We start from the raw sequence: 56,260 nt of genomic DNA on the forward strand, positions 1-56,260 counted from the left end.
CGGGCCCGAAGGGGCCACCCTGGGAGCCGCCGGTCAGACGCCCGGCGGCTCCTGCGGTCCCCGGCCCGCCGGGCCGCGCCCGGACAGCACCTCGCCGTACGCCTGCATCAGGTCCGGCAGCCGCAGCGTGGCCAGGTCCTCGCGGCTCGGCACCGTGCCGTAGCCGGACAGCCGCAGGTCCCGGTAGGCGCAGGACTTCTCGTACAGGGTGCGCAGGAAACGCCCGTTGCCCAGCTCGTCGATCCAGCCCTGCTCCACCACGTGCCCGCTGATCGAGCGCAGCTCCTCCAGGGCCTCCTCGTCCCAGCCGTCGCCGTTCGCGGCGGCCAGCACCTTGCCGATCTCGGTCAGCTCAAGGGGGCGGTACGAGGGGAAGTCGACCCGGGTGGTGAAGCGCGAGGAAAGGCCGGGGTTGGCGGCGAGCAGCCGGTCCATGCCCTCCGGATAGCCGGCCAGGATCACCACCAGGTGGTCCCGGTTGTCCTCGGCCCGCTTGAGGAGCACCTGCAGGGCCTCGTCGCCGTAGGCGTCGCCCTTGCTGTAACCGGTGTTGGAGAGCGAGTAGGCCTCGTCGACGAACAGCACCCCGCCGACCGCCGAGTCGATCAGCTCGTTGGCCTTGACCGCGGTCTGGCCCAGGTACTCGCCGACCAGATCGGCCCGCTGGGCCTCCACCAGATGGTCGCCGCCGAGCAGGCCCAGCGCGTAGAACACCCGGCCCAGGATCCGGGCCACGGTGGTCTTCCCGGTGCCCGAGGGACCGGAGAAGACAAAGTGACGTTTCGGCGGCTGGACCGGCAGGCCCTGCCCGGCGCGCAGCCGCGCCATCTCCAGCTGCGCCGACAGCGCCTTCACCTGCCGCTTGACCGGCTCCATCCCGACCATCCGCTCCAGCTCGGCCAGCGCCTCCGCGAGCAGCTCCGGGTCGGTGGTGCCGGCCGGGAAGCGGGGCGGGGCCGGCTGCGCCGGGACGGCCGCCTTCTGCCGTACGACATCGGGCGGCTCCGGCGGCGCGGGCGGCGGACCGGTCTCCGGCCGGAGCAGCAACCCGTCGCCGCCGGCGCCCTCCGGCCCGTCCCGCTCGCCGTCCACCGTGTCCTGGCCGAGCCCGCCGTACATCGCCGGGGCATAGCCCACCGGGTCGTCGGGGCCCTCGAAGCCGTCGTACTCGGCGATGGCCGCGAGCCGGGCCGCGGTGTCCATGAAGGCCGGGTCGATCCGGTGCACCGCCCGGTAGAGCGGCAGCGCGGCGGCGGACCGGCCGGTGCCCTCGTGCGCCCGGGCCAGCCAGTAGCGCAGCTCCTTGCGCTGCGGCTGCTCGCTGCGGCAGCGCATCAGCGCCGCCGAGAGCAGCGGCTCGGCCTGCCCGTACATCTCCAGGCGCACCCGGGCCATGCCGCCGAACAGGCCCGCCTCGATGCCGAGCAGCGGGTCGTCGACCAGGGCCTCGGTGTGCCGGACCAACTGCTCCCAGTCCTTGACCAGATAGGCGCGACAGGCGTGCAGGAAGCGCACCTGCGGGTCGGCGTCGACCGGCGGGAGCCCGGCGAGCGCCCGGTCCAGCTCCGGCACGTGCCGCCCGTCGAGCCAGTGCGAGGCGTGGGCGAGCAGCAAGTCGCGCGGGGTCTCAAGGACCGGCTGCACCCACCAGCCCAGCCAGTACCAGGAGTTGAGGGTGCGGCGGTGCCGGGCCCGCTGCTCGCCGAAGCGCTCGCGGTGCCGGTACATGCGCAGCAGCGCGGTCGTGGTGTCCACCCGGAGCGCGTGCAGCCCGAGCCAGCCGTCGGCCATGCCGGGGTCGATGCGCACCGCCGTCCGGAACTCCTCCTCGGCCTGCGGATAGGCGCCCATCGTGTAGGCGTCGACTCCGCGCAGCCAGGCGAGCTCGGCGGGGGCATGCGTGCCCTGTGTGCCGAAGTCCATCGGGTCCCCCACAACCGTCTGCACGTGGACGGGAATTGACCGCACCGAGGGGCATCGTACCTGCGCAGGGGGTGCGTGATGAGGGGGAAGAGGGCGATCGGTCGTGATCGACACGATCCGCGACCCGTCCACCGGCCGTGACCCTCGGTGATGACGGGGGCGGAACGAAGCCCCCGATCACGGGGGAACAACCGGGGGCTTCGCGTCCGCGGCGGCTTCGCAGAGCCGCACATTCAGAACGTAAGACCTGTACGCCCCTTGGGTCAAGCCGAGTTGAGGCACTTGCGGAAGCGGAGTTCCGTCCACTCAGTTTGCGGCCGGGGACTCGTCACGGTGGGTGATGATCTGGTTCGGGCCCGCTGTCACAGAGGGCCCTGGCAGCCACGCGTAACCCTCGCCGCGCTCCCGTACCAGGATGTCGGCGAAGGGCCGCGAGGGGTCCTCGGCGAAATGGCGAGTCTCCGCCACGGTCCAGCCGTCCCAGAACGCGGCCTGCGCCGGCCCGTCCCGGCGCCGCCCGCGTTCCCAGGACTCCTCGGGGCCGCGCTCCATCCACAGCAGTCGCGCCAGGAACGGCCGCAGCACCCGCCGCCCGGCCCCCACGCCCTCCACGAGCACCACGGGCGCCGGCTCCAGCGTCCGCGCCGGGCCGAAGGCGCGCAGATTCCAGTCGTACGGGTGATAGCGCGCCGTCCGGCCCTCGGACAGCGGCACCACGACCTGCTCCAGGAGCCGGCCGGTCCACTCGAAGAGCTCCGCGTGGCTCGCCAGGTCGTCCAGGTGCAGCACCGGCGCGCCGTCGAGGGCCTCGGACAGCCGTCCGGCCAGCGTGGACTTGCCGGACCCGGCGTGCCCGTCGACCGCCACGAGCCGCACCGGGCCGCAGGAGGGCGGCAGCCGGCGCAGTGCGGCGGCGGCGCGGTCCAGGTCCTCGGTCATGCGTTCAGGGTAGGGGAGCGGCCGGCGCGGAACCGACGCAGGTCAGCGAGCCGGGCAGTGCCACTGGTGGAGACCAATATTGCTCGCGCGGCGCGTGCCGAATCGCTGGCCGAAGCCGTCCGCGAGCCGGGATAGTGGGGCCCGCAGCCCGTCCGTTCGCCACCACCGACTGGAGGGTCACCGCCCATGCCCCCTGCCACCCCGCGCAGAACCGTCCTCGTCGCGGCCCTCGCCGCGGCGGCCGGAACGGCGGCCTCGGCCGCCGCCGTCACCCCGGCCGCCGCCACGCCCGCCGACGCGGAGGCCCACGCCGACGCGGAGGCCCGCGAGGGCGAGGCGCCCGCCCCGCGCCTCGTCGACAACCGCTTCTGGTCGAGCTACACCGACTGGCGCTGCGGCACCGCCGCCGGCACCCGGGCCGTCGCCGGTCACCGCCCCGGCCTGGTGCTCGCCGAACCGGCCGGCCGCACCGACTACACCGACCCGCACACCGGCCGGACCGGCACCTGGGAGTACGCGACCTGGACCTCGCCCGTCCACACCTCGACGGTCCCCGCGACCGAGGTCATCGCCTCCTGGAACGCCCACACCCCGCCCGGCACCTGGATCCAGGTCGACCTGCGCGGGACCTACGGCGACGGCACCGACACCCCCTGGTTCGTGATGGGCCGCTGGGCCTCCGGCGACACCGACATCCGCCGCACCTCGGTCGACGACCAGAGCGACGGCAGGTCCTCGATCTGGACCGACACCTTCGCGGTCGACGACCCGGCGAGCGGCCTCCGGCTGGTTTCCTACCGCCTCCGCCTCACCCTCCACCGCACGCCCGGCACCGACCTGACCCCGGTGGTGTGGCGGCTCGGGGCGATGGCCTCCGACGTCCCGGACCGCTTCGAGGTGCCCGCCTCTGCGCCGGGCCTCGACCACGAGCTGACCGTCCCGCGCTACTCCCAGAACACCCACGTCGGCCAGTACCCCGAGTACGACAACGGCGGCGAGGCCTGGTGCAGCCCGACCTCCTCGCAGATGATCGTCGAGTACTGGGGCCGCCACCCGTCCCCCGAGGACCTCTCCTGGGTGAACCCCGCCTACGCCGACCCCCAGGTCTGCCACGCGGCCCGCTTCACCTACGACCACCAGTACGAGGGCTGCGGCAACTGGCCCTTCAACGCCGCCTACGCGGCCACCTACCCCGACATGAACGCGGTGGTGACCCGCCTCTCCTCCCTCACGGACCTGGAGACCCTGATCCGCGCCGGCATCCCGGCCATCACCTCCCAGTCCTTCCGCAAGGACGAACTCACCGGCGCCGGCTACGGCACCGCGGGCCACCTGATGACCGTCATCGGCTTCACCGCCACCGGCGACGTCATCGCCAACGACCCGGCCTCCCCGAACAACGAGGCGGTCCGCAGGGTCTACCGCCGGCGCGAGTGGGAGAACATCTGGCTCCGCACGAAGCGCTACAACGCCACCGGCAAGGTCGTCTCCGGCACGGGGGGCGTCTGCTACCTCTACTTCCCCGACCGTCCGACCCCCGCCCAGCGCAAGGCGCTCCAGGCGGTCGGCGTGCTCTGAGCGGGAGGCGGACGGGGCCCGGCAGGTGGCCGGTCAGCGGTGCGGGACGTCCCGGACGAAGACCAGGGCGTCCGCGGCCGGCAGGTGCGCCGGGTCCAGAGGGGCGTAGCCGAACCAGGGGGAGACGCGGGGTTCCGGGAGGGCGGGGCCCAGGGCCGCAGTGAGGCGGCGGGGGTCGAGGAGGGCGGCGGGCTCCGGGAGGCGCGCGTGGAGGCGGCCCTCCAGGGTGTCCGGCGGCGGGGCGTCCACGCCCTGGTGGCGGAGGGTGCCGAGGGCGGTGGGGAGGAAGGCGTACTCCGCGCCGAGGTGCCCGCTCACCAGGGCGCCGGCGCTCCACCAGACCAGCGGCTCGCCGCCCATGCGCATGCTGCTCCGCTCCCGCTGGAGATGGGAGTTGTGGGCGTACGCGAAGACCGGGCCGCGCTCGGCGAGGGCGAGCAGGTTCTCGGCCATCATCCGGTCCCGGATCCCGAGCAGCCGGGGGAGCCGCGCGGGGGTGGGGTCCGCCATCCCGTGGTGGTACCGGAGCAGGCCGAGCGCCGTGCGCGCGTGGAGGCGGGCGAGCTCCACCTCCTCCCGGGAGGTCTCCGCGAGCAGCAGCGGCGCTTGCTCCTCCAGCAGCGCCGCCAGGTCGTCGGCGATCAGTCGCAGCTCCGCGGCCTCGGGCGAGCGGCCCACCGAGCGGGCCGGTTCGTACATCACGGCCGGGTCGGTCCACCGCTCGTCGGCGCCCAGGAGCCGGTCGAGGGTGTCCGCCCCGCAGGGCAGCAGGCCGGGGTCGACGTGGGCCGCGAGCCGGGCGTGGAGGGTGGTGAGGGCGGCGCGCGGGCTCGCGGCGGCGCTGATCTCCAGCGGGCCGTCGAAGCCGGCGAAGCGGACGCGGTCGCCCGCGGGCCGCCCCTCGTTGAACGCGCGCATCCACCGCACCAGGGCGCGGTTCGCGGCGGAGCCGCCCCAGCCGTGGCTGATCCCGCGCGCCACCACCTCGTCGAGCAAGCCCTCGCCCCCGTTCACGTACGCGTCCACGCGCAGTCCCGCGAGGCAGTCGCTCTCCAGCGCGATCGTCCGGTAGCCGGCCTCCTCGACGAGCTGCCGGAAGAGGGCGTTGCGCAGGTCGAGGAGCGCGTCCTCGCCGTGGGTGGGCTCGCCGAGCGCGAGCAGCCGGGGGCGGGCCCCGAGCAGTTCCAGGACGGAGGCAGCGGAGAGGGAACGGGCACAGTCCTTGGTGTCAGTCGCCATGCCTTCCACGCTATCGTTGAAGATTCGGTGGAGACTTTTGCCGGAGCAGCCCCCGCTATTGTGGAATTCATGGCGACAAAGCTTCAAAGTGAGCCGCACGGGGGTGCCGGCGCGGGGCGGCGGCTGCGGCCGGTCGACCTGGCGCGCCCGCACGGTCTGTCCACCCAGGCCGTCCGCAACTACGAGGAGGCCGGCATCCTCCCGCCGGCCGACCGCACCCCTTCCGGCTACCGCGCCTACACCCCCCGGCACGCCGACGCCCTCCGCGCCTTCCTCGCCCTGCTGCCCGGCCACGGCCACCCGACGGCCGCCGCGATCATGCGGGCCGTCCACGAGGGCGACCCCGACGAGGCCTTCCGCCTCGTGGACGAGAGCCACGCCCTGCTGCTGGAGGACCGCCGCACCCTGCGCGAGGTGGAGAACGCCCTGCGCGACCTGGGGCCCCGGCCGCTGTCCGGCCCGGGCCCGGCCGGGGAGGGGGACACCTCCATCGGCCCGCTCGCCCGCCGGCTCGGCATCCGGCCGGCGACCCTGCGCGCCTGGGAGCGCGCCGGAGTGGTGCGGCCGCGCCGGGACCCCCGTACCGGATACCGGGTGTACGCGGCGGCCGACGTACGCGACGCCCGCATGGCCCACCAGCTGCGCCGCGGCGGACACCCGCTGGAGCGGATCGCCCCGCTGCTCGACCGGGTCCGGGCCGCCGGCGGCCTCGAACCCCTGGAGGGCGCCCTCGCCGAGTGGCGCGCCCGCCTCGCCGCCCGCGCCCGCGCGCTGCTCGCCGGGGCGGCGGCACTCGACGCCTATCTGCGCGCACACGGCTGAGCCGGCCCGGCCCGAAAGAAGCGGCCCCGCCCCGGAGCCGTGACACCCGACCGCCCAGCGGGCATAACCCTCCCGACCGGCCCCGAGCCCGGAGCCCCCACGTCAGGAGCGTGCCGCCATGGTCGAACGACGGCTGCCCAGCGACGAGGCCCGCGAACTGCTCGCCCTCGTACGGGAGATCGCCGTGCGCGAGATCGCGCCGGGCGCCGCCGAGGAGGAGGCGGCCGGGCACTTCCCGCGCGAGCTGTTCCGGCTGCTCTCCGCGTCCGGGCTGCTCGGGCTGCCGTACGACGCCGCCCACGGCGGCGGCGACCAGCCCTACACCGTGTACCTCCAGGTCCTGGAGGAGCTGGCCGCGGCCCGGCTGACCGTGGGCCTCGGGGTGAGCGTGCACAGCCTGTCCTGCCATGCCCTGGCCGCCTTCGGCAGCGCCGAACAGCGGGCCGCGCACCTGCCCGCCATGCTCGGCGGCGGCCTGCTCGGCGCGTACTGCCTGTCCGAGCCCTCCTCCGGCTCCGACGCGGCCGCGCTGCGCACCCGGGCCGTCCGCGATGGCGACGACTGGGTGCTCGACGGCACCAAGGCGTGGATCACCCACGGCGGGATCGCCGACTTCTACACCGTCATGGCCCGCACCGGCGGCGAGGGCCCCAGGGGGATCACCGCCTTCCTGGTCCCCGGGGACGCGCCCGGTCTGAGCGCCGCCGCGCCCGAGCGGAAGATGGGCCTGAAGGGCTCGCCCACCGCCCAGGTGCACCTCGACGGGGTGCGGGTGCCCGACGCCCGCCGGATCGGGGCGGAGGGGCAGGGCTTCGCCATCGCCCTCGCGGCCCTCGACTCGGGGCGCCTCGGCATCGCCGCCTGCGCGGTGGGCGTGGCGCAGGCCGCCCTCGACACGGCGGTCTCGTACGCCCGGGAGCGCCGGCAGTTCGGACGGCCGATCGCCGACTTCCAGGGACTGCGCTTCCTGCTCGCCGACATGGCCACCCAGGTCGAGGCCGGCCGGGCGCTGTACCTGGAGGCGGCCCGGCTGCGCGACGAGGGCCGTCCCTTCGGCAAGCAGGCGGCCATGGCGAAGCTGTTCTGCTCGGACGCGGCGATGCGGGTGACCACGGACGCGGTGCAGGTGCTCGGCGGGTACGGCTACACGGCGGACTTCCCCGTCGAGCGGCTGCTGCGGGAGGCGAAGGTGCTCCAGATCGTGGAGGGCACCAATCAGATCCAGCGCGTGGTCATCGCCCGTCACCTGGCCGGACCAGAGTCCCGTTGACCCGTACCGTGCGGTCGGCCCAGACGGGGCCCGCGGCGAGCCGGCTCCACTCCTGGTCGCGGTGGCCCGGCAGGGTCCGGCCGCGGCTGGCCCACAGTTCGATCAGCGCCTTGTAGATGGGCGGGTCGGCCGGGTGGGAGGGGTGCGGCGGGGCGGCGGCCTGCGCCGGGGCCGGTACGGGGACCGGCATCGGCATCGGTCCCGGAGCCGGCGCGGGGGCCGGCGCGGGCACGGGCACGGGCGCGGGGGTGGTGCCGGACGCGGCGGCCGGCGGCTCGAAGGCCTGCGCCGGGGCGGGAACCGGCGCCGGAACCGCCTGCTGAACCGATTCTTCAGAGCGCGGCTCGGACTGTCGATGCCGGCCGTATCCGCTGGGTGTCGTATACAGCGTGGTCATGCCCGGACCAACGCTCCGGCGCCGCCCCCGGTCACCGCCGGACGCCGTCGAGCGGAAGTTCGAGGCGTCCCCGCCCCCGGCCCCGGACCGTCCCCCCCAGCCCCGGACCGCCCACGACTCCGGGCTGTCCCCGGCCGTCCGCCGCCGCTTCGCGGTGCACGCCTCTGGTCGGCGGCCGAGCTCCTGACGTACCGTCAGATCCCTGTCGCCGCCGAGGAGGTCACACGTGTCAGACGACCGGCCCGTCCCGCTCGACGAATACCCCGTGCACCAGGCACCGCTCTCCATGAAGCACCACGTCAGCGGCGACCGGAACGCCTACGACCGGTGCATCTTCCACGTCTTCGACCACCGGGGCCGCGCCCTGCTCGTCACCGGGCTCGGCGTCTACCCCAACACCGGCGTCATCGACGCCTACGCGACCCTGCGCACCGGCGACCGGATGCACGCCGTCCGCGCCTCCGACGCCCTCGGCGAGGACCGCATGCACCTCTCCGTCGGCCCGGTGTCCCTGTCCGTCGACGAACCGCTCCGGCGCCTCTCCCTGCACTGCGAGCCCGACCCCGCCGACCCCGAGGGCCTCTCCTTCGACCTCACCTGGACCGGCGACTTCCCCGCCGTCTGGGAACCCCACCACACCCAGCGGCGCGGCGACCGTCTCACCCTGGAGGGCCGCCGCTTCGTGCAGGCCGGGCACTGCGCGGGCGTGATCCGGGCCGGCGGCGAGGAGTTCACCGTCACGGCGGGGGAGTGGACCGGCACCCGCGACCGCAGCTGGGGCGTGCGCCCGCTGCCCGGCGAAGAACCGGGCCGCGCCGAGGAGTTCCGCCCCGAGGGCTTCCACTGGCTCTGGATCCCGGTGCGCTTCGAGGACCGCTTCCTGATGGTCGTCGTCCAGGAGGACGCCGACGGCTACCGCACCCTCAACGAAGCCCTGCTCGTACGGAACGGCCACCGCGACACCCAACTCGGCTGGCCCCGCACCGAGATCACCTACCGCCCCGGCACCCGGGACCCCGAACGGGCCGTCGTCCACCTCACCGACCCGGCCGGCAAGCCCCTGGAGGTCGGCGTCGAGATCCTCGCCTCCTCCCCGCTCGCGATCGGCGCCGGCTACCCGCCCGCCCCCGACTGGCAGCACGGCAGCTGGCAGGGCCGCGGCTGGACCGACCGCCGGGTCTACGAGCTCGCCGACCCCGCCGCCCACCCCCTGGCCGCCTACGGCGTCACCGACCACGCCGCCCGCTTCACCCTCGACGGCCGGACCGGATACGGGATCTTCGAGCACGGCTCCTTCGGCCGCCACGACCCCAGCGGCTTCGCCGACTTCACCTCGACCGCCTCGTGAAGAAGGAGGACGGATGACCGCCCGCGCACCCCGCCCCCGCACCTCCACCCGCGACCCCGAGGAGCTGGGCCGCCGGCTCGCGGCCTGGCTCGACGGCAGGCTGCCCGGCGCCCGGGTCGGCAACCTCGCCGTGCCCGCGTCGAACGGGATGTCCAGCGAGACCCTGCTCTTCGACCTGGAGCACCCCGACGCCCCGGTGCGCGGCTGCGCCCTGCGGCTCGCGGCCGACCCCGCCGCGTACACCGTCTTCCCCGTCTACGACATGGCCCGGCAGCACCGGGTGATGCGACTGGTCGCCGAGCACACCGACGTGCCGGTGCCGCGGGTGCTGTGGCTGGAGGAGGACCCCGGGCCGCTCGGCGCCCCGTTCTTCGTGATGGCCCGCGCCGAGGGCCGGGTCCCGCCGGACGTCATGCCCTACACGTACGAGGGGAACTGGCTGCACGGGGCGAGCGACGCCGAACGGGACCGGCTGGAGGCCGCCTCGGTCGGCGTGCTCGCCCGGCTGCACGACCAGTTCCCGGTGAAGGAGGCGGAGTTCCTGCTGCCCGACGGGCCGGGCAGCCCGCTGCGGCGGCACGTGGACGCCCAACGCGCCTACTACGCCTGGGTGGTGGACGGACTCGCGCCCTCACCGCTGATCGAGTCGGCCTTCGACTGGCTGGAGGCGCACTGGCCTGCCGACGAGGGCCCCGCGGTGCTCACCTGGGGCGACGCCCGGATCGGGAACATCGTCTACGACGGCTTCGAACCGGCCGCGGTGCTCGACTGGGAGATGGCGGCCTGCGCCCCGCGCGAGGTCGACCTCGGCTGGACGGTCTATCTGCACCGCTTCTTCCAGGACCTGACGGTGGGCTTCGGCCAGCCCGGCCTGCCGGACTTCCTGCGCCGCGACGCGATCGAGCGGCGCTACGCCGCGCTCACCGGGCACACGCCCCGGGACATGGAGTTCCACACCCTGTACGCGGCGCTCCGGCACGCGATCGTGATGCTCAGGATCGCCTACCGCCAGGCGCACTTCGGCGAGGTGGAGGTGCCGGTGGACGCCGCCTACGCCGACGGCCTGATCCTGCACCACGCCACGCTGGCGGCGATGGTGCAGGGGCGCTACTGGTGAGGAAGCCGCCGACGGTTCAGGCCGCGCGGCGCAGCTGGGCCGGCTTGATCGGGCGCGAGCCCGGGCCGCCCACGTGCGAGAACGGCTGCATCCGCCAGTCCAGGCCCTGAGGCAGCGTCAGGAGCAGGGCGGTGTCCTGCTCCTGGACCTCCAGGGTGTCGTCGGCGGCGCGCGCGTCGGAGGCGGCGCGGCCGGTGCCGGAGCAGACCGTGAGCACGAAGGGGTTCCACGGCGTCGGGCAGAGCGCGTGCTCCGGCAGGACGTCCTCGTCCGCGAGCAGCGCGATCGGCTGCTCGCAGTCCGGGCAGATCACCCGGTACATCTCAAAGGTGTCGTACGTGTCGAGCTCGTCGACGGCGTCGACGGAATCAACGGGCTCCTGCATGGAGAATCTCCCCCTCGGACGGGTCGGCCGGATCTGAGTGGCCTCGACCACAGCAAGCACTTCCCATACGGCCCGCCGCATAACCGTGAGGTCACGGCCGAGAACCCCAGAACCCTGTGGCGTTCGTCACATGCCGCTCGCAGGTGCCCCCCGGATGCCCCGAACACCCGCATACGGGTCGCCGCCGGACGCCCCCGGCTGGGCCCCGGGCACCCCGGGGCAATAGGGTCACCGCATGGAGGAGCTGGATCGTCAGATCGTCGAGTTGCTCGTCAAGGACGGGCGCATGAGCTACACCGACCTGGGCAAGGCCACCGGCCTGTCCACCTCGGCGGTGCATCAGCGCGTCCGCCGCCTCGAGCAGCGCGGAGTCATCCGCGGCTACGCCGCCGTCGTCGACCCGGAGGCCGTCGGTCTGCCGCTCACCGCCTTCATCTCGGTGAAACCCTTCGACCCCAGCGCCCCCGACGACACCCCCGACCGGCTCGCCGACATCCCCGAGATCGAGGCCTGCCACAGCGTCGCCGGCGACGAGAACTACATCCTCAAGGTGCGCGTCGCCACCCCGCTGGAGCTGGAGCACCTGCTCAGCCGCATCCGCTCCCAGGCCCACGTCTCCAGCCGCACCACGGTCGTCCTCTCGACCCCCTACGAGGCCCGCCCGCCGCGCATCTAGGGCGGGTCCCCAGGATCGGGCCCCGCCGGTCATTTCGTCCCCCACCAGGCCCTAGCCTGGTGGGATGAGCGCGAACGAACACCGCACCGTGCTGTTGCGCGGTGGAGAAGTCCACAGCCCCGCCGACCCCTTCGCCACCGCCATGGTGGTGGAGCGCGGGCACATCGCCTGGGTCGGCTCGGAGGGCGCGGCCGACGCCTTCGTCGCCGGCGTGGACGAGGTGGTCGACCTGGAGGGCGCGCTCGTCACCCCGGCCTTCGTCGACGCGCACGTGCACACCACCGCCACCGGCCTCGCGCTGACCGGTCTCGACCTGTCCGCGGCCGGCTCGCTCGCCGAGGCCGCCGAGCGGATCCGCGCCCACGCCGCCGCCCGCCCCGCCGACCGGATCCTCATCGGGCACGGCTGGGACGCCGCCCGCTGGCCCGAGCGCCGCCCGCTCACCCGCGCCGAGCTCGACGAGCTCACCGGCGGCCGGCCGCTCTACCTCACCCGGATCGACGTCCACTCCGCGCTCGTCACCACTGCGCTGCTCGACCTGGTGCCCGGCGTCCGCGAGCTCGACGGCTTCCACGACGGTCAGCGGCCGCTCACCGGCGACGCCCACCACGCCGTGCGGGCCGCCGCCTACGCGGTCCTGTCGCCGCGCCAGCGCACCGAGGCCCAGCGGGCCGCCCGCGAGCACGCCGCCTCGCTCGGCATCGGCACCCTGCACGAGTGCGGCGGCCCGGAGATCTCCTCCGAGGAGGACTTCACCGGTCTGCTCGACCTGGCCCGCAGCGAGCCCGGCCCGCGGATCGTCGGCTACTGGGCCGACCTGGACGTCGAGCGGGCCCGCGCCCTCGGCGCCCTCGGCGCGGCCGGCGACCTGTTCGCGGACGGCTCGCTCGGCTCGCACACCGCCTGTCTGCACGACCCGTACGCCGACCACTCCGCCGCCGGGCACACCGGCGTCGCCCACCTGGACGCGGCCGCCGTCGCCGCCCACATCGTGGCCTGCACCGAGGCCGGCCTCCAGGGCGGCTTCCACGCCATCGGCGACGCGGCCGTGGACGCGGTCGTCGAGGGCGTCCGGGCCGCCGCCGAGAAGCTGGGCCTGGCCCGGGTCCGGGCCGCCCGGCACCGCGTCGAGCACGCCGAGATGATCAGCCCGGAGGCCATCGCCGGCTTCGCCGAACTGGGCCTGACGGCCTCCGTGCAGCCCGCCTTCGACGCCTACTGGGGCGGCGAGGACGGCATGTACGCCGACCGCCTCGGCGCGGAGCGGGCCCGTGGGCTCAACCCGTACGCGGCGATGCTGCGCGCCGGTGTGCCGCTGGCCCTCGGCTCGGACAGCCCGGTCACCCCGCTGGACCCGTGGGGGACCGTGCGGGCCGCCGCCTTCCACCGCACCCCCGAGCACCGGGTGTCGGTACGGGCCGCCTTCACCGCGCACACCCGCGGCGGCTGGCGTGCGGTCGGCCGCGACGACGCGGGCACGCTGGTGCCGGGCGCCCCGGCGGACTACGCGATCTGGCGGGCCGGCGCGCTGGTGGTGCAGGCGCCGGACGACCGGGTGGCCCGCTGGTCCACCGACCCGCGCTCCGGCACGCCCGGACTGCCCGATCTGACCCCCGGCGGCGATCTTCCGGTCTGCCTGCAGACGGTCGTCTCGGGACAAACCGTGTTCGTGCGCCCGAACGAGTGACATCGGGACATTTCGCACCGCCGCTCGCGTCCCGACGGGCTCGCCCACGACCTGCGGATCTTCCTGCCCCCTCTGCAGTGACGGTTCATCGCCGCAGGTCAAACGGGTGTTGACAGTGGGCGGGCCGTGGCGGGTAGGTTCGGCCCGTCCACCACGGACGTCCGACCGGTTGCAAACCTCCACGCAGGCACCGAACGCCGCCCGCGCCTCGGGGGCGAGGGAAGGTTTTTCCGGCGGAGGGTGCGACCCGGGTGGGGCCCCGGCGTTCAGTAGACAACGGCCTCGGTCGAATCCGCAGCCAGCGGGTCCCGGGTCGGCCCGAAGGACGCCGGGCCCCGATCCCGCACCCCGTGCGCGCGGCTCGCTATGGTGGGGGCTCGCGTATGTATCCGAAGGGGCAGTAGTGAACGACGGTGGCCAGAGGCGTTACGGCCCGCTCGGCGCGGCCTTGGTGATCATCCCGACCTACAACGAGGCGGAGAACATCAAGCCGATCGTCGCGCGCGTGCGGGAGGCCGTTCCCGAGGCGCACGTGCTCGTGGCCGACGACAACAGCCCCGACGGCACGGGCAAGTTCGCCGACGAGATCGCGGCCGAGGACGACCACGTCCACGTCCTGCACCGCAAGGGCAAGGAGGGCCTCGGCGCCGCCTACCTGGCGGGCTTCCGTTGGGGCATGGAGCACGGCTACGAGGTCCTGGTCGAGATGGACGCCGACGGCTCCCACCAGCCCGAGGAGCTGCCCCGGCTGCTCACCGCCCTCAAGGGCGCCGACCTGGTGCTCGGCTCCCGCTGGGTGCCCGGCGGCCGCATCGTGAACTGGCCCAAGTCCCGCGAGTTCATCTCCCGCGGCGGCAGCCTCTACTCCCGGCTCATGCTCGACGTGCCGATCCGCGACGTCACCGGCGGCTACCGGGCCTTCCGCAAGGAGACCCTGGAGGGCCTCGGCCTGGACGACGTCGCCTCGGCGGGCTACTGCTTCCAGGTCGACCTGGCGCGCCGCGCCGTCGCCGCCGGCTTCCACGTCGTCGAGGTGCCCATCACCTTCGTCGAGCGCGAGATCGGCGACTCCAAGATGAGCCGGAACATCGTCGTCGAGGCGCTGTGGCGGGTCACCGGCTGGGGCCTGACCGCCCGGGCCGAGAAGGTCGGCCGGTTCCTCGCCGGCCGCAAGTCCTCCTGAACCGGGCCGGCCGGAGCGCCGTGCCCGGCCCGCACCGGCGACCCCGGCGGCACCGGTCGCGTCCGCGTGCCGCCGTCCGCCCGCCGCTCGCGGGCTGATCCTTCCTTTACGACGTTCCTGCGGGCCGCCAGGCACACTGGGGGCATGACGACCGGCGCACCGCCCACCCGTACCCCCCGGCGCTCCCGCGCCCGCACCTTCGTCCCGCTTGCCCTCGCGGTCTGGCTGGTCCTGGAGATCTGGCTGCTCACCGTCGTGGCCGACGCGGCGGGCGGGATCACCGTGTTCCTGCTCCTGGTGGCCGGCGCCCTGCTCGGCGCCACCGTCGTCAAGCGGGCCGGCCGCCGGGCCTTCGCCAACCTCACCGGGACCTTCCAGCGCGCCCAGGAGGCGGTGCGGCGCGGCGAGGAGCCGCAGGTGCCCGGCCGGGCCGCCGCCGAGGACCGCAACGGCTTCCTCATGCTCGGCGGACTGCTCCTGATGCTCCCCGGCCTGATCTCCGACGCCCTCGGCCTGCTCCTGCTGGTCCCGCCGGTCCGCGCGGCCGTCGGGCGCTGGGCCGAGCGCGCCGTGGAGCGCCGGATGGGCGCCGCGGCACCCGGCAGCCTCCAGGACGCCTTCCAGCAGGCCCGCATCCACCGCCCGGACGGGAAGGTGGTGCCGGGCGAGGTCATCCGCGAGGACGCGCCCCAGGGGCCCGCGCGGCCCGGGGAGCCCCGTCCGCCCCTGCTGCCCTGACCCCCGGTCCGTACGGACACGCCGAGGGGCCCGGTACACGGATCGTGTACCGGGCCCCTCGGCGTATCTCTCGTGGCCGCGCGACCGGCCTGGTGTCGGCCGGTCGGCCGGTCAGGCGGACTTGCGGCTGTCGCGCGGATGCACGGCGATGTTCATGGCGCCGGACCGGAGAACGGCCAGCCGCTCGGCCAGCACCTCCTCCAGCTCCTCGCGGGTGCGCCGCTCCATGAGCATGTCCCAGTGCGTACGCGCCGGCTTGCCCTTCTTCTCCTCGGGGCCGTCCCCGTCCACCAGGAGCGCCTGGCTTCCGCAGACCTTGCACTCCCACTCCGGCGGAATCTCCGCCTCGACCGAGAAGGGCATCTCGAAGCGGTGCCCCTTCTCGCATGCGTACTCCACCGCCTGGCGCGGGGCCAGATCGATGCCGCGGTCGGTCTCGTAGCTGGTCACCACGAGGCGCGTGCCGCGAAGAGCTCGCTCACTCATGAATCGTGCCTCCCGGGCTTGTCGCCCACAGGACAGGTGTCGCTGTCGTCGTCATCCGGTCAACGTCCGGTCGGCGGTAAAGATTCCCGTTCCGGGTCATGCGTCGCCCGTCGTGCCGCCCCTTTTTGTACCCACCAGTGCCCGTTTTGTCACATCTGGCATGAGATGTCACTCAACGTCTTCACCAAGTCAGTACGCAGTAACGGTCCGCCTGGCAGGCCAAACGCGTACACTACCGCCCTTTCACTCCCGCGTCTAAATCCGGGCCGGAACGGGATTGCCCGCGGCCGCCACCGCGGCTCGAACCGGCACCCGCGCGAGGAGCACGAAGCCGATCCCGAAGAAGATCACCAGGGAGATGATGGCATCCCGGTAGCTCCCGGTCAGCTGATACGCGAGACCGAACACCAACGGACCCAGCCAGCTCAGCCCGCGGTCGCTCATCTCGTACGCCGAGAAGTACTCCGCCTCCTTGCCGCGCGGCACCAGGTGCGAGAACAGCGAGCGCGACAGCGCCTGGCTGCCGCCGAGCACCAGGCCGATGGCCGCCGCCAGGCAGTAGAAGAACACCGGCGCACCGGCCGGCAGGAAGTAGCCCGCCGCCAGGATCGCCGCCCACACCGCGAGCGAGCCGAGGATCGTGCGCTTCGCGCCGTACGAGCGGGCCATCCGGCCCATCCCGAGCGCCCCCGCCACCGCGAGCACCTGCACGAGCAGCACCGCCGTGATGAGCGTCGTCTGGTCCAGGCCCAGCTCCTCGGAGCCGTACACCGAGGCCTGCGAGATCACCGTCTGCACCCCGTCGTTGTAGATGAGGTACGCGAGCAGGAAGGACAGCGTCAGCGGGTGCCGCCGCATGTCCCGCAGCGTCGCCCGCAGCTGCTTCCAGCCGCTGCCCACCGCGCCCTCGCCCGGGGCGCCGCCGGCCGCCGCGACCCGCCGGTCCCGCAGCCGCCGCAGCGGCACCAGGGTGAAGGCGCCCCACCACAGCCCGGCCGTGGCCAGGCAGATCCGCACCGCGTCCCCCTCGGACAGGCCGAAGGAGTCGTGCCCCGAGTACAGGACCAGGTCGAGCACCAGGACCAGGGCCCCGGAGGTGTAGCCGAAGGCCCAGCCGCGCGAGGAGACCGCGTCCCGCTCGTCCGGCTCGGCGATCTGCGGCAGATACGCGTTGTAGAGCACCATCGACACCGACAGCGCCGCGTTCGCCACGATCAGCAGGAAGGCGCCGAGCAGATAGCGCTGCCCCTCCAGGAAGAACATCCCGGCCGTCGCCGCCGCGCCCACGTAGGCCGAGGCGGCGAGCAGCGGCTTCTTCCGGCCCGAGCGGTCGGCCGCCGCGCCGACCAGCGGCATCACCAGGACCGCGACGACGATCGACGCCGACACCGCGTACGCGAAGAGGGAACCGGCCCGCACCGGCACGCCCAGCGGGTGCACGAAGCCCTCCGCGTCCGCCGCGGCCTTCGCCACCGAGGTCAGGTACGGGCCCAGGAAGACGGTGAGCACGCTGGTCGAGTAGACCGAGCAGGCGAAGTCGTAGAAGTACCAGCCGCGCTGCTCGCGGCGCCGTTCGGCCGGATCGGCCGCCCGGCCGTCCGGCGTTCCGGCAGTGTCGACGTCGGTCAAGGCCGCGCCCCCTCGCTCGTCCCCGTGGTGCCCCGTGGTGGTGTGCACGCTCAGGCCCACAGTCCCCGGTCGGTGAGGACGGCCCGCAGCGTCTCCAGATGATCGGTCATGATGCCGTCCACGCCAAGGTCCAGGAGGGCGTGCATGCGCTCCGGCTCGTTGATCGTCCACACGTGCACCTGCAGGCCGCGGGCGTGCGCCGCGCGCACGAAGCGCCGGTCCACCACCGGTACGCCCGCCTGGCGCTCCGGCACCTGGGCGGCGACGGCGCCCTCGCGCAGCGGCACGGGCAGCCCCAGGGAGCGCAGCCGCAGCCCGGCGATGCCGGTCACGCCGTACGAGGTGGCGAGGCGCGGCCCGGCGATCCGCTGGGCCCTGGCCACCCGGGACTCCGTGAAGGAGCTCACGCAGACCCGGTCCCAGGCGTTGGTCCGGCCGATCAGGTCGAGCAGCGGGTGGAGCGCCGACTCCGCCTTCAGGTCCACGTTCCAGCGGGCCTCCGGGAACTCCCCGAGCAGGTCCTCGAAGAGCGGCAGCGGCTCCTTGCCGGCCACCCGGGCCTCGCGGACCGCCGCCCACGGCAGGTCCCGGATCCGGCCCCGGGCGTCGGTCACCCGGTCGAGGGTGTCGTCGTGGAAGGCGACGAGCCGCCCGTCGGCGGTGGTGTGCACATCGGTCTCGAAGTAGCGGTAACCGGTCGCGGCGGCCCGCCGGAACGCGGCCGCGGTGTTCTCCAGGCCGTCCGCCGTGCCGCCGCGGTGGGCGAACGGCAGCAGCGGGGCCGGATGGTCGAGGTAGGGGTGGCGTATGCGGGTCACCGCCGCAGTATGGCCTGCCCCGGTGTCCCGGAGGCGACCGGAGTGCTGCCGGCGCCCTCCCCGGGCACGGCGAAGAGCCGCAGGAAGAACTGGGCCAGCGGGCCGATCGACAGCGCGTAGAGGATCGTGCCCACGCCGAACGAGCCGCCGAGCAGGAAGCCGGTGGCGACCACCGCGATCTCGATCGCGGTGCGCACCAGCCGGATCGACCGGCCGGTGAGCCGGTGCAGACCCGTCATCAGGCCGTCGCGCGGGCCGGGACCGAACCGCGCCGCGATGTAGAGGCCGGTGGCCACGCCGTTGAGCACGATGCCGAGCGCCATCAGCGCGATCCCGGCCGGCAGCCCCTCCGCGACCGGCACCAGGGCCAGCGTGCCGTCCATCGCCAGGCCGATGACGAAGACGTTGGACACCGTGCCCAGGCCCGGCTTCTGCCGGATCGGGATCCACACCAGGAGCACCAGCGCGCCCACGACGATGGAGACCGTGCCGATGCTCAGACCGGTCCGGTCCGCGAGCCCCTGGTGCAGCACCCCCCAGGGCTCCAGACCGAGCCCGCCGCGCACCAGCAGCGCCGAGCTGACCCCGTAGAGCGCCAGACCCGCGTAGAGCTGGACGAGCCGGCGGGTGAGGTGCCGGCCGCGGAGACCGGAGGCGATGGACACGGGAATCCCCCTGGGATGACGGCCCGGACCGGGCCGGGTGGTGGAAGTGGACTGGCTCATGACACTCTGTGGCGGGGGACGAGATGCCAACCATGGCCAATTCGCGGAAGGTGGACTGATTTCCATGGCTCAGTGGACCTCGGCGGTGGGGCCGGCCCAGCTCGCCCGGCAACTCCGGGCCCAGCAGCCCCGGCCCGCCGCGCCCGGCGCCCGCAAGCCGCCCGCCTACCGCGCCCTCGCCGACGGCATCCGGCTGCTCGTCCTGGAGGGCCGCGTCCCGGTCGCCGCACGGCTGCCCGCCGAACGCGAACTGGCCCTCGCCCTCACCGTCAGCCGCACCACCGTCGCCGCCGCCTACGAGGCGCTGCGCACCGAGGGCTTCCTGGAGTCCCGGCGCGGCGCCGGCAGCTGGACCGCCGTCCCGGCCGGCAACCCGCTGCCCGCGCGCGGCCTGGAGCCGCTGCCACCGGAGTCCCTCGGCTCCATGATCGACCTGGGCTGCGCGGCGCTGCCCGCGCCCGAGCCGTGGCTCACCCGGGCCATCCAGGGCGCCCTGGAGGAGCTGCCGCCCTACGCCCACACCCACGGCGACTACCCGGCCGGACTGCCGGCGCTGCGGCAGATGCTCGCCGACCGCTACACCGAGCGCGGCATCCCGACCATGCCCGAGCAGATCATGGTCACCACCGGCGCGATGGGCGCCATCGACGCGATCTGCCACCTCTTCGCCGGCCGCGGCGAGCGGATCGCCGTCGAGTCGCCCTCCTACGCCAACATCCTCCAGCTGATGCGCGAGGCCGGCGCCCGGCTCGTGCCCGTCGCCATGGCCGAGGGGCTCGACGGCTGGGACCTGCCCCGCTGGCGCCAGGTGCTGCGCGACGCGGCGCCCCGGCTCGCGTACGTGGTCGCCGACTTCCACAACCCGACCGGCGCGCTCGCCGACGAGGACCAGCGCAGGCAGCTCGTCGAGGCCGCCCGCTCGGCCGGCACGGTGCTCGTGGTCGACGAGACGATGACCGAGCTCTTCCTCGACGAGGACCTGGACATGCCCCGCCGGGTCTGCGCCTTCGACCCGGCCGGCGCCACCGTCCTCACCGTCGGCTCCGCCAGCAAGGCCTTCTGGGCGGGCATGCGGATCGGCTGGGTGCGGGCCGCGCCCGACGTGATCCGCTCCCTGGTCGCCGCCCGCGCCTACGCCGACCTCGGCACCCCCGTCCTGGAGCAGCTCGGCGTCAACTGGCTGATGCGCACCGGCGGCTGGGAGGAGGCCGTCGGCCTGCGCCGTGCCCAGGCCCGGGAGAACCGCGACGCGCTGGTGGCCGCCGTGCGCCGGGAGCTGCCCGACTGGGAGTTCGAGGTGCCCCGCGGCGGGCTCACCCTCTGGGTGCGCACCGGCGGTCTGTCCGGCTCGCGCCTCGCGGAGGTCGGCGAGCGGGTCGGCGTCCGGGTGCCCTCGGGCCCGCGCTTCGGCGTGGACGGCGCCTTCGAGGGCTATGTCCGGCTGCCCTTCACCGTCGGCGGCCCGGTCGCCGAGGAGGCCGCCGTCCGCCTCGCCGCGGCCGCCCGTCTGGTGGAGTCCGGAGCGGGCGCGGGCGGCGAGGCGGGGCCGCGGTCGTTCGTGGCGTGAGCCCCCTCGGGCGATACGGAAGAGGGCGGCCGTACCCCTGGGGGTGCGGCCGCCCTCCGGCGGGTGCGGGGGCTCAGCCCTCGGCCGGTACGGGGGAGGGGAACGCCGTGGTGCCCGGCTCCTTGCGGAGGGTCGGGGCGGTGTCCGTGTCCAGGTCCGGTTCGAGGGCGGGCTCCGGGGCCGAGCCGGGGACCGTGTCGAGGGCGTCGGCGGTCGCCGTGCGCCGCTCCGGCAGCAGGTCCAGGACGGCCCGGCGGTGCGCCTCGCTGGTCGCGTCGTCGTACGGGTCGGGGGTGGCCGGCACCTGGAGGCGCAGCACCGGGCCGGTGCCGAGCCGGGCGTAGCCGCGGCCCGGGGGGACGTCCGGGACCGGGGTGGTGTGCGGGGCGGTGCCCAGGACCGCGGCGATCTGCTCCGGCGCGCAGGGCCCGAGCACGATCCGGGCCCGGGTGTGCGTCCGTACCGTCTCGCCGAGCGCGTCCAGGCTGTCGAACTGCTCGGCCACCACGACCGTGACCGACGCGGCCCGGCCGTGCCGAAGCGGCACCTGGAGCAGGTCCTGCGGGTCCGGGCGGCCGTCGGCGGCGGCCAGGTGGCCGAGCACGGTGGGCCGGTCGAGCAGGATCCACAGCGGCCGGCGGGTGTCCTCGGGCGCCGGGTGACCGGCCTGCCGGGCCCGGTTCGCGGCGATCAGCCGCCGCTCCGTCTCGTGCGCGGCCCACTCCAGGCTGGCCAGCGCGCCGGCCAGGCCGCACTCGACGGCCAGGACGCCGTCCCGGCCGACCAGGCACGCGTACTCGCCGGTGCCGCTGCCCTCGATGACCAGCACATCGCCGTGCGGCAGCGCCTGGAGGGCGATCGAGCGCAGCAGGGAGCTGGTGCCGCTGCCCGGCTGGCCGACGGCCAGCAGGTGCGGCTCGGTGGACCGGGGGCCGGTGCGCCACACCACGGCGGGGGCGTCCTCGGTGTCCTCGCCGGCCCGCACCGGCACGGTGCGCTGCACCGCGTCGGCGTCGGTGAAGCCGAGCACCGTCTCGCCCGGCACCGTCACGAAGCGCTGGGCGGCGATCGTGGTGGGCAGCGCGGGCAGCACGCGCATGGTGAGCCGGTTGCCCTCCTCGTCCCAGTCGAAGAGGTACTCGCGGCCGCGGCCCGACTTGGCGTGCAGCAGCTGCTCGATCCGGGCCCGCGCGGCGGGCTCGCCGTCCGTGAAGTAAGGGGGGTAGGAGATCCGCAGCCGGGTGATCCGGCCGTCCTCGTCGAAGGCGTGGTCGCCGAAGACGGCGGCCCAGTCGCCGCCGTGGGCGAACAGCGGCTCGGGGTCCTCCGGGTGGGACAGATACGGCACCAGGGCCTCGTAGAGACCCTTGAGCCGGGCGATCTCCGCGTCGTCCGGCCCGGTCTTGACGACCGGGCGCTCACGCCCCTGCCAGGCGGCCGCGCCCATGAGCGCCACGAGGGCGAGCAGCGGACCGTAGGGCACCAGGGCGACGACCAGGACGCAGGCCGCGACCAGGAACAGCAGGGGACCGCGCCGCTCCTTGGGGGTCGCGGCCCACTTGGCGCGCGCGGTCGCGGCCAGCTTCCGCAGACCACGCGAGATGGTGATCAGCGGATGGAGCACGTCGGTGGCGCTGTCGGCGGCCGTTCGCGCGATCTCTCGGCTGCGCGCGAGCTGTGCGCTGCCGCTGCTCAGAATGCGGGGGAGTGGGCGCCGGGCCACGTCGTACTCCTGAAGGGGTGGAAGGGACTGGAGGAGGTCAGAACTTGATCCCGCCCAAGAGGCTGGCGAGGCTCTGGCCGCCGGCGGTGATGCTCGGCGCGATGGCGGTGCCGGCGAGATAGAAGCCGAAGAGCGCGCAGACGAGGGCGTGCGAGGCCTTGAGTCCGTCCTTCTTGAAGAACAGGAAGCAGATGATGCCGAGCAGGACGACGCCTGAGATGGACAGGATCATGAGGTGTTCTCCTGGTTGAGGGGACAGTCACCTTGAGTCCTTCCAGGTTCACGGCAAGTATCTATGTGACTAAAGGTGCATACGGGTGAACAGCGGGCGATTTCACTTGACCGGAGGACGTCGGGCGCCCCTCCGGTTGGCGAAACCCGCCGGCTGCGGTAGGGCACCGGTCCGGGACGGGACGCGATCATCCTTGCCGCGGACGGCTCCCCTCATGTGCTCCGGCGGGCAGTACCCTGTCGATTCACTCGTACGGCCGCCGTCGCCGTGCGCGGTCGAGCAAGGAGAGGCAGGCACCACGATGAGCGAGCGCGCGACCCCCGATCCCGAGGTCGTCGAACTGGCCGGCAAGGTCTTCGACCTGGCCCGGAGCGGCGACGCGGCGACCCTCGCCGCCTACCTCGACGCGGGCGTCCCGGCGAACCTGAGCAACGAGAAGGGCGACACGCTCGTCATGCTCGCCGCCTACCACGGGCACGCCGCCGCCGTCACCGCCCTGCTCGACCGCGGCGCCGACGCCGACCGCGCCAACGACCGCGGCCAGACCCCGCTGGCCGGTGCCGTCTTCAAGGGGGAGGACGCCGTGATCCGCGCCCTCCTGGCCGGCGGGGCGGATCCGGAAGCGGGAACTCCGTCCGCCGTGGATACCGCGCGCATGTTTGGGAAGACGGAACTCCTGGAGCTCTTCTCCGGCTCGGTGAACGAGGGCTGAACCCCAGGTGAGACGGCGCCGTAAATGTGGTCGCGGTGGCGAAATGGGTGGGTCATCATGACGTCGGGCCCGCAGGGGGCCACCGACGAGAGGCAGAGGAAGATGGTCACTGGCAAGCGCAGGACGACGGGCGGCCCGACATGTTGCCGCACGGCCTAGGCGAACAGCCTGCCCCGGTTCATCCCGGGATTCCCCCCGGTCGTGTCGACAGCTTGATGTGAGGCGTCTTCCATGTTCGATCCAGTCATAGCGCCGAGCGGCACCCTGCTCGGTCTGCTGCAGAGGGGCCGCGGCGACGGCACCCTCCACGCGCTCGCCGCGCCACGTGCCGAGGCCCTCGCGGCCCTGAACCACTGCGTGCTCGACGACCCCCGCCCCGACTGGCGGGTCGAGAACCGCTCCCTCTACTACGCCCGGCTCTACCTGGACCTCCACGGAGGCCTGGAGGAGATCGAGGCGCACCTCTTCGGCGCCGAGGACCACCTCGACACCGAGGAGTCCCGCACCGGGCTCGCGCTCGCCGTCCTCGGCCACCTCGCGTCCTACGGACGCCGGGACGCCCTCGTCCTGCTCCGGCGGTACGCGGCGGGCGGGGCCAACTGGGCCTGGGCCCTCGACGAGCTCGCGCTGCGCGACGACGACACGGGCCTGCGCGCCCTCGCCGAGCCCGTGCTGGCCCGCTTCCCGGCCACCCCCGAGGGCGAGGCCGAGCTGGCCGCCGCCGTCCGCGACGCCTACGAGCCCCGGCCCTGGCGGCTGTGGGCCGAGGACCCGCGGCCGGGCGTCGGCGCCCGCGTCACGGCCGCCCGCGAACAGGGCTCCTTCGACCGTTGGCAGCGCCAGCTGCGCCCCACCGGCCCCCGGCCCGGCTGGAGCGTGCGTGCCGTCCTCGACTGGGCCCAGGAGGGCCACGAGCGCGGCGCCGAGCTGCACGGGCCCGCCGCCCGCTGCCTGGTCGCCGTCGCCGGACCCGAGGACCGCGGGACGATCCTCGACGCCGCCCGCAGCGGCCCGGACGGCGCCCGCTGCGCCGCCCTGCACTACCTCGCCGAGGCCCAGGACCCCGCCGTCCTCGACCTCGTCGAACGAGCCGTCGGCGACGGCTCGCGCACCGTCGCCGAGGCCGCCGTCGCCGCCTACGGCCGGATGAGCTGCGAGGCCGCCGTCGACCGCGCCCGCGGCTGGGTCCACCGCCCCGACGAGCTCGGCGCCGCCGCCGCCGGGACGCTCGCCTGCCGCGGCGGCTCCGAGGACTCCCCCCTCGTCCTCGGCGCCCTCCGCGAGACCGTGCGCTCCCAGGGCCCCGACGCGCCCGCCCTCTACCCCCTGGTCGACGGCGCCGGCCGGCTCGGCATCGTCTGCGCCGCCCCCGTGCTGCGCCACGTCTACCGCGAGACCGCCTCCTCCCAGCTTCGCGGCCGCACCGCCCAGGCCCTGGCCGCCACCGACGCCGGGTTCCCCACCGGCTTCGCCGTCGAGTGCCTGTGGGACTGCGAGGAGACCACCCGCGAGATCGCCGCCCAGCACGCCGAGACCGGCGACGCGCGCGTCGCCGAACGCCTGCGCCGCCTCGCCGCCGACCCGGCCGAGGAGGCCGAGGTCCAGACGGCCGTCCGCAACCGCATAGGCCCGGACCTCGACCTGCAGGTCTGAGCGCCCGCGGCAGGCAGGGAACGCACGGGGGTGGCCGGTGACGGCCACCCCCGTGCGCGTGGGGGTGGCGGGGCTCGCGCCCGTAGGAGCACCTGGGCCGGGCGTGTCCGACGGTCATCCCCGCGCGCGTGGGGCGGCGGGTGACGACGCCCCCGCGCTCATGGCGTGACGGGGCTAGCGCCCGCACCAGCACTTGGGCCTGGCGTGTCCGACGGCCACCCTTGTGCGTCTGGGGCCGCGCGAGCCCGTGAGACTGGCCGGCGCCCGCGCCCGCACAGGCACCCGCGCGCGCGTGACCCCGTCCGGACGCGCCCTGCGCCGTGCCGTGTCGGCCGACGTGCCCGAGTCGCGGCCGATGTCCGACCGCGCTGCGCCGCGCGCGGCGGCCGGGCCCGCGCCCGAGCGGAGCCGAAGCCGGGGCCGCCGGGGTCTGTCGATGTCTGCTCAGGCCGCGCCGTGCCGGCGCGGGCCGGCCGGGGCCGTGCCCCGTATGCCCTGCGGGCTCGGGCCCGCACGGGCACCCGCACGCGTGCGTGAGCCCGCCGGGCCCCGGCGCCGTCGGCCCGGGCCCGTCGGTCCCCGTCCGGCTGCGTCTTGCGCGTGCTGTGTCGCCGGCCTGTCCGAGCCGCGGCCGATGTCCGGCCGGGCTGCGCCGCGCGCGGCGGCCGGGCCCGCGCCCGAGCGGGCGGGCGGAGCCGAAGCCGGGATCGCCGGGGTGCCCCGTACGCCCTGCGGGCTCGGGCCAGCACGGGCGCCCGCACGCGCGCGTGCGCCCGCTATGCCCCCGGCGCCCCCGGGGACAACGCTCATGGGACGTTCTCCGGGCGTCCAGATCCACTTTGACGGGGACACGTCGAGCCCGACGACAACACCGGTATGCGTGTCGTCATCGTCACCGAGTCCTTCCCGCCCGATGTCAACGGTGTGGCCCACACGGCCCTGCAGACCGCCCGCCACCTCGTCCGCCGCGGGCACGAACCCCTCGTCGTCGCCCCCGCGGTCCCCGCGTCCGCCCCGGGAACGGACGCCGACGCGCCGTGCCCCGTGGTCCGCGTCCCCTCCCTGCCGCTGCCCGGGTATCCGCAGGTCCGGGTCGCGCTGCCCAGCCGTCGGGTGGCCGCCGCCATCGCCGCGCACCGGGCCGACCTGGTCCATCTGGCCAGCCCCTTCGTCCTCGGGGTGCGCGGCATGACCGCCGCCGCCCGGCTCGGGCTGCCCGCCGTGGCCGTCTACCAGACCGACCTCGCCGGCTACGCCCGCACCTACATGGGCGCGGGCGAGGCCGCCGCCTGGCGCCGGCTGCGCGCCGTGCACCGGGCCGCCGACCGGACCCTCGCGCCGTCCACCGCCGCCGCGCGGGACCTGGCCGCGCACGGCATCGGCCGCACGCGCCTGTGGGGGCGCGGCGTCGACACCGAGCGCTTCCGACCGGCGCTGCGCGACGACGCGCTGCGCCGCGCACTCGCCCCCGACGGCGCGACGCTCGTCGGATACGTGGGCCGGCTCGCCCCGGAGAAGCGCGTCGACCTGCTCGCCGGGGTGTGCCGGCTGCCCGGCGTGCGGCTCGTGGTGGTGGGCGACGGCCCCAGCGGACCGGGCCTGCGCTCCGCCCTGCCCGGCGCCGTCTTCCTCGGCCGGCGCACCGGGACCGAGCTGGCGCGGATCTTCGCCTCGCTCGACGTCTTCGCCCACACCGGCCCGTACGAGACCTTCTGCCAGACCGTGCAGGAGGCCATGGCCAGCGGCGTGCCGGTGGTCGCGCCCGCCGCCGGCGGCCCCCTCGACCTGGTCGCCCACCGCACCACCGGGCTCCTCGTCCCGCCCGGCGACCCGGAGGCGCTGCGCACCGCCGTCGCCTCGCTGGCCGCCGCGCCCGAGCTGCGCGCCGCCTACGGCCGGGCCGGCCGGGCCGCCGTCGAGGGCCGCACCTGGGAGGCGATCGGCGACGAACTCATCGGCCACTACCGCGAGGTGCTGCGCGAGCGGACGGCGGTGGCGGCATGAGAGGCCCGGGAGAGCCCCTGCGGATCGTCCGGCTCGCCAACTTCGTCACCCCCACCTCCGGCGGCCTGCGCACCGCCCTCGACCGGCTCGGCCGCGGCTACCGCGCCGCCGGCCACGCACCGGTCCTCGTCGTCCCCGGCGCGACCGCGAGCGACACCGACACGCCGCAGGGCCGGGTGATCACCCTGCCCGGCCCCGTCCTCCCCGGCACCGGCGGCTATCGGGTCCTCGCCGACCGGCGCCGGCTGCGCCGCCTCCTGGAGGACCTCGCCCCCGACCGCCTGGAGGTCTCCGACCGCACCACCCTGCGCTGGACCGGGGAGTGGGCGCGCCGGGCCCGAGTGCCGGCCGTGATGGTCTCCCACGAGACCGCCGACGGGGTGCTGCGCACCTGGGGCGTGCCGGACGCCCTCGCCGGGCGCGCCGCCGACCGGCTCAACCGCCGCACCGCCTGGGCCTACGCCCGGATCGTCTGCACCACGGAGTGGGCCGAGCGGGAGTTCGTACGGATCGGGGCGCGCAACGTCGTCCGCGCCCCGCTCGGCGTCGACCTCGCCCACTGCCGGCCCGGTCGGCGCAGCCCGGCCGTCCGCGCCCGCCACGCGGCGGGCGAGCCGGTGCTCCTCGCCCTGTGCTCGCGCCTCTCGGTCGAGAAGCGCCCGCTGCTCGCCCTGGACGCCCTGGCCGACCTGCGCGCCGGGGGGACCCGGGCCGCGCTGGTGGTCGCCGGCGCGGGACCGCTGCGGGGCGCGATGGAGCGGCGCGCCCGGGACCTGCGGCTGCCCGTGCGCTTCCTCGGCCACGTCGCCGACCGTGACGCCCTCGCCGACCTCCAGGCCGCCGCCGACCTCTGCCTGGCCCCCGGGCCGGCCGAGACCTTCGGCCTCGCCGCCCTCGAAGCCCTCGCCTGCGGCACCCCCGTCGTCTGCAGCGTCTCCTCGGCGCTCCCCGAGGTCGTCGCCGACGCCGGCGCCGCGGCCGCCGACGACCCCGCCGCCTTCGCCCGGGCCGTCCGCACCGTCCTGGCCCGCCCCGAGGCCGCACGGCGGGCCGCGGCCCGCGCCCGCGCCGAGCTCTTCTCCTGGCCGCGCGCCACCGCCGCCTTCCTGGCGGCCCACGACGCCACGCCCCTGACGGCGCCGGACGCCCGGCGGGAGGGCGTGCGATGACCCGGTTCGTCGCCCTCGGCGACTCCCTCAGCGAGGGCGTCGGCGACCGCCTTCCGGACGGGGCCTGGCGCGGCTGGGCGGCCCTGCTGGCCCAGGGGGTCCGGCCGCCCGGCGAGCCGCTCGCGTTCACCAACCTCGCCCTGAGCGGCGCGCAGAGCCGGGACGTGGCCGAGACCCAGCTCCCGGCGGCGCTGGCGCTGCGGCCGCAGCTCGCCTCCGTGGTGGTCGGGGTGAACGACACCCTGCGCCGCACCTTCGACATCGGCCTGCTGGCCGGACGGCTCGACCGGGTCTGCGGCGAACTCGCCGGGGCCGGGGCGGTGCTGCTCACCGCCTGTCTGCCCGACCCCGGCCGGATGCTCGGACTGCCCGGCCCGCTCGCCCGCCCGCTGGCCCGGCGCCAGCGGGCCGTGAACGCCGTCGTCCACGCCCTCTCCGAGCACTACGACGCGGTCCACCTGCACCTGGCCGCCCCCGGCTGGACCGAGGACCGGGCGCTGTGGAGCGCCGACCGGCTGCACCCGGGGGAGCGCGGCCACCGGGCGGTCGCCGCCGCCTTCCACCGGCTGCTGCGCGAGCGCGGCCTCGCCCTCGGCCCGGCGCCCTCGCCCGAGCCGGAACAGCCCCCGCCGAGCCGTACGGACGCCGTCCGCTGGCTGGCCACCGCCGGCACCGCCTGGGTGGTGCGGCGCTGCGGCGACCTGCTGCCGCAGCTGCTCGCCCTGGCCGCCGCCGAGCTGCGGCACTCCGCGACCGGCACCGCCGCCCTGCTCGACACCCACGCCGACACCGCCCTGGCCCGTGCCCTCGACGCGACAATGAGGGCATGACCGGACGCTGGGAGTTCTGGATCGACCGGGGCGGCACCTTCACGGACGTCGTGGGCCGGCGGCCCGACGGGCGGCTCGTCACCCGGAAGCTGCTGTCCCACGACCCCGGCCGGCGCCAGGACGCCGCCGTCGCCGGGATCCGGCTGCTCCTGGGGCTCGCGCCCGACGAGCCCGTCCCCGCCGAGCGGATCGCCGTCGTGAAGATGGGCACCACCGTCGCCACCAACGCGCTCCTGGAGCGCCGCGGCGAGCCGACCCTGCTGCTGATCACGGCGGGGTTCCGGGACGCGCTGCACATCGCCTACCAGAACCGGCCGCGGATCTTCGACCGGCACATCGTGCTGCCCGAGGCCGTGTACGAGCGGGTGGCCGAGGTCCCCGAACGCGTCGACGCCCGGGGCCGGGTCGTCACCCCGCTGGACGAGGCCGCGGTCGCCGCCGCCCTCGCGGACGCGCACCGCGACGGGTTGCGCTCGGCCGCCGTCGTCCTGATGCACGGCTACCGCCACCCCGGGCACGAGACCCGGGTCGCCGAGCTCGCCCGCGCCGCCGGGTTCACGCAGGTCAGCTGCTCGCACGAGGTCAGCCCGCTGATCAGGCTGGTGCCGCGCGGGGACACCACCGTCGTCGACGCCTACCTCTCGCCGATCCTGCGCCGTTACGTGGACGAGGTGGCCCGCGAACTCGCCGGGATCCGGCTGATGTTCATGCAGTCCAACGGCGGCCTGCGCGAGGCCGCGCACTTCCGCGGCAAGGACGCCGTCCTGTCCGGCCCGGCCGGCGGGGTCGTCGGCATGGCCCGCACCTCCCGGCAGGCCGGCTTCGACCGGGTCGTCGGCCTCGACATGGGCGGCACCTCCACCGACGTCTCCCACTACGCCGGCGCACTGGAGCGCGAACTCGGCACCCAGGTCGCCGGGGTGCGCATGCGCGCCCCGATGACCAGCATCCACACCGTCGCCGCCGGCGGCGGCTCCGTCCTCCACTACGACGGGCAGCGCTACCGCGTCGGCCCCGACTCGGCCGGCGCCGTCCCCGGCCCCGCCTGCTACCGGCGCGGCGGCCCGCTCACCGTCACCGACGCCAACGTGATGCTCGGCCGGATCCAGCCCGCCCACTTCCCCGCCGTGTTCGGCGAGCACGGCGACCAGCCGCTCGACGCCGACGTCGTGCGCGAGCGCTTCACCGCCCTCGCCGCCGAGATCGGCGGCGGGCGCGGCCCCGAGGAGGTCGCCGCCGGCTTCCTGGAGATCGCCGTCCTCAACATGGCCAACGCCGTCAAGAAGATCTCCGTGCAGCGCGGCCACGACATCACCCGGTACGCCCTCACCAGCTTCGGCGGCGCCGGCGGCCAGCACGCCTGCGCCGTCGCCGACACGCTCGGCGTCGACACCGTGCTCGTCCCGCCGCTCGCCGGCGTCCTCTCCGCGTACGGGATCGGGCTCGCCGACGCCACCGCCCTGCGGGAGCAGTCCGTCGAGGCCGGACTCGACGAGCCCGGCACGCCCGAACGCGTCGCCCGGCTCTGCGCCGACCTCGCCGCGCGCACCCGCGAGGAGCTGCGCGCCGACGGCCTGCGCGAGGACGCCGTCACCACCCACGCGCGCGTACTGCTGCGCTACGCCGGCACCGACGCGAGCCTGCCCGTGCCCCTGGACACGCCGGAAGCGATGAAAACCGGGTTCACGGACCTCCACCGGGCGCGGTACGGCTTCACCATGGACGCCCCGCTCGTCGTCGAGGCCGTCACCGTGGAGGCCGTCGGCACCGCCGGGCCGCACGACCCGGTCACCGTGTCCGGCGCGCCCCGCGACGGCGCCCTCGCGCCGCGCGCCACCGTCACCACGTACAGCGGCGGTCGGTCCGTCCCCACCCCGCTGCACCGCCGCGAGGACCTGCGCCCCGGCGACGCCGTCACCGGGCCGGCGATCCTCGCCGAGGCCGACGCCACCACCGTCGTCGACCCCGGCTGGCGGGCCACCGCCACCGACACCGGACACCTGCTGCTGCGCCGGGTCACCCCGCGCCCCGCCCGCACCGCCGCCGGCACCGACGTCGACCCGGTCCTCCTGGAGGTGTTCAACAACCTCTTCATGGCCATCGCCGAGCAGATGGGCGTGCGCCTGGAGAACACCGCCCGCTCCGTGAACATCAAGGAGCGGCTCGACTTCTCCTGCGCCCTCTTCGACCCCGAGGGCAACCTCGTCGCCAACGCCCCGCACATCCCCGTCCACCTCGGCTCCATGGGCGAGTCCATCAAGGAGGTGCTGCGCCGCAACGCCGGGGAGCTGCGGCCCGGCGACGTCTACGCGGTCAACGACCCGTACCACGGCGGCACCCACCTGCCCGACGTCACCGTCGTCACGCCCGTCTTCGACCCCGGGGGCGGCGAACTGCGCTTCCTCGTCGCCTCCCGCGGCCACCACGCCGAGATCGGCGGCATCACCCCCGGCTCCATGCCCGCCTTCAGCCGGACCGTCCACGAGGAGGGCGTCCTCTTCGACAACTGGCTGCTGGTCCGCGACGGTCGCTTCCGCGAGGCCGAGACCCGGGCCCTGCTCACCGGCGCCCCGTACCCCTCCCGCGACCCGGACACCAACCTCGCCGACCTGCGCGCCCAGATCGCCGCCAACGAGAAGGGCATCGAGGAACTCGGCAAGACCGTCGACCAGTTCGGCCTGGACGTCGTCCACGCCTACATGCGGCACGTGCGCGCCAACGCCGAGGAGTCCGTCCGCCGCATCGTCGCGCGCCTGGAGGACGGCGCGTACCGCTACGAGACCGACGCCGGCGCGGAGATCCGCGTGACGGTCACCGTGGACCGCGAACGGCGCTCCGCCGTCCTCGACTTCACCGGCACCTCCGCCCAGCTGCCCGGCAACGCCAATGCCCCCACCTCGGTCGTCATGGCGGCCGTCCTCTACGTCTTCCGCACCCTCGTCGACGACGACATCCCGCTCAACAGCGGCTGCCTGGCCCCGCTCGACGTGCGCGTCCCGCCCGGCTGCATGCTCGCCCCGGAGTACCCGGCGGCCACCGTCGCGGGCAACGTCGAGACCTCACAGGCCGTCACCGGCGCCCTCTACGCGGCCCTCGGCGTCCAGGCGGAGGGCTCCGGCACCATGAACAACCTCACCTTCGGCAACGACCGCGTCCAGTACTACGAGACGATCGCGAGCGGCTCGGGCGCCGGCGAGGGCTTCCACGGCGCCGACGCCGTGCAGACCCACATGACCAACTCCCGGCTCACCGACCCCGAGGTCCTGGAGTGGCGCCACCCCGTCCGGGTCGACGCCTTCACCGTCCGCGAGGGCAGCGGCGGCCGCGGCCGCTGGCACGGCGGCGCCGGCGTCGAACGCCGCATCCGCTTCCTCGAACCCATGACGGTCGCCCTGCTCACCGGCCACCGCAGGATCCCGCCCTACGGCATGGCCGGCGGCGCACCCGGCGCGCTCGGCGCCAACACGGTCGAGCGCGCCGACGGCACGGTCGACCACCTCGACGGCGTCGACACCACCGACGTCGGCCCCGGTGACGTGCTCGTCGTCCGCACCCCGGGCGGCGGGGGCTACGGCCCGCCGCCGATGTGAACCCGTCGGCGGATCAGCGGCACGGCACGAACCGCACCGGCGTTCCCGGCACCGCCTGCGCCGCCGCCGCGAGGTCCTCCTCACGGACCACGGCCACCACCGGGTAGCCACCGGTCGTCGGGTGGTCGGCCAGGAAGACCACCGGGCGCCCGTCCGGCGGCACCTGCACCGCGCCCAGGGGCATGCCCTCGCTGGGGAGTTCGCCGGGGACGGCGCGCTCCAGGGCCGGGCCCTCGGTGCGCAGCCCGATCCGGTTGCTCGCCGGGGACACCCGCCACACGCGCGTGGCGAGGGCGCCGAGGGCCGCGCCGGTGAACCAGCGGTCGCGCGGGCCGAGCCGCACGCGCAGCACCAGGGTCTCCGGCGGGCCGGGCCACGGCGGGGCGTCCGCCCCGGGCGGCGCGGCCGGCGCGGCCGGGCCCAGCGGCAGCACCGCGCCGTCCGCCAGCGGCGCCGGGCCGAGCCCGGACAGCAGGTCGGTGGAGCGGCTGCCGAGCACCGGCTCGACCGCGATGCCGCCGCCGAACCCCACGTACGAGCGCAGCCCGCGCACCGGGGCGCCCACGTCGAGCAGCTGCCCGGCACCCACCCGGACCGGGGCGCCCCAGGCGGCCGGCCGCCCGTCCACCCGTACCGGACAGGGCGCGCCGCCCACCACGACCGTCACCGCCCGGCGCGGCCGCACCGCGCAGCCGGTGAGCGTGGTCTCCAGGACCGCGGATGACGGGGGATCGCCGAGCAGCCGGTTGACCAGGCGGACCGCGGCCGGGTCCAGGGCCCCGGAGCGCGGCACGCCGAGGTGGGCGTGGCCCGGCCGGCCCAGGTCCTGCACGGTGGTCAGGGCCCCGGCCCGGACGACGCAGACGGCCCGGTCGGTCATCGGTCCGCCACCGTGAACCGCACCCGGGTGCCGGGGGAGAGCAGCGCCGCCGGCTCGCGCCCGGTGTCCCAGAGCGTCGCGCCGGTGCGGCCGATCAGCTGCCAGCCGCCCGGCGAGGAGCGCGGATAGACGCCGGTGTACGGCCCCGCGAGCGCGACCGAGCCGGCCGGGACGGCGGTGCGCGGGGTGGCCCGGCGCGGCACCCCGTACCGCTCGCCGAGCCCGGTCAGATAGCCGAAGCCCGGGGCGAACCCGCAGAACGCGACCCGGAACGCGGTCTCCGTGTGGATCCGCACCGCGGCCTCCACGGACACCCCCCACAGCGCCGCGACCTCCGCGAGGTCGGGCCCGTCGTAGCGCACCGGCAGCACCACGGACCGCGCCACGCGCGCGGGGAGCGGCGGCACGTCCCAGGAGCGCAGCTCGGCCGCCAGCCGGTCCGGTGCCGCGACGCCTTCCAGGAGCACGGTCCGGGCGGCCGGCACGATCTCCCGCACGGCGCCGAGCAGTCCGGCCGCCCGCCGGCGCAGCAGCTCGGCGTGGAAGGCCTCGGTGGCCTCCCCGCTCGCCAGCTCGACGAGCAGCCCGTGCTCGCCGACCCGGAACACCTCGCGGTCCGTCATGCGAAGGCCTCCACCCGGACCCCGGCCGTCTCCAGCGCGGAGCGCACCCGGCGGGCCAGCTCCACCGCGCCGGGTGTGTCGCCGTGCAGGCACAGCGAGCGGGCCCGCACGGCGACCGGGCTGCCGCAGTGCGCGTCGACGGTCCCGAACCGGGCCATGGACACCGAGCGCTCCACCACCTCGGCCGGATCGTGCAGCACCGCACCCTCCTCACCGCGCGGCAGCAGGGTGCCGTCCGCCCGGTAGGCCCGGTCGCCGAAGGCCTCGCCCACCACCGGAAGCCCGGCCGCGGCGGCGGCCTCGTGCAGCCGCGAGCCGGGCAGGCCCAGCACCGGCAGACCGGGGGCGGCGAGCAGCACGCCGGAGACGACGGCCGCCGCCTGCTCGGCGTCGCGCACCACCCGGTTGTAGAGCGCGCCGTGCGGCTTGACGTAGGCCACGGAGGCGCCGGCCGCGCGGGCGAACACCTCCAGGGCGCCGATCTGGTACGCGACCTCGGCGGCCAGCTCCTCGGCCGGCACGTCCATGGCGCGCCGCCCGAAGCCCGCCAGGTCGCGGTAGGAGACCTGGGCCCCGATCCGTACCCCGCGCTCGGCGGCCAGCGCGCACACCCGGCGCATGGTCGCCGCGTCCCCGGCGTGGAAGCCGCAGGCCACGTTGGCGCTGGTGACCACCGACAGCAGCCGCTCGTCGTCGGTGAGCGTCCAGCGGCCGAAGCCCTCGCCGAGGTCGGCGTTGAGGTCGATCGAGACCGGACTCATCAGGGGTTCTCCTTCTCCTTCTCGGTCACGTCAGTTCCCTGCCGCGGGTCTCCGGCAGGCCGAGCAGCGCGAGCACCGCCAGGCCGTAGCCGACGGCGCCGAACACCAGGGCGCCGCCCACGCCCCAGCCCTCCGCGAGGAAGCCGACCAGGGTGGGGAAGACGGCGCCGACCGCGCGGCCGGTGTTGTAGGTGAGGCCCTGCCCGGTGCCGCGCACCGCCGTCGGGTACAGCTCGGCCAGGAACGAGCCGAAGCCGCTGAAGATCGCCGACATGCAGAAGCCGAGCGGGAAGCCGAGCACCAGCAGCAGGTCGTTCGCGCCGGGCGGCAGATGGGTGTAGGCGAGCACGGCGGCCGCGGAGAGCACGGCGAAGAGCGCGATGTTCTTCTTGCGCCCAAGGCGGTCGGTGAGCAGACCGCCGGTGAGGTAGCCGAGGAAGGCCCCGGAGATCAGGAAGGCGAGATAGCCGCCGGTGCCGACCACGGTGAGCCCGCGCTCGGTCTTGAGGAAGGTCGGCACCCAGGTGGCCAGCGTGTAGTAGCCGCCCTGCACACCGGTGGACAGCAGCACCGCGAGGAGCGTGGTGCGCAGCAGCGGCCCGCGCAGGACCGTGCCGAGCGAGCCCCGGTCGGCGCCGGCCCGGCGCAGCGCGGCCGCCTGCGGGGCGTCCTCGACGTGCCGTCGCACGTAGATCACGAGCAGCGCCGGCAGCGCGCCGGTCCAGAACATGATCCGCCAGGCGGTGTCGGCGTCCACGAACCGGAAGACCAGGGTGGCGACGATCACCGCGAGCGCCCAGCCGGCCGCCCAGGCGCTCTGGACGCCGCCGAGGGTGCGGCCCCGGTGCCGGGCGGAGGCGTACTCGGCGACCAGGACCGCGCCGACCGCCCACTCGCCGCCGAAGCCGAGGCCCTGCAGTGCCCGGAACACCATCAGCGTCTCGTAGTTCGGCGCGAAGCCGCACAGGACGGTGAACAGCGCGTACGTGACGACGGTGACGAGCAGCGCCCGCACCCGGCCGACCCGGTCGGCGAGGATCCCGGCGAGCGCGCCGCCCACGGCCGAGACCACCAGCGTCACCGTGGTGAGCAGACCGGTCTGGCCCTGGTCGAGGCCGAAGTACGCGGCGACGGCCACCATCGACAGCGGCAGCGTGAAGAAGTCGTACGAATCCAGGGCATAGCCGCCGAAAGCACCGGCGAAGGCCCGGCGGCCGCGCGGGCCGAGCGCGCGCAGCCAGGCGAACGCGCCCGTGTCGCCAGGGAGTTCGCCGGTGCCGGAACGAGGGGTCTGGGTCGTGCTCATCTGCACCTCGCAGGAGGAAGGGGAGGGTGCGGGAGAGACGTGCCGAGGTCGTCGTTCAATGTAGGGATCGTTCAACGATCCGACAAGACTCCCGGAGGCACGTCCTTGTCTCCCCGCGGCTCCTGCGCTTGACTCGGCCGCGCACGGCGCGGCGCGGACGCGGACGCGGAGGAGAGACGAGGCACCATGGACCCGATCGGCGAACTGGCGGACGACCGCGCCCTGCTGGGCCGCACCAGCACGGCGGAACGGGTCGCCGACATCCTGCGCACCCGGATCGCCGAGGGCTTCTTCCCGCCCGGCACCCGGCTCTCCGAGGACGGCATCGGCGGCGCCCTCGGGGTCTCCCGCAACACCCTGCGCGAGGCCTTCCGGCTGCTCACGCACGAACGGCTGCTCGTCCACCGGCTCAACCGGGGCGTGTTCGTCCGGGTCCTCACCGTCGACGACGTGACCGACATCTACCGCACCCGGCTGCTCGTCGAGTGCGCCGTCGTGCGCGGCCTCGGGGAGCCGCCGTTCGCCCTCGACGCGCTCGCCGCCGCCGTCGCCGAGGGGCGGGACGCGGCCCGGGACGGCGACTGGAAGGGCGTCTCCACCGCCAACATCCACTTCCACCGCGAGCTGGTCGCCCTGGCCGGCAGCGCCCGCACCGCCGAACTCATGCGCGGCGTGCTCGCCGAACTCCGGCTCGCCTTCCACGTCGTCGCCGACGCCCGGGCCCTCCACGAGCCCTATCTGCTGCGCAACCAGGAGATCCTGGACGCCCTGGACGCCGGCCGGCCGGACCGCGCCGAGCGCCTCCTCGCCGGCTACCTCGACGACTCCCGGGCCCGGATCGTCGCCGCGTACGCCAGGGCGGTCGACGCCACGGAGACGTGACGGGTGCCACACGCGCGTGCGGCGGTGCGGCGGTGCGGAGGTGCGGCCCTGCGCGACGGAGCCCGGCGCGGCGCGCCCGCGGAACCCGCCGCCGAGTCCCGCCGAGTCCCGCCGTCCCGCCCGGCGCGCGGTCCCCGGACGAGGGGCGCGCGCCCCGGTCGTATAAGCGCCGTTTCGACCGGTGTCAGTGCGAGGACCTACTCTGTGCACCGTGACTTCGCCTGCCTCGACGGACCTCGCTCCGCCCCAGCTCAGCGCGGGGCCGCGACCCGCGCAGGGTCCGGCCGCCGACGAAGGGCTCGCGCGGCGCCTGCGCGCGCTCGCGTGCACCGCCCCGCTGCACGACCTCGACGCGCGCAAGGCCAATCTGGCCGGCGAGTACTCGGTCTACGCGATGGCCGAGGTCGCCCTCGCCGCGATCGACCTCGTCACGCTCAACATGGACTTCGACACCGGCGCCGACCACGAGCAGATAGTCGCCCGCCTGCTGCCCCGCGTCGCCGCCCAGGCCCCCGAGCGCCCCGCCGCCGAGCACGAGCGGGTCGCCCGCTGGGTCCTGGAGAACCTGATCAACGTCGGCAGCGTCGACCGCGGCTTCCGCGCGGTCTACGGCACCTTCGGCGCCGACGGCGTCTACACGCGCCGCGACTACGACTTCAAGCTCATCGAGGAGGTCCCCGGCTACGGCGGCGGGGTCTACCTGCGCACCACGGACGAGGCGGTCAACGTCCTCGTCGGCGCCCTCGACACCGACGTCACCAGCGCCCAGATCGCCGCCGAGGTCAAGCTGGAGGTCCTGATCAGCCGCGGCCGGCTCGCCGACGCGCAGCTCGCCGCCGAACAGGCCCGCTACCGCACCGTCCAGTACGCGGAGACCCTCCGCAAGACCCTGGAGGCCACCCGGCGCAACGTCCGCGCGGTCGACTGGCTCAACGCGGTGCCCGACATGATCGCCGAGGCGCTCGACCACGTCGCCGACCGCTACCGCCACGAGAACGCGATCCTCACCAACATCCGCAAGGCGCGCGACGAGGCCGAGGCCGCGACCGACGCCCGCACCGCCGAGCACAAGCGCCGCGCCGCCGAGCTCGTCGACATCGTCAAGGACTGCATCCGCCGCCACACCCAGCTGCAGTCCCGCCTCCTGGAGGCCGGCCCGCTGTTCCGCGCCGAGCAGGACCGCCAGGCCTTCGCCGCGCCCACCGCCTACACCGGACTCGACCTCTACGGACAGCTGGTCGCCCCGCTCCTCCCGCTCCCCGTCGAGCAGGCCACCCGGGTCACCGACGCCTTCTTCGCCCGCGGCACCGGACTGCGCACCCCCGCCGCCGTCCGCGTCGGCGACCTCGTCGACCTGCTGCTCACCCCGCCGGTGGAGCGCCAGCACCTCGGCGCCGAGATGCCCGAGCCGGACCTGATCGCCACCCCCGACGACAGCCGCTTCAGCGACGAGCAGCTCGCCGCCGCCATGGAGCTGCTCGACCTGGAGCACGACGCCCCGCGCCGCCTCTCCGGACTGCTCGCAGAGGCCCGCCGCACCGGCGACCCGGACCTGGCCTACCTGGTGGCGCTGCTCGCCGTGCACGCCGCGAGCCCCCCGGTCGGCACCGCCTACCGCCAGGGCGAGGAGCGCCTGCTCTTCGCCGTCGACGACGGCACCCCGCTCGACGACCCCGAGTTCGGCGGCGCCGACCTCATCGTCGGCACCGCCCTCCTCGACGCCGCGGGCATGGCCGCCGACCGCACGGAGGCCTCGTGACCGCGCCCGAGGCGATCACCCCCGGACCCGTCCCGCTCCCGGCCCCCGCGGTCGTCCCGGCGCCCGTCCCCGTCCCGGCACCCGCGGTCGTCCAGGCACCCGCGCCCGCGACCGTCCCCGCCCCGGCCGCCCCGCCGGCGCCCGGACCGCGCGTCACCCACGTCACCGTAGGCCGCCCGGCCGCCGAGGCCCCCGGCCCCGCCGGGGACGGCCCCCGGGTCGCCACCGTCGAGACCGGCACCGCACCCGCCGCCGACCCGCCCCCGGCGTACGTACGGGCCGTGCCGCTGCGCCGCCGCGAGCGGCCCGCCGAGGAGCCGGCGCCCGCCGCGCCGGCCGTCGCCGTCACCCCCGTACGCCTGCCCCTGCCCGAGACCCGGACCGCCGGCCCGGCCGGGACCGGGCCCGCCCCCGCGCCACCGAAGAACCGCAGCACCGAGGAGCCCCAGCCGTGAGCGAACACCACGTCGAGCACACCGACGCGTGGAGCGAGCCGGAGGCCCCCCGCACCCCGGCCGCACCCGCCCCGCTCACCCCCGCCGACGCGGCCGACGCCGCCCGCCTGGTCTCCTTCGGCCTCCAGCCCAAGCTGCTGCCCGCCCGCGACCACGAGTACGCCGAGCTGCTCCGGCGCTATCGCGAGGACCCCGGCTTCGCCCGGCTCGCCGACGCCGTCGCCACCGGCCTCGGCCTGGTCGTCCTGGAGGTCTCGCCGCGCGCCGGCATGGCCGTCACCGCCGGCGAGGACTCCGTCTTCGCCGTCCGCATGGGCGACTACGCCCGCCGCGCCTCCACCGACTCCGCCGACCGCTTCCTGCACGGCCTCGCCCACCTCGCCGTCGCCGCCATGGCCTTCCCCCGCCCCGAGGACCTCGCCGACGACGGCTACATCGGCCGGCTCACCGTCAACGGCGTCGACGCCTTCGTCCGCCAGGCCTGCCGCCGCCTGGAGGAGCGCGCCGAACAGGACGGCGAGAACACCGACCCGGCCACCGACGCCCCCGGCCTGGAGGCCGCCTGGCGGATCTACGCCCGGCGCAGCGCCACCGGCGCCACCAAGGACGCCCGGCGCCTGGCCGGCTCCACCACCGGCATCGTCGGCAAGGCCGTCGCCTTCCTCACCGACTCCGGCTTCCTCCAGCGCACCGGCGACGAGTCCGGCGGCTCCTACCGCACCACCGCCCGCTACCAGCTCCAGGTCCGCGACATGGCCGGCAGCGCCGCCCTCGCCGAACTCCTCGACCTGGGCGTCGTCCCCGTCAGCGACGGCTCCGCGACCCTCCTGCCGCCGCCCGAGGGCGACGACCTGGAGATCGCGGCCGACGCCGGCCTGCCGTTCCACGGCTGACCGCCAGGCCTCCGCCGCCCGCCCCCGTCCGCGTAACCGATCACTCCCAGTACGAGAGTCCGCCGCATGTACGAGCTGTCCCGGGTCCGCCTCTACTCCATCGGACCGGCCGGTGCCCGCTACGCCGACACCGTCCTGGACCTGCGCGGGGTCGGCGCGCCGGTGCCCCACCCCGCGCCCACCCAGGCGGAGTTCTTCGAGGAGGAGCCGGTCGGTCCGCCGCGCCGCCCCGCCCCCGCCGGCGTGCTCTTCCTGGAGAACGGCGGCGGCAAGTCCGTCCTGCTCAAGCTGATCTTCTCGGTGATGCTCCCGGGCCACCGCAACACCCTCGGCGGTGCCAGCTCCGGCGTGCTCCGCAAGTTCCTGCTCGCCGACGACTGCGGCCACGTCGCCCTGGAGTGGCAGCACACCCTCACCGGCGAGCTGGTCGTCGTCGGCAAGGTCAGCGAGTGGCGCGGCCGTCAGGTCTCCAACGACCCGCGGAAGTTCGCCGAGGCCTGGTACTCCTTCCGCCCCGGTCCCGGCCTCAGCCTGGACAACCTGCCGGTCGCCGAGGCCACCGCCGTGCGCCCCGCCGCCGAGGGCGCCTCCGGCGCCACCGGCCGCCGCCGCACCATGAAGGGCTTCCGCGACGCCCTCACCGAGGCCGGCAAGGCCTACCCGCACCTGGAGGTGTACTGGGAGGAGATCCACGACCGCTGGAACGAGCACCTCGGCGACCTCGGACTCGACCCCGAACTCTTCCGCTACCAGCGCGAGATGAACGCCGACGAGGGCGAGGCCGCCGGCCTCTTCGCGGTCAAGAAGGACTCCGACTTCACCGACCTGCTGCTGCGCGCCGTCACCGACACCCGTGACACCGACGGCCTCGCCGACCTGGTCAGCGGCTTCGGCAACAAGCTCGGCCGGCGCGCCGAACTCACCGCCGAGCGCGACTTCACCGCCGGCTCCGTCGACCTCCTGGGCCGCATCGTCGAGGCCGCCGCCACCCGCGCCCGTGCCCGCGACGTGCACGCCGGCGCCGAGCGCCGCACCCGCACCCTGGCCCGCCGGCTCTCCGCCCGCGCCGCGCGGGAACGGGCCCGCACCGCCGAACTCGCCCAGCAGGTCACCTCCGCCGCGCACGCCGTCTCCGAGGCCGAGACCGCCCGCGGCCGCAGCGCCCTCGTCGCCGCCGAACTCGCCTACCGGCACGCCTCGCTGGCGCTCGCCGCCGCCGAGAAGGGCGCCGCCGCCCAGCGCCGCGAGCTCACCGACGCCCGCACCCTGCACTCCGCCTGGCAGGCCGCCGAGTCCGTGCTCCGCCACCGCGCCGCGAGCGACCGCTCCGCCCGGGTCGCCGCCGCCATCCGCGAGGCCGAGCGGGACGCCGCCCCGGCCCTCGCCGCCCGCGCCAAGGCCGCCGCCGACCTCGTACGGGCGCTGGCCGCCGCCGCCGAGGAGGGCGAGCGGCACGCCGCCGAGGAGGAGGAGCGCTCCGCCGCCCTCCAGGAGGCCGGCGAGGCCGCCCACCGCGACGCCACCGCCGCCGCCACCGACGCCCAGCGCGCCCGCAGCGAGGCCGGCCACCTGCGCCAGCGGCTCGCCGAGGTCGAGCAGGAGACCGCCGAGGCCGTCCGGGCCGGCTGGCTCGACGACACCGCGCCCGACGCCGACCCGGCCCGCGCCGCGCTCGCCGCCAGCGACGCCGAGAAGACCACCGTCGCCGCCTGGGACGCCGCCCGCGAGGCCGCCCGCACCGCCACCGAGCGGGCCCGCGAGGCCGCCGCCGCCGAGTCCCGCGCCGAACTCGCCGCCGCCCGCGCCGCCGACGCGGCCGAGGCCGCCGAGAACGCCTACGACGCCGAGCGGCGCGCCGCCGAGTCCCTGGCCGCCGACCCGCGCCTCGCCGAGCTCCTCAGCCTGCCGGGCGCCGCGCCCGAGCCCGGCGGCTCCGCGCTGCCCGGCCAGCGGGCCGGGACCCCGGCCCCCGACGCCGGCGCCCGCGAGGCCCGCGCCACCGGCGACGGCGCGCTCACCGTCACCGACTTCGACCGCTACGCCGACGAACTGCGCGGTCTGCTCGACGCCTCGATCGCCTCCGCCGAGCGCCAGCTCTTCGAGCTGCGCACCGCCGCCGCCGACGACAACCGGATCCTCGGCGCCCTCGGCGACGGCGGCCTGCTGCCGCCCGGCCCCGACGTCCTCGCCACCGTGGAGTACCTCGGCGAGCACGGCATCCCGGCCCTGCCCGGCTGGCGCTACCTCGCCCAGGCCGTCGACCCGGCCGACCACGCCGCCGTGCTCGCCGCCCGCCCCGAACTCGTCGACGGCGTCGTGATCACCGACCCCGTCTCGTACACCCGAGCCCGCGAGGTGCTCAGCGGCGCCGCGCTGCTGCCCCGCTCCACCGTCGCCGTCGGCACCGCCGCCGCCCTGCTCGCCCCCGTGCCCGCGCCCGACAGCGGCCGGGACTCCGACGTCTTCCTCGTCCCGCCGAACCCGGCCATGCACGACGAGCACGCCGCCGACGAGGAGCGCCAGGCCCTGCGCGCCCGCGCCGCCGCCCGCGACGAGGAGATCCGGAAACTCGCCGCCCGGCTCACCGGCGACCGCTCGCTCGCCGCCCGGATCGGCGCCTGGCGCGCCGACTGCCCGCCCGGCATGCTCACCGAACTCGCCGCCGTCGCCGCCTCGGCCCGCACCGCCGCCGAGGCCGCCGACGCCGCCCTCACCGAGGCCCGCACCGTGCGGGCCGAGGCCGACGAGGCCGCCGCCGACGCCACCCGGGTCCGCGACGAGCGCCAGGAGGCCGCCCAGCGCGCCCGCCGCGCCGCCGACGCCCTCGCGGGCCTGGCCTACCGGCTCCGCGAGCGCTCCGCCTGGCAGGCCAAGCTGCGCGAACTCGCCGACGAGGCCGCCGAGTCCGAGGCCCGCGCCCAGACCTGCCTGGAGCGCGCCCGCGCCGCCGACGAGGACCGCCGCGCCGCCCAGCGCGCCGCCGACGACGCCCATCGCACCGCCCGCGCCCTGCGCGCCGAGCGCGCCGAGATCGCCGGCGCCCCCGAGAACCTCCCGGAGGAGGACACGGGCGCCCCCCGCGCCGCGCTCCCCACCCTCCGCGAGGCCTACCGGGCCGCCTCCCAGGTCTACGAGAAGGTCGGCGTCGGCGCCGACCTGCGCGCCGAGCAGGCCCGCGCCGAGAGCGACGAGTCCGCCGCCCTCGCCGAGCTCGACCGGCTCACCAACAAGGTCCGCACCCGCGCCGAGCAGCTCCTGGAGTCCACCGACGGCGCCGACGGCCCGTCCCGCCAGGCCGCCGCCGCCCGCGCCGAGGCCCTGGTGCAGAAGCTGGAGACCCGCGCCTCCGAGGCCAGCGAGAAGCTGGGCCGGCTGCGCGGCGAGGCCGAGCGCCTCGCCCCCGAGGACGGCGAGGCGCACACCGAGCTGCCCGAGGAGCTGGTGCCGGCCGACGCCGAGCACGCCCAGGCCCTGCTCCGCACCGCCACCGCCGAACTCGCCGCCCGCACCGACGCCCTGGAGGCCGCGCGCGCCGCGCACACCGGCCTCCTCCAGGCCCACCGGGCCGCCGAGGACGCCGCCGGCGGCTTCGACGAGACCGCCGCCCTGCTGCGCGACCTGCTCCGCGACCACACGGAGGAGGAGCAGGAGGAGCCCGAGCCCTACCCGGGCCCGCTCGCCGAGGCCCGCACCTCGGCCGCCGAGGCCCGCCGCTCGCTGCGCGGCTGCGCCGCAGACCTGTCCGCCGCCGACGCCGCCGTCCGCGAGGCCGGCGACATCCTCGTACGGCACGCCAACGCGACCCGCTTCGAGCAGGTCCGCACCCCGGCCCGCCAGCAGATCCGCGAACTGCCCGCCGCCGCGCTGCCCGAGCACGCCGCCAAGTGGGCCGAGGCCTTCGCGCCGCGGCTGCGGGTGCTCACCGACGAGCTGGCGCAGCTGGAGCGCAACCGCGACTCGATCGTGGACCGGCTGCGCGGCCTGGTCGAGTCGGCGCTCACCACGCTGCGCTCCGCCCAGCGCCTGTCCCGGCTGCCCGAGGGCCTGGGGGAGTGGTCGGGCCAGGAGTTCCTGCGGATCCGCTTCGAGGAGCCCGACCAGGCCACGCTCACCGAGCGGCTCGGCGAGGTGATCGACGAGGCCACCCGGGCCGCCGTGAAGAAGAACTCCGACCTGCGCCGGGACGGCATGTCGCTGCTGCTGCGCGGCGTCCAGGCCGCCCTCGAACCCAAGGGCGTGGCCGTGGAGATCCTCAAGCCGGACGCGGTGCTGCGCGCCGAGCGGGTCCCGGTCGGGCAGATGGGCGACGTCTTCTCCGGCGGCCAGCTGCTCACCGCCGCCATCGCCCTCTACTGCACGATGGCCGCGCTGCGCTCCAACGACCGGGGCCGCGACAAGCACCGGCACGCGGGCACGCTGTTCCTCGACAACCCGATCGGCCGCGCCAACGCCACGTACCTCCTCGAACTCCAGCGGGCGGTCTCGGACGCGCTCGGCGTCCAGCTGCTCTACACCACCGGTCTGTTCGACACCACGGCGCTCGCCGAGTTCCCGCTGGTGATCCGGCTGCGCAACGACGCGGACCTGCGGGCCGGCCTGAAGTACATCAGCGTGGAGGAGCACCTGCGGCCCGGGCTGCCCCAGCAGCGCGCCGAGGGCGAGACGATCCACGGCGAGATCACGGCGACCCGGGTCTTCCGCCGCACGCCGGCCGAGCCGGCCCCGGGGGCCGAGCAGTAGGTCCGGCCACGCCCGCCCGCCCCGTACGGCGACGGCCCGGCACCCCCGCGGGGGTGCCGGGCCGTCGCCGTACGCGTACCGGTCCGCCGGTCAGGCGGCGTCGGTGAGCACCCGGTCCCCGGGGGCGCGGTCCTCGGCGGCGCGGTCCTGCGCGGCGCCGACGGCGGGAGCGCCGCCCTCGTGACCGCGACCCCCGGCGGCGCGGTCCGCGCCCGCGTCCCCGCCGGACTTCCCGGCGCGCTTCCTCGCCGCCGCGCGGGCGGCCCGCTCCTCGCGGCGGCGCTCGCGCCGCGCCTGGCGCGCCACGCTGCTGGGCTCGGACACCACGCCGTTGCGCTGGCGCCAGACCTGACGGGTGACCCAGACGTCGAGCACGCTCCAGGTGGCGACCACCGTGCCGGCCACGGTCGAGACGGTGAGCGGGAAGGCGAGCCAGGAGCCGGTCACCGAGCAGAAGAAGGCGATCGTCGCCTGGATCAGCGTCACCGAGGTGATCAGCACGGCCCGCACGGCGGCCGTGCGCACCGGGTCGGGCAACCGGCTCCGGCCCTTCTCGTCCTCGACCCACAACTGCCGCACCGGCCGCGCCTCGTGACCCATCGCGCCCTCACTCCCCACCACGGATGTCTCCAGAGGGACTGCTGCCCGTCTTGGCCCGCTTTACGCGGACACAACCCCCCGCGGTACAGAATGACGTACGCCTGCGGGAAAAGGTTTCGCCGGGGTCCCCCTCGGGAGCGAGCGGAACGAACAGTTCCAGCCATCTGCCCCCGGTGGGAAATTGTCCCGATGTCAGGTGTCCTACGCCACACCGGCGGAACCCAACTCCCCGAATACCGGGACATCTCATGATCAACACTCACTCGACCGGCTGAAAATCGCCCGGACACGCCTTCGAGATGGCTGTGATGCAGTAGTAGGCTCGCGCGCGGTTTGTTGAAGATGAAGGTTGACGCCGCGTGTTGACGCCGGGCGTGACGACGTGAAAGACCTCCGTGGCCGCGGAGGCCGAGCTGGGGGAGGCCATGCGCTTTCGCGGGAAGTCCATCCGCAGGAAGATCGTGGCCCTGTTGCTCGTGCCGCTCGTCTCCCTCACCGGACTGTGGGGGTTCGCGACCGTCCTCACCGGACGCGAGGCGCGCCAGCTCCTCGACGTCGGCTACATCGTCGAGAAGATCGGCTACCCGATCGAGGACACGGCCCGCGTCATCCAGAAGGAACGCCGCCAGTCCCTGATCTACCTCGCCGACCCGCGCGCCGCCGACGCCCAGACCCGGCTGCGCGAACAACGCGAGGCGACCGACCGGCAGATCGAGCTGATCCGCCGCAACGCCGCCGACAGCGGCGTGCGTTCCGACATGAACCCCGTCACCGCCCAGCGGCTCGACTCCTTCCTCACCGCCCTCGAAGGGCTCTCCTCGCTGCGCCGCTCCGTGGAGAACCGCAGCATCGGCCGCATGCAGGCCCTGGAGTTCTACAACCGGCTCGTCGACCCCTGCTACGGCTTCCTCATGACGCTCCACGCCCTGGAGAACGTCGAGATGGACAAGCAGGGCCGCGCCCTCGTCGGCGTCACCCGCGCCCGCGAACTCCTCTCCCGCGAGGACGCCGTCGTCACCTCCGCGCTCATCGCCGAACGCGTCACCGGCGAGGAGGCGCGCCTGGTCACCGACCTCGTCGCCGGCCGCAAGCTGCTCTACGAGGCCAACCTGGAGATCCTGCCGGGCAGCGAGCGCGACCGCTTCGAGACGTACTGGACCGGCGCCGACACCGCCCCGCTGCGCCGCTCGGAGGAGGCCTTCATCACCGAGGGCGCCACCGACGGCCCGCACTCCGTCACCGCCGAGCGCTGGCAGGAGCAGGCCGGCCCGGTGCTCGACACCCTCGCCCGCGACAACACCGCCGCCGGCGACCGCTACCAGGACCGCGTCCAGCCCGCCGCGTACAGCGTCCTGCTCAAGGCGGGCGTCGCCGGCGTCCTCGGCTTCGTCGCCCTCCTCGTCTCCGTCATCGTCTCCGTCCGCATCGGCCGCGACCTGGTCCGCGACCTGCGCCGGCTCCGCAAGGAGGCCCAGGAGGTCTCCGGCGTCCGGCTGCCCAGCGTCATGCGCCGGCTCGCCGCCGGCGAACACGTCGACGTCGAGACCGAGGTGCCCCACCTGCGCTACGAGGACGACGAGGTCGGCCAGGTCGGCCAGGCCCTCAACACCCTCCAGCGCGCGGCCGTCGAGGCCGCCGTCAAGCAGGCCGACATGCGCCGCGGGGTCTCCGAGGTCTTCGTCAACCTGGCCCGCCGCAACCAGGTCCTGCTGCACCGCCAGCTCACCCTGCTCGACACCATGGAGCGGCGCACCGAGGACACCGAGGAGCTCGCCGACCTCTTCCGGCTCGACCACCTCACCACCCGCATGCGCCGGCACGCCGAGGGCCTCGTGATCCTCTCCGGCGCCGCCCCCTCCCGCCAGTGGCGCAAGCCCGTCCAGCTCATGGACGTGGTCCGCGCCGCCGTCGCCGAGGTCGAGGACTACGAGCGCATCGAGGTCCGCCGGCTGCCCCGGCTCGGCGTCGGCGGCCCCGCCGTCGCCGACCTCACCCACCTCATCGCCGAACTCCTCGAGAACGCCACCGTGTTCTCGCCCCCGCACACCGCCGTCCAGGTGCTCGGCGAGCGGGTCGCCAACGGCTTCACCCTGGAGATCCACGACCGCGGCCTCGGCATCAGCCCCGACGCCCTGCTGGAGGCCAACCTCCGGCTCGCCGAGACCCCCGAGTTCGAGCTGTCCGACACCGACCGGCTCGGCCTCTTCGTGGTCAGCCGGCTCGCCCAGCGCCAGAACGTGCGCGTCTCGCTCCAGCCCTCCCCGTACGGCGGCACCACCGCGGTCGTCTTCATCCCGTCCGCGCTGCTCACCGACGCCCCCGAGACCCAGGGCGCCGGCTTCCGCCTCGACCGCAAGGCCACCGACCGCCCGGCGGGCGAGCGCGGCACCCTGGAGCGCACCGGCCCCGACGGACTGCCGTCCCGCCGCCCCGCGCTCACCAAGGTCCCCGACCCGGCCCTCGAACCGCCCGTCCCGCTGCTCGACGGCCCCGTCGAGCTGGAGGCCCCGCTCGGCGCCGAGGGCTTCGGCGGGCTGCTCGACGGCGCCGAGGACCTGCTCGACTCCGAGAGCGAGCGCGGCGGCCTGTTCCGGGCCCGCGAGCACCGGCGCCGCGGCGAGCAGCACCAGCAGGCCCCCGAGCACACCGGCGGCCGCGGCGACGGCGCCCCCGCCGGGCCCGTGCCGCTGCCCCGCCGCCGCCCGCCGACGCTCGTCGTCGACCGCGGCCGCCGCCTCGACGAGGACGGCCGCGCCCACCCGGCCGGCGGCCCCGCCGACGAGGACACCGCCGGCAGCCGGTCCGACGACACGATGGAGCTGGCCCGGGTCCGCCCGGCCCCCACCCTCGTGCCGGTCCCGGTGCCCGAGGACGACGGCCCCGCCCCCTTCGGCGGGCTGCCCCGCCGGGTCCGCCAGGCCAGCCTCGCGCCCCAGCTGCGCGACACCGACGCCCGCGCCGGCGACCCGCCGGCCGGCCCGGCCGGAACGGCCGCCGACGACCGCACCGACTCCTTCGAGCGGGACGCCGAGGAGGTGCGCAGCCGCATGGCCTCGATGCAGCGCGGCTGGCAGCGCGGCCGCCGGCAGAACGCCGAAACGACAGCACCAGGAACGACACCCGAGGGGGACGGTCGATGACCGCACCGAACGCCGCAGCCCACAGCTCCGCCCACGGCAACGGGGAGCTGAACTGGCTCCTCGACGAACTGGTCCAGCGCGTCGGCTCCATCCGCAAGGCCCTGGTGCTCTCCAGTGACGGCCTGCCCACCGGCGCCTCGCAGGACCTGTCCCGCGAGGACGGCGAGCACCTCGCCGCCGTGGCCTCCGGCTTCCACAGCCTCGCCAAGGGCGTCGGCCGCCACTTCGAGGCGGGCAAGGTCCGGCAGACCGTGGTCGAGCTGGAGGACGCCTTCCTGTTCGTCACCGCCGCCGGCGACGGCAGCTGCCTGGCCGTGCTCGCCGACGCCGACTCGGACGTCGGCCAGGTGGCGTACGAGATGACCCTGATGGTCAAGCGGGTCGGCGCGCACCTCGCCACGGCCCCCCGGTCCGGACTGCCCACCGGAGGATGAGGAGAGGGGGGACGGCATGACCGACGCAGCCGCAGACCAGTCCCGCGAGGAGCCGGTCGCCCGCTGGTTCGACGACGAGGCGGGCCCGGTGGTCCGCCCGTACGCCATGACCCGCGGCCGCACCAGCGCCGCGACCCGCCACCGGCTCGACCTGATCGCCCTGGTGGTGCTCGACCCGGCCGCCGACGACCCGGGACGTGACCAGACGCTGTCCCCCGAGCACGTGGAGATCGTCGAACGCTGTGCCGAGCAGCCGCAGTCGATCGCCGAACTCGCCGCCGCACTCGACCTGCCCGTCGGCGTGGTACGGGTGCTGGTCGGCGACCTCGTCGACGACGAGCTCGTGCACGTGACCCGCCCCGTTCCGCCGGCCGAACTGCCGGACGTGAGCATCCTTCGCGAGGTGATCAATGGCCTTCGGGCGCTCTAGCTCCACCCGCAAGCAGCCGCCGGTCGAGCCGGTCACGCTGAAGATCCTGGTCGCGGGCGGTTTCGGGGTCGGCAAGACCACCCTGGTGGGGGCGGTCAGCGAGATCCGGCCGCTGCGCACCGAGGAGGTCCTCAGCGAGGCGGGCCGGCCGGTCGACGACCTGCACGGCGTGGAGGCCAAGTCCACCACCACCGTCGCCATGGACTTCGGGCGGATCACGCTGCGCGAGGACCTGGTGCTCTACCTCTTCGGCACGCCCGGCCAGGACCGCTTCTGGTTCCTGTGGGACGAGCTCGCGCAGGGCGCCCTGGGCGCCGTCGTGCTCGCGGACACCCGGCGCCTGGAGGACAGCTTCGCCGCCATCGACTACTTCGAGCGGCGCGGCATCCCGTTCACGGTGGCCGTCAACTGCTTCGAGGGCGCCCGCCGTTACCCGGCGGAGACGGTCCGGGGCGCGCTCGACCTCGACCCCGAGGTCGAGCTGGTGATGTGCGACGCCCGCGACCGGGAGTCCGTGAAGAACGTCCTGGTCGCGGTCGTCGAGCACGCCCTCGTACTGGCCGACGCGCCGAAGGCGCTCGCGCCCTGACGCGCCGGCCCCCGCCGCGGGACGGCGGCGTCAGTGCCCCGCGACCGACCTCCGGGCCACCGGGAAGTCGAAGAAGGTCGCCGGGAACGGCTCCGGCTTGAAGGTGAAGTGCCACCACTCCTCGGGCAGGTTGACGAAGCCCTGCTCGGCGAGCGCGCCGCGCAGCAGGTCCCGGTTGGCCCGCTGGACGCCGGTGATCCGCGGGTCGTCCGTGTGGGAGAGGGTGTCGAAGCAGTCGAACCCCGTGCCCATGTCCAGGGAGTTGTCGGGGAAGCGCTCCTCCCGCGGCGCGAAGCACGGCACCTGCGGCTCGCCCGGGACGTACGGGCGGGTGGGCACGACCGGCAGCGGCACCACGGTCAGGTCCACCGTCGAGCCCCGGCTGTGCCCGGACTTCTCGGCGATGTACCCGTCCGCGAACAGGCGCGACTTGTCGACCAGCGGATAGAACTCCTGCTTCATCCGCTCGTCGGCCAGGTCCTGCGCCCAGCGCACGAAGTGGTCCACGGCCCGCTGCGGCCGGTAGCAGTCGTAGACCTTCAGGGTGTAGCCGCGGGCCAGCAGCCGGGTCTGGGCCCGGTGCAGCGCCTCGGCGGCCGGCCGGGTCAGGATGCACACCGGCTGCCGGTAGCCGTCGATCGGCTCGCCCACGAAGTTGTGCTCCGTGGTGTAGCGCATCTCCTGGAGGATCGTCGGGTCCACCCGGTCGAGCGCCACGAACTCCCTCGGGGCCTTCGGCTCCGGGGCGGCACTCGCGGAGGGCGCGGCCGCGGTGACCGCGAGCAGCCCGGCGGCGGCGCACGCGCCGAGGGCACGGACGGCGCGGCCGGTGAGACCGCTGCGCCGGATGGTTCGGATGCGTCGAGTCAGTGCTGTCATGGCCCACCGTCTACCAGCAACGGCAGCGCGGGGAAAGGGAGATCGCGTACGGTCGGCCGCGTGACCGACTCCGAACCCGGCCCCGACTCCGAACCCGGCCCCGACTCCGATCCCGGCCCCCGCCCCGGCCCCGCGCCCCACGCGTACTGCTCGTCCTGCGGCACCCGCTACCCGGCCGGCGCCGGCTGGCCCCGCACCTGCCCCGCCTGCGGCACCACGGCCTACCGCAACCCGCTGCCGGTCGCCGTCGCCCTGCTCCCCGTCACCCACCCGGACGGCACCGCCCTGCTCGTCATCACCCGCACGATCCCGCCCGAGGCCGGCCGGGTCGCCCTGCCCGGCGGCTTCGTCGACTTCGCGGAGGACTGGCGGGCGGCCGTGGTGCGCGAACTGCGCGAGGAGACCGGCGTCGAGGCCGCCGCCGAGGACGTCCGCCTCGCCGACGCCCTCAGCTCCCCGGCCGGCCACCTCCTCCTCTTCGGCCTCCTCCCGCCCCGCCCCGCCGCCGAGCTCCCGCCGTCGACCCCGACGCACGAGACCAGTGGCCACCACCTCCTCCACGCCCCGGCGGAACTGGCCTTCCCGCTCCACACGGAGGCGGTCCGGCGCTTCTTCGCGGGGGCGTACGGGTAGGCGGCGGGCCCGGCGGGGGAGGGCGCCGCCCAGGGCCGGGCGCCGCCCGGGGCCGAGCCCCTCTACGCCTCCTGCCCCCGCACCCGGACCGGCAGGTCCGGTTCCGTCACGCCGTCGTCGGTGACCCGCTCGACCACCACCCGGCCGTCCACCAGGCGCGACTGGTACCGCTCGATCTCGGCCGGGTCCCAGCCGTCGCCGTTGTCGCGGACCACCAGGCCGCCGCCCGTGCGGCCCGGGGCCGGCGGCCACACCTCCAGGACCAGCCCCTCCCCGTCACCGCCGCGGACCGGGATCACCGCGCCCGCCCGGGCGAGCACCGGCACCCGCGAGAGCGGCGCGTCGAGCAGCACCTGCCCGGGGCCCTCGTACGCCTCCCCGGTCGCCGTGTCGTACCAGCGGCCGCGCGGCAGCCGCACCGCCCGCCGGTCCGTGCCCCGGGACAGCACCGGCGCCACCAGCAGCGAGTCGCCGAGCAGGAAGGCGTCCTCGCAGTCCCGCAGCGCCCGGTCCTCCGGCGTCCCCCACCACACCGGCCGCACATAGGGCGCGCCCGTCATCCGCGCGAGCCGCGACAGGGTGACGAAGTACGGGAGCATCCGCTCGCGTTCGGCCAGCGCCACGCGCGCGTGCGCGAGGACCTCCGGCCCGAACTCCCACGGCTCGCGCCGCCCCGCGTCGATCGCCGCGTGCGTCCGGAAGAGCGGCAGCCACGCCCCCAGCTGGTACCAGCGCAGGAACAGCTCCGGCGACGGGCTCCCGTCGAAACCGCCCACGTCCGGCCCCGAGTACGGCACCCCGCACAGCCCCAGGCCGAGCACCAGCGCCAGCGAGGCGCGCAGCCCGGGCCACCCGGTCGACACGTCCCCGGACCAGGTCCCGCCGTACCGCTGCATGCCCGCCCAGCCGGACCGCGAGAAGAGGAACGGACGCTCCTCCGGCACCAGCCGGCGCAGCCCCTCGTAGCCCGCGCGGGCCATCGTCAGGCCGTAGACGTTGTGCGCCTCACGGTGGTCGCCGCCCCGGCCGTCCAGCGCGTGCCGGGCCGAGCGCGGCAGCGTCCGGTCGCCGAACGGGGCGAAGGACACCGGCTCGTTCATGTCGTGCCACACCCCGGAGAAGCCTTGCTTCAGGCGCTCCTCGTACAACGAGCCCCACCACTCCCGGGCCGCCGGATCGGTGAAGTCCGGATAGGCGCACTCGCCGGGCCACACCACCCCGCGCACCTCCTCGCCCCGGTCGTCCAGGACGAACGCCCCCGCGGCCCGCCCCGCCTCGTACACCGGCTCGCCCGGCTCCGCCCGTACCGCGGGATCCACGATCGACACGAGCCGCACCCCGTGCTCGCGCAGCTCACCGGCGAGCCCCGGCAGGTCCGGGAAGCGCTCCCGGTCCACCGTGAACACCCGGTGCCCGGCGTAGTGGTCGATGTCCAGGTGCAGCACCGACAGCGGAAGCCCGTGGTCCCGGTAGCCGTCCACCACCCGCCGCACCTCGCGCTCGCTGCCGAAGCCCCAGCGCGCGTGCTGCGGGCCGAGCGCCCAGGACGGCGGCAGCGCGGGCGCGCCGGTGAGCGCCGCCCAGCCGTGCAGCACGCGCGCGGGGGTGCCGACCACCACCCAGCAGCGCAGCGGCCCGCCGTCCATCCGCACCTCGCTGGTGCCCGGCCGGTCGTGGCCCGAACCGGCGCCCTCCTCGCCCTCGGCGAGCACCACCCGCCCGTCCCAGGAGTTGTCGTAGAAGGCCAGGTGGGTCCCCGCGTCCGCGACCACCAGCTGCACCGGCATGGTGATGTACAGCGGGTCGTCCTCCGGCCCGAAGCTCCCCTGCGGATCGGTGTTCCACAGCCGGTACGAGCCGTCCCGCAGCCGCGGCCCCGAGGCCCGCCCGCCGAGCCCGAAGAACCGCGCGTCGGCCGGCACCTCGCTGCGCTGCACCCAGCGCGCCCGCGCACCGCCTCCCGCGGTCCCCTCCCGCACCGGCTCCCACCAGCGCGGCGGCAGGTCACGGCGCAGCACCACCCCGCCCGGCGTGCGCACCTCCACCGCCCCGTGCCGGGACACGGCGACCGTCACCCGCTCCGACACCACCCGCCAGCCGCCGTCGGTGTCCGGCTCGAGGACGGCCCGCGGGTCCGGCTCCGGCGGGTCCCCGGCCAGGGCGTACGAGGGCAGCGGCCCGGCCCCGTCCCAGCCCCAGAACACCGTGCCGCCCGCCGACACCGAGATCCGCAGCTCCGAGCGGGCGAACCGGACGGTCCCGCCGCCCGGCGCCGGCTCCGCCTCGCCCACCGGACCCGGCACCCGGGCCCGCTCCGGCCCCCGACGGGGCAGCGCCCGCGCGTCCGTCCGCCGCTGCCGCCACGCGGACCGCACCCCCCGCCACGCCTGTACCGAACCCATCACCCTCACCGCGCGCACCAGCTCACGACCGTCCATGCAGCTCACCCTGCCATCCGCCCCGGGCCGGGCGAGCTCCGTTCAACTGCCGTTCACCCGTGGTGGGAGCACATGTTCAGCTCCCGGCCCAGAGGCGCGGAACACACGGTCCGCCCTGGTGCGAACGAGGATCACGTGGCATCGTCCTGTCAGCCGCGTCACGCGCACACCCCGCACGTGCGCGTGCCACACGCAGACCCGCGTACAGCCAGGGAGCCGACCCACATGACATCGCAGACCGAGCCGCTGTGGCAGCCTGACGAGGACCGCGTCGCCGCGGCCGCCGTCACCCGCTTCCAGGCCTGGGCGGCCGAGCGCCACGGAGCGCCCGCGGAGGGCGGTTACGCGGCCCTGCACCGCTGGTCCGTCGAGGACCTGGAGGCCTTCTGGGCCGCCGTCGCCGAGTGGTTCGACCTCCGCTTCGCCACCCCGTACGAGCGCGTCCTCGGCGACCGGGCGATGCCCGGCGCCACCTGGTTCCCGGGCGCCACCCTCAACTACGCCGAGCACGCCCTGCGCGCCGCCGACGAGCGGCCCGACGCCACCGCGCTGCTGCACGTGGACGAGACCCACGAGCCGCGCCCGACCACCTGGGCCGAGCTGCGCCGCCAGGTCGGCTCGCTCGCCGCCGAGCTGCGCCGCCTCGGCGTCACCCCCGGCGACCGGGTCAGCGGCTACCTGCCCAACATCCCCGAGGCCGTCGTCGCCCTGCTCGCCACCGCCGCCGTCGGCGCCGTGTGGACCTCCTGCGCCCCCGACTTCGGCGCCCGCAGCGTGCTCGACCGCTTCCAGCAGGTCGAGCCGGTCGTCCTGTTCACCGTCGACGGCTACCGCTACGGCGGCAAGGAGCACGACCGCCGCGACACCGTCGCCGAACTGCGCGCCGAACTGCCCACCCTGCGCGCCGTCGTGCACATCCCGCTGCTCGGCACGGAGGCCCCCGAGGGCGCCCTGGAGTGGTCCGCGCTCACCGCCGCCGACACCGCGCCGGTCTTCGAGCACGTGCCCTTCGACCACCCGCTGTGGGTGCTCTACTCCTCCGGCACCACCGGCCTGCCCAAGGCGATCGTGCAGTCCCAGGGCGGCATCCTGATCGAGCACGTCAAGCAGCTGGGCCTGCACTGCGACCTCGGCCCCGAGGACGTGTTCTTCTGGTACACCTCCACGGGCTGGATGATGTGGAACTTCCTCGTCTCCGGCCTGCTCACCGGCACCACCGTGGTGCTGTACGACGGCAGCCCCGGCTACCCCGACACCGGCGCCCAGTGGCGGGTCGCCGAGCGCACCGGCGCCACCCTCTACGGCACCTCCGCCGCGTACGTCATGGCCTGCGCCAAGGCCGGCGTGCACCCCGGCCGGGACTTCGACCTGTCCAGGGTGAAGTGCGTGGCCACCACCGGCTCCCCGCTGCCCCCGGACGGCTTCCGCTGGCTGCACGACGAGGTCCGCGAGGACCTGTGGATCGCCTCCGTCAGCGGCGGCACCGACGTCTGCTCCTGCTTCGCCGGCGCCGTCCCCACCCTGCCGGTGCACATCGGCGAGCTCCAGGCCGCCTGCCTCGGCACCGACCTGCAGTCCTGGGACCCGTCGGGCAAGCCGCTCGTCGGCGAGGTCGGCGAGCTCGTCGTCACCAACCCGATGCCGTCCATGCCGATCCGCTTCTGGAACGACCCCGACGGCAGCCGCTACCGCGACAGCTACTTCGAGATGTTCCCCGGCGTCTGGCGGCACGGCGACTGGATCACGATCACCGACCGCGGCTCGGTCGTCATCCACGGGCGCTCCGACTCCACCCTGAACCGCCAGGGCGTCCGGATGGGGAGCGCCGATATCTACGAGGCCGTGGAGCGACTCCCGGAGATCCGAGAGTCCCTGGTCATCGGCCTGGAGGAGCCGGACGGCGGCTACTGGATGCCGCTGTTCGTGCACCTCGCCGACGGCGCCACCCTGGACGAGGAGCTGATCGGGCGCATCAAGAGCACGATCCGCGCCGAACTCTCCCCGCGCCACGTGCCCGACACCATCATCGAGGTCCCCGGCGTCCCGCACACCCTGACCGGCAAGCGCATCGAGGTCCCGGTCAAGCGCCTGCTCCAGGGCACCCCGATGGCCAAGGCGGTCAACCCGGGCTCGGTCGACAACCTCGACCTGCTGCGCTTCTACGAGGAGCTGGCCCGCACCCGCACGTAGCCCCGGCGGCACACGAACAGGGCCCCGCGCACACGCCTCGTGCGCGGGGCCCTGTTCGTGTTCCCGTCAACCGCCGTACGTCGCCTGCGCGTCGCCCAGGACGGACGCGAAGTCCGCCGCGAGCCGCTCCGCGTCCGCCGGGGCGAGCACGGCCGTCGTGATCCGTACGCCGGTGGGCGCGGCGATCC

General features: G+C 75.5%; 46 protein-coding genes (1 of these 46 running past the window's edge). 27 read left to right on the forward strand and 19 right to left on the reverse strand.

The features are described from left to right. Positions 1 to 33: 33 nt before the first annotated feature. Both ACIGW2_RS22510 and ACIGW2_RS22515 read right to left on the reverse strand, forming a co-directional pair. Positions 34 to 1,923 (reverse strand): AAA family ATPase, encoded by a 1,890-nt coding sequence (locus ACIGW2_RS22510; protein ID WP_356072079.1) that lies wholly within the window; start codon positions 1,921 to 1,923, stop codon positions 34 to 36. A gap of 306 nt (positions 1,924 to 2,229) precedes the next feature. Continuing rightward, entirely contained in the window at positions 2,230 to 2,862 is a 633-nt protein-coding gene (locus ACIGW2_RS22515; RefSeq protein ID WP_399845304.1) for a uridine kinase, read from the reverse strand. Positions 2,863 to 3,048: 186 nt separating this feature from the next. On the opposite strand from ACIGW2_RS22515, the gene ACIGW2_RS22520 reads away from it, so the two are divergent. Continuing rightward, positions 3,049 to 4,440: a peptidase C39 family protein gene (locus ACIGW2_RS22520; RefSeq protein WP_391653742.1), complete on the forward strand. Its 1,392-nt coding sequence runs from the start codon at positions 3,049 to 3,051 to the stop codon at positions 4,438 to 4,440. Between the two features lie 33 nt (positions 4,441 to 4,473). On the opposite strand, the gene ACIGW2_RS22525 is transcribed toward ACIGW2_RS22520, so the two are convergent. Beyond that, positions 4,474 to 5,679 (reverse strand): erythromycin esterase family protein, encoded by a 1,206-nt coding sequence (locus ACIGW2_RS22525; protein ID WP_399845307.1) that lies wholly within the window; start codon positions 5,677 to 5,679, stop codon positions 4,474 to 4,476. Positions 5,680 to 5,748: 69 nt separating this feature from the next. On the opposite strand from ACIGW2_RS22525, the gene ACIGW2_RS22530 reads away from it, so the two are divergent. After that, the gene (locus ACIGW2_RS22530) at positions 5,749 to 6,501 is read left to right on the forward strand and encodes a MerR family transcriptional regulator (protein WP_399845309.1); all 753 of its coding nucleotides are present in this window, start codon (positions 5,749 to 5,751) and stop codon (positions 6,499 to 6,501) included. 118 nt (positions 6,502 to 6,619) lie between these two features. Continuing rightward, positions 6,620 to 7,771 (forward strand): acyl-CoA dehydrogenase family protein, encoded by a 1,152-nt coding sequence (locus ACIGW2_RS22535; RefSeq protein WP_399845312.1) that lies wholly within the window; start codon positions 6,620 to 6,622, stop codon positions 7,769 to 7,771. Here ACIGW2_RS22535 and ACIGW2_RS22540 read toward each other — a convergent pair. Then, positions 7,734 to 8,168, reverse strand: coding sequence for a hypothetical protein (locus ACIGW2_RS22540; protein ID WP_399845314.1), 435 nt, complete (start codon positions 8,166 to 8,168; stop codon positions 7,734 to 7,736). The two genes, ACIGW2_RS22535 and ACIGW2_RS22540, sit on opposite strands and share 38 nt — an antisense overlap. Positions 8,169 to 8,394: 226 nt before the next feature. Here ACIGW2_RS22540 and ACIGW2_RS22545 point away from each other — a divergent pair, with 226 nt between their 5' ends. Next, positions 8,395 to 9,516 (forward strand): hypothetical protein, encoded by a 1,122-nt coding sequence (locus ACIGW2_RS22545; protein WP_361579846.1) that lies wholly within the window; start codon positions 8,395 to 8,397, stop codon positions 9,514 to 9,516. Between the two features lie 13 nt (positions 9,517 to 9,529). Continuing rightward, positions 9,530 to 10,633 carry a phosphotransferase family protein gene (locus ACIGW2_RS22550; protein WP_399845317.1) on the forward strand — a complete coding sequence of 368 codons (1,104 nt, stop codon included), beginning with the start codon at positions 9,530 to 9,532 and terminating at the stop codon, positions 10,631 to 10,633. Between the two features lie 16 nt (positions 10,634 to 10,649). Here ACIGW2_RS22550 and ACIGW2_RS22555 read toward each other — a convergent pair whose 3' ends face one another. Further along, positions 10,650 to 11,018: a hypothetical protein gene (locus ACIGW2_RS22555; protein ID WP_356068912.1), complete on the reverse strand. Its 369-nt coding sequence runs from the start codon at positions 11,016 to 11,018 to the stop codon at positions 10,650 to 10,652. A gap of 235 nt (positions 11,019 to 11,253) precedes the next feature. Here ACIGW2_RS22555 and ACIGW2_RS22560 point away from each other — a divergent pair, with 235 nt between their 5' ends. The 4 genes from ACIGW2_RS22560 to fxsA all read left to right on the forward strand — a co-directional run bounded on the left by ACIGW2_RS22560 (position 11,254) and on the right by fxsA (position 15,302). Then, a complete protein-coding gene (locus tag ACIGW2_RS22560; RefSeq protein ID WP_030493658.1) occupies positions 11,254 to 11,694 on the forward strand; it encodes an Lrp/AsnC family transcriptional regulator in 441 nt (146 codons plus the stop codon). 64 nt (positions 11,695 to 11,758) lie between these two features. Further along, positions 11,759 to 13,381: an amidohydrolase gene (locus ACIGW2_RS22565; RefSeq protein ID WP_399845319.1), complete on the forward strand. Its 1,623-nt coding sequence runs from the start codon at positions 11,759 to 11,761 to the stop codon at positions 13,379 to 13,381. 403 nt (positions 13,382 to 13,784) lie between these two features. Beyond that, positions 13,785 to 14,564 (forward strand): polyprenol monophosphomannose synthase, encoded by a 780-nt coding sequence (locus tag ACIGW2_RS22570; RefSeq protein ID WP_356068918.1) that lies wholly within the window; start codon positions 13,785 to 13,787, stop codon positions 14,562 to 14,564. 144 nt (positions 14,565 to 14,708) lie between these two features. Beyond that, positions 14,709 to 15,302 carry an FxsA family membrane protein gene (fxsA, locus tag ACIGW2_RS22575; RefSeq protein ID WP_399845321.1) on the forward strand — a complete coding sequence of 198 codons (594 nt, stop codon included), beginning with the start codon at positions 14,709 to 14,711 and terminating at the stop codon, positions 15,300 to 15,302. Positions 15,303 to 15,413: 111 nt separating this feature from the next. Here the strand turns inward: fxsA and ACIGW2_RS22580 are convergent, their stop codons facing one another. The 4 genes from ACIGW2_RS22580 to ACIGW2_RS22595 form a co-directional block, all read right to left on the reverse strand. Then, positions 15,414 to 15,788, reverse strand: coding sequence for an RNA polymerase-binding protein RbpA (locus ACIGW2_RS22580; RefSeq protein ID WP_026278069.1), 375 nt, complete (start codon positions 15,786 to 15,788; stop codon positions 15,414 to 15,416). Positions 15,789 to 16,043: 255 nt separating this feature from the next. Then, a complete protein-coding gene (locus ACIGW2_RS22585; RefSeq protein WP_361579837.1) occupies positions 16,044 to 17,417 on the reverse strand; it encodes an MFS transporter in 1,374 nt (457 codons plus the stop codon). A 50-nt stretch (positions 17,418 to 17,467) separates the two neighbouring features. Continuing rightward, entirely contained in the window at positions 17,468 to 18,235 is a 768-nt protein-coding gene (locus ACIGW2_RS22590) for a glycerophosphodiester phosphodiesterase (protein WP_391653732.1), read from the reverse strand. After that, positions 18,232 to 18,900 (reverse strand): YitT family protein, encoded by a 669-nt coding sequence (locus ACIGW2_RS22595; protein ID WP_391653731.1) that lies wholly within the window; start codon positions 18,898 to 18,900, stop codon positions 18,232 to 18,234. Before ACIGW2_RS22595 ends, ACIGW2_RS22590 begins: the two co-directional genes overlap by 4 nt. Before the next feature lie 124 nt (positions 18,901 to 19,024). On the opposite strand from ACIGW2_RS22595, the gene ACIGW2_RS22600 reads away from it, so the two are divergent. Further along, on the forward strand, positions 19,025 to 20,527 hold the full coding sequence (locus ACIGW2_RS22600; RefSeq protein WP_391653730.1) for a PLP-dependent aminotransferase family protein: 1,503 nt from the start codon (positions 19,025 to 19,027) through the stop codon (positions 20,525 to 20,527). A 73-nt stretch (positions 20,528 to 20,600) separates the two neighbouring features. Here ACIGW2_RS22600 and ACIGW2_RS22605 read toward each other — a convergent pair whose 3' ends face one another. After that, positions 20,601 to 22,250 carry a hypothetical protein gene (locus ACIGW2_RS22605; protein ID WP_399845323.1) on the reverse strand — a complete coding sequence of 550 codons (1,650 nt, stop codon included), beginning with the start codon at positions 22,248 to 22,250 and terminating at the stop codon, positions 20,601 to 20,603. A gap of 37 nt (positions 22,251 to 22,287) precedes the next feature. Then, positions 22,288 to 22,482 carry a hypothetical protein gene (locus tag ACIGW2_RS22610; RefSeq protein WP_128976945.1) on the reverse strand — a complete coding sequence of 65 codons (195 nt, stop codon included), beginning with the start codon at positions 22,480 to 22,482 and terminating at the stop codon, positions 22,288 to 22,290. Positions 22,483 to 22,783: 301 nt separating this feature from the next. On the opposite strand from ACIGW2_RS22610, the gene ACIGW2_RS22615 reads away from it, so the two are divergent. The 6 genes from ACIGW2_RS22615 to ACIGW2_RS22640 all read left to right on the forward strand — a co-directional run bounded on the left by ACIGW2_RS22615 (position 22,784) and on the right by ACIGW2_RS22640 (position 32,440). Continuing rightward, the gene (locus tag ACIGW2_RS22615; protein WP_391653727.1) at positions 22,784 to 23,194 is read left to right on the forward strand and encodes an ankyrin repeat domain-containing protein; all 411 of its coding nucleotides are present in this window, start codon (positions 22,784 to 22,786) and stop codon (positions 23,192 to 23,194) included. A 231-nt stretch (positions 23,195 to 23,425) separates the two neighbouring features. Next, positions 23,426 to 24,847 (forward strand): HEAT repeat domain-containing protein, encoded by a 1,422-nt coding sequence (locus ACIGW2_RS22620; protein WP_399845327.1) that lies wholly within the window; start codon positions 23,426 to 23,428, stop codon positions 24,845 to 24,847. An 876-nt stretch (positions 24,848 to 25,723) separates the two neighbouring features. After that, positions 25,724 to 26,851 (forward strand): glycosyltransferase family 4 protein, encoded by a 1,128-nt coding sequence (locus tag ACIGW2_RS22625; RefSeq protein ID WP_391653725.1) that lies wholly within the window; start codon positions 25,724 to 25,726, stop codon positions 26,849 to 26,851. Then, entirely contained in the window at positions 26,848 to 28,020 is a 1,173-nt protein-coding gene (locus tag ACIGW2_RS22630; protein ID WP_391653724.1) for a glycosyltransferase, read from the forward strand. The genes ACIGW2_RS22625 and ACIGW2_RS22630 overlap by 4 nt, the downstream gene beginning before the upstream one ends. After that, the gene (locus ACIGW2_RS22635; RefSeq protein ID WP_399845331.1) at positions 28,017 to 28,850 is read left to right on the forward strand and encodes an SGNH/GDSL hydrolase family protein; all 834 of its coding nucleotides are present in this window, start codon (positions 28,017 to 28,019) and stop codon (positions 28,848 to 28,850) included. Before ACIGW2_RS22630 ends, ACIGW2_RS22635 begins: the two co-directional genes overlap by 4 nt. Continuing rightward, complete coding sequence (locus tag ACIGW2_RS22640) at positions 28,847 to 32,440, forward strand: hydantoinase B/oxoprolinase family protein (protein ID WP_399845333.1); 3,594 nt, start codon at positions 28,847 to 28,849, stop codon at positions 32,438 to 32,440. Before ACIGW2_RS22635 ends, ACIGW2_RS22640 begins: the two co-directional genes overlap by 4 nt. Positions 32,441 to 32,453: 13 nt before the next feature. Here ACIGW2_RS22640 and ACIGW2_RS22645 read toward each other — a convergent pair whose 3' ends face one another. From ACIGW2_RS22645 to ACIGW2_RS22660, 4 genes are read right to left on the reverse strand one after another with little or no spacing between them, the layout of a single operon-like run. Further along, positions 32,454 to 33,320 carry a biotin-dependent carboxyltransferase family protein gene (locus tag ACIGW2_RS22645; RefSeq protein WP_391653721.1) on the reverse strand — a complete coding sequence of 289 codons (867 nt, stop codon included), beginning with the start codon at positions 33,318 to 33,320 and terminating at the stop codon, positions 32,454 to 32,456. Then, positions 33,317 to 33,943, reverse strand: coding sequence for an allophanate hydrolase subunit 1 (locus ACIGW2_RS22650; protein WP_399845336.1), 627 nt, complete (start codon positions 33,941 to 33,943; stop codon positions 33,317 to 33,319). Before ACIGW2_RS22650 ends, ACIGW2_RS22645 begins: the two co-directional genes overlap by 4 nt. Continuing rightward, positions 33,940 to 34,704 carry a LamB/YcsF family protein gene (locus ACIGW2_RS22655; protein WP_391653719.1) on the reverse strand — a complete coding sequence of 255 codons (765 nt, stop codon included), beginning with the start codon at positions 34,702 to 34,704 and terminating at the stop codon, positions 33,940 to 33,942. Before ACIGW2_RS22655 ends, ACIGW2_RS22650 begins: the two co-directional genes overlap by 4 nt. A gap of 25 nt (positions 34,705 to 34,729) precedes the next feature. Continuing rightward, positions 34,730 to 36,010 (reverse strand): MFS transporter, encoded by a 1,281-nt coding sequence (locus ACIGW2_RS22660; protein WP_399845339.1) that lies wholly within the window; start codon positions 36,008 to 36,010, stop codon positions 34,730 to 34,732. Between the two features lie 186 nt (positions 36,011 to 36,196). Here ACIGW2_RS22660 and ACIGW2_RS22665 point away from each other — a divergent pair, with 186 nt between their 5' ends. From ACIGW2_RS22665 to ACIGW2_RS22685, 5 genes are all read left to right on the forward strand, one after another. Continuing rightward, entirely contained in the window at positions 36,197 to 36,892 is a 696-nt protein-coding gene (locus ACIGW2_RS22665; RefSeq protein ID WP_391653717.1) for a GntR family transcriptional regulator, read from the forward strand. A 211-nt stretch (positions 36,893 to 37,103) separates the two neighbouring features. Next, entirely contained in the window at positions 37,104 to 38,651 is a 1,548-nt protein-coding gene (locus ACIGW2_RS22670; protein ID WP_391653716.1) for a hypothetical protein, read from the forward strand. Next, positions 38,648 to 39,106, forward strand: coding sequence for a hypothetical protein (locus ACIGW2_RS22675; protein ID WP_399845343.1), 459 nt, complete (start codon positions 38,648 to 38,650; stop codon positions 39,104 to 39,106). Before ACIGW2_RS22670 ends, ACIGW2_RS22675 begins: the two co-directional genes overlap by 4 nt. Next, complete coding sequence (locus tag ACIGW2_RS22680; RefSeq protein WP_356068984.1) at positions 39,103 to 39,999, forward strand: hypothetical protein; 897 nt, start codon at positions 39,103 to 39,105, stop codon at positions 39,997 to 39,999. The genes ACIGW2_RS22675 and ACIGW2_RS22680 overlap by 4 nt, the downstream gene beginning before the upstream one ends. A 66-nt stretch (positions 40,000 to 40,065) precedes the next feature. Then, positions 40,066 to 44,739 carry a hypothetical protein gene (locus ACIGW2_RS22685; RefSeq protein ID WP_391653714.1) on the forward strand — a complete coding sequence of 1,558 codons (4,674 nt, stop codon included), beginning with the start codon at positions 40,066 to 40,068 and terminating at the stop codon, positions 44,737 to 44,739. Positions 44,740 to 44,829: 90 nt separating this feature from the next. On the opposite strand, the gene ACIGW2_RS22690 is transcribed toward ACIGW2_RS22685, so the two are convergent. Beyond that, positions 44,830 to 45,339 carry a hypothetical protein gene (locus ACIGW2_RS22690; RefSeq protein WP_399845346.1) on the reverse strand — a complete coding sequence of 170 codons (510 nt, stop codon included), beginning with the start codon at positions 45,337 to 45,339 and terminating at the stop codon, positions 44,830 to 44,832. A 425-nt stretch (positions 45,340 to 45,764) separates the two neighbouring features. Here ACIGW2_RS22690 and ACIGW2_RS22695 point away from each other — a divergent pair, with 425 nt between their 5' ends. Genes ACIGW2_RS22695 through ACIGW2_RS22710 form a run of 4 tightly spaced genes read left to right on the forward strand, consistent with a single transcriptional unit; the run spans position 45,765 to position 49,932 of the window. Then, complete coding sequence (locus ACIGW2_RS22695; protein WP_399845349.1) at positions 45,765 to 48,479, forward strand: nitrate- and nitrite sensing domain-containing protein; 2,715 nt, start codon at positions 45,765 to 45,767, stop codon at positions 48,477 to 48,479. Continuing rightward, positions 48,476 to 48,913 carry a roadblock/LC7 domain-containing protein gene (locus ACIGW2_RS22700; protein ID WP_356075586.1) on the forward strand — a complete coding sequence of 146 codons (438 nt, stop codon included), beginning with the start codon at positions 48,476 to 48,478 and terminating at the stop codon, positions 48,911 to 48,913. Before ACIGW2_RS22695 ends, ACIGW2_RS22700 begins: the two co-directional genes overlap by 4 nt. 16 nt (positions 48,914 to 48,929) lie before the next feature. Then, the gene (locus ACIGW2_RS22705; RefSeq protein ID WP_361579798.1) at positions 48,930 to 49,343 is read left to right on the forward strand and encodes a DUF742 domain-containing protein; all 414 of its coding nucleotides are present in this window, start codon (positions 48,930 to 48,932) and stop codon (positions 49,341 to 49,343) included. Further along, positions 49,324 to 49,932, forward strand: a complete 609-nt coding sequence (locus tag ACIGW2_RS22710) for an ATP/GTP-binding protein (protein WP_356075581.1) — start codon at positions 49,324 to 49,326, stop codon at positions 49,930 to 49,932. Before ACIGW2_RS22705 ends, ACIGW2_RS22710 begins: the two co-directional genes overlap by 20 nt. A 30-nt stretch (positions 49,933 to 49,962) precedes the next feature. Here ACIGW2_RS22710 and ACIGW2_RS22715 read toward each other — a convergent pair whose 3' ends face one another. Then, positions 49,963 to 50,811, reverse strand: coding sequence for a M15 family metallopeptidase (locus ACIGW2_RS22715; protein WP_391656979.1), 849 nt, complete (start codon positions 50,809 to 50,811; stop codon positions 49,963 to 49,965). Positions 50,812 to 50,871: 60 nt separating this feature from the next. Between ACIGW2_RS22715 and ACIGW2_RS22720 the strand changes: the two genes are divergently transcribed. Beyond that, on the forward strand, positions 50,872 to 51,444 hold the full coding sequence (locus tag ACIGW2_RS22720; RefSeq protein ID WP_399845354.1) for an NUDIX domain-containing protein: 573 nt from the start codon (positions 50,872 to 50,874) through the stop codon (positions 51,442 to 51,444). A 62-nt stretch (positions 51,445 to 51,506) separates the two neighbouring features. Here the strand turns inward: ACIGW2_RS22720 and ACIGW2_RS22725 are convergent, their stop codons facing one another. Further along, positions 51,507 to 53,882: a glycoside hydrolase family 31 protein gene (locus tag ACIGW2_RS22725; RefSeq protein WP_399845357.1), complete on the reverse strand. Its 2,376-nt coding sequence runs from the start codon at positions 53,880 to 53,882 to the stop codon at positions 51,507 to 51,509. Positions 53,883 to 54,107: 225 nt separating this feature from the next. Here ACIGW2_RS22725 and ACIGW2_RS22730 point away from each other — a divergent pair, with 225 nt between their 5' ends. Beyond that, the gene (locus ACIGW2_RS22730; RefSeq protein WP_391656976.1) at positions 54,108 to 56,072 is read left to right on the forward strand and encodes an acetoacetate--CoA ligase; all 1,965 of its coding nucleotides are present in this window, start codon (positions 54,108 to 54,110) and stop codon (positions 56,070 to 56,072) included. A gap of 66 nt (positions 56,073 to 56,138) precedes the next feature. Here ACIGW2_RS22730 and ACIGW2_RS22735 read toward each other — a convergent pair whose 3' ends face one another. Continuing rightward, a protein-coding gene (locus ACIGW2_RS22735) for an aminotransferase class I/II-fold pyridoxal phosphate-dependent enzyme (protein WP_399845359.1) crosses the window boundary here: on the reverse strand, positions 56,139 to 56,260 show its final stretch. Its footprint extends 1,198 nt past the window's final position; only the last 122 of its 1,320 coding nucleotides appear in the window; its start codon lies beyond the right edge, outside the window — the gene reads right to left on this strand; it ends in the stop codon at positions 56,139 to 56,141.

The sequence above is a fragment of the Streptomyces sp. NPDC053541 genome, assembly GCF_044544705.1.
Classification (GTDB): Bacteria; Actinomycetota; Actinomycetes; order Streptomycetales; family Streptomycetaceae; genus Streptomyces.

What these genes read in the sequence shown, in the direction of transcription:
- ACIGW2_RS22510 (WP_356072079.1), bottom strand. Translation starts at nt 1,923, where the DNA reads ATGGACTTCGGCACACAGGGCACGCATGCCCCCGCCGAGCTCGCCTGG.
- ACIGW2_RS22515 (WP_399845304.1), bottom strand. Translation starts at nt 2,862, where the DNA reads ATGACCGAGGACCTGGACCGCGCCGCCGCCGCACTGCGCCGGCTGCCG.
- ACIGW2_RS22520 (WP_391653742.1), top strand. Translation starts at nt 3,049, where the DNA reads ATGCCCCCTGCCACCCCGCGCAGAACCGTCCTCGTCGCGGCCCTCGCC.
- ACIGW2_RS22525 (WP_399845307.1), bottom strand. Translation starts at nt 5,679, where the DNA reads ATGGCGACTGACACCAAGGACTGTGCCCGTTCCCTCTCCGCTGCCTCC.
- ACIGW2_RS22530 (WP_399845309.1), top strand. Translation starts at nt 5,749, where the DNA reads ATGGCGACAAAGCTTCAAAGTGAGCCGCACGGGGGTGCCGGCGCGGGG.
- ACIGW2_RS22535 (WP_399845312.1), top strand. Translation starts at nt 6,620, where the DNA reads ATGGTCGAACGACGGCTGCCCAGCGACGAGGCCCGCGAACTGCTCGCC.
- ACIGW2_RS22540 (WP_399845314.1), bottom strand. Translation starts at nt 8,168, where the DNA reads ATGACCACGCTGTATACGACACCCAGCGGATACGGCCGGCATCGACAG.
- ACIGW2_RS22550 (WP_399845317.1), top strand. Translation starts at nt 9,530, where the DNA reads ATGACCGCCCGCGCACCCCGCCCCCGCACCTCCACCCGCGACCCCGAG.
- ACIGW2_RS22555 (WP_356068912.1), bottom strand. Translation starts at nt 11,018, where the DNA reads ATGCAGGAGCCCGTTGATTCCGTCGACGCCGTCGACGAGCTCGACACG.
- ACIGW2_RS22560 (WP_030493658.1), top strand. Translation starts at nt 11,254, where the DNA reads ATGGAGGAGCTGGATCGTCAGATCGTCGAGTTGCTCGTCAAGGACGGG.
- ACIGW2_RS22565 (WP_399845319.1), top strand. Translation starts at nt 11,759, where the DNA reads ATGAGCGCGAACGAACACCGCACCGTGCTGTTGCGCGGTGGAGAAGTC.
- fxsA (WP_399845321.1), top strand. Translation starts at nt 14,709, where the DNA reads ATGACGACCGGCGCACCGCCCACCCGTACCCCCCGGCGCTCCCGCGCC.
- ACIGW2_RS22580 (WP_026278069.1), bottom strand. Translation starts at nt 15,788, where the DNA reads ATGAGTGAGCGAGCTCTTCGCGGCACGCGCCTCGTGGTGACCAGCTAC.
- ACIGW2_RS22600 (WP_391653730.1), top strand. Translation starts at nt 19,025, where the DNA reads ATGGCTCAGTGGACCTCGGCGGTGGGGCCGGCCCAGCTCGCCCGGCAA.
- ACIGW2_RS22610 (WP_128976945.1), bottom strand. Translation starts at nt 22,482, where the DNA reads ATGATCCTGTCCATCTCAGGCGTCGTCCTGCTCGGCATCATCTGCTTC.
- ACIGW2_RS22615 (WP_391653727.1), top strand. Translation starts at nt 22,784, where the DNA reads ATGAGCGAGCGCGCGACCCCCGATCCCGAGGTCGTCGAACTGGCCGGC.
- ACIGW2_RS22620 (WP_399845327.1), top strand. Translation starts at nt 23,426, where the DNA reads ATGTTCGATCCAGTCATAGCGCCGAGCGGCACCCTGCTCGGTCTGCTG.
- ACIGW2_RS22625 (WP_391653725.1), top strand. Translation starts at nt 25,724, where the DNA reads ATGCGTGTCGTCATCGTCACCGAGTCCTTCCCGCCCGATGTCAACGGT.
- ACIGW2_RS22630 (WP_391653724.1), top strand. Translation starts at nt 26,848, where the DNA reads ATGAGAGGCCCGGGAGAGCCCCTGCGGATCGTCCGGCTCGCCAACTTC.
- ACIGW2_RS22635 (WP_399845331.1), top strand. Translation starts at nt 28,017, where the DNA reads ATGACCCGGTTCGTCGCCCTCGGCGACTCCCTCAGCGAGGGCGTCGGC.
- ACIGW2_RS22640 (WP_399845333.1), top strand. Translation starts at nt 28,847, where the DNA reads ATGACCGGACGCTGGGAGTTCTGGATCGACCGGGGCGGCACCTTCACG.
- ACIGW2_RS22645 (WP_391653721.1), bottom strand. Translation starts at nt 33,320, where the DNA reads ATGACCGACCGGGCCGTCTGCGTCGTCCGGGCCGGGGCCCTGACCACC.
- ACIGW2_RS22650 (WP_399845336.1), bottom strand. Translation starts at nt 33,943, where the DNA reads ATGACGGACCGCGAGGTGTTCCGGGTCGGCGAGCACGGGCTGCTCGTC.
- ACIGW2_RS22655 (WP_391653719.1), bottom strand. Translation starts at nt 34,704, where the DNA reads ATGAGTCCGGTCTCGATCGACCTCAACGCCGACCTCGGCGAGGGCTTC.
- ACIGW2_RS22660 (WP_399845339.1), bottom strand. Translation starts at nt 36,010, where the DNA reads ATGAGCACGACCCAGACCCCTCGTTCCGGCACCGGCGAACTCCCTGGC.
- ACIGW2_RS22665 (WP_391653717.1), top strand. Translation starts at nt 36,197, where the DNA reads ATGGACCCGATCGGCGAACTGGCGGACGACCGCGCCCTGCTGGGCCGC.
- ACIGW2_RS22685 (WP_391653714.1), top strand. Translation starts at nt 40,066, where the DNA reads ATGTACGAGCTGTCCCGGGTCCGCCTCTACTCCATCGGACCGGCCGGT.
- ACIGW2_RS22690 (WP_399845346.1), bottom strand. Translation starts at nt 45,339, where the DNA reads ATGGGTCACGAGGCGCGGCCGGTGCGGCAGTTGTGGGTCGAGGACGAG.
- ACIGW2_RS22695 (WP_399845349.1), top strand. Translation starts at nt 45,765, where the DNA reads ATGCGCTTTCGCGGGAAGTCCATCCGCAGGAAGATCGTGGCCCTGTTG.
- ACIGW2_RS22700 (WP_356075586.1), top strand. Translation starts at nt 48,476, where the DNA reads ATGACCGCACCGAACGCCGCAGCCCACAGCTCCGCCCACGGCAACGGG.
- ACIGW2_RS22705 (WP_361579798.1), top strand. Translation starts at nt 48,930, where the DNA reads ATGACCGACGCAGCCGCAGACCAGTCCCGCGAGGAGCCGGTCGCCCGC.
- ACIGW2_RS22710 (WP_356075581.1), top strand. Translation starts at nt 49,324, where the DNA reads ATGGCCTTCGGGCGCTCTAGCTCCACCCGCAAGCAGCCGCCGGTCGAG.
- ACIGW2_RS22715 (WP_391656979.1), bottom strand. Translation starts at nt 50,811, where the DNA reads ATGACAGCACTGACTCGACGCATCCGAACCATCCGGCGCAGCGGTCTC.
- ACIGW2_RS22725 (WP_399845357.1), bottom strand. Translation starts at nt 53,882, where the DNA reads ATGGACGGTCGTGAGCTGGTGCGCGCGGTGAGGGTGATGGGTTCGGTA.
- ACIGW2_RS22730 (WP_391656976.1), top strand. Translation starts at nt 54,108, where the DNA reads ATGACATCGCAGACCGAGCCGCTGTGGCAGCCTGACGAGGACCGCGTC.